Origin of the sequence: Bradyrhizobium sp. STM 3843 (assembly GCF_000239815.1) — a bacterium.
In the GTDB taxonomy this organism is placed as follows: domain Bacteria; phylum Pseudomonadota; class Alphaproteobacteria; order Rhizobiales; family Xanthobacteraceae; genus Bradyrhizobium.
This window is the reverse complement of sequence record NZ_CAFK01000165.1, coordinates 1-46757: the sequence shown is the minus strand read 5'-3', so window position 1 is coordinate 46757 and position 46757 is coordinate 1. Positions and strand designations below refer to the sequence as shown.

The 46757-nt window shown below is 63.7% G+C and carries 42 protein-coding genes; 25 read left to right on the top strand and 17 right to left on the bottom strand.

From position 1 onward, the window contains the following. Positions 1-45 precede the first annotated feature (45 nt). Positions 46-843, bottom strand: coding sequence for a glucose 1-dehydrogenase (locus tag BRAS3843_RS18080; RefSeq protein WP_008970427.1), 798 nt, complete (start codon positions 841-843; stop codon positions 46-48). A gap of 84 nt (positions 844-927) precedes the next feature. Between BRAS3843_RS18080 and BRAS3843_RS18075 the strand changes: the two genes are divergently transcribed. Beyond that, positions 928-1398, top strand: coding sequence for a MarR family winged helix-turn-helix transcriptional regulator (locus BRAS3843_RS18075; protein ID WP_008970426.1), 471 nt, complete (start codon positions 928-930; stop codon positions 1396-1398). 407 nt (positions 1399-1805) lie between these two features. Here BRAS3843_RS18075 and BRAS3843_RS18065 read toward each other — a convergent pair whose 3' ends face one another. Beyond that, the gene (locus BRAS3843_RS18065) at positions 1806-2600 is read right to left on the bottom strand and encodes an SDR family oxidoreductase (RefSeq protein WP_008970423.1); all 795 of its coding nucleotides are present in this window, start codon (positions 2598-2600) and stop codon (positions 1806-1808) included. A gap of 24 nt (positions 2601-2624) precedes the next feature. Next, positions 2625-3320 carry a hemolysin III family protein gene (locus tag BRAS3843_RS18060; protein ID WP_008970422.1) on the bottom strand — a complete coding sequence of 232 codons (696 nt, stop codon included), beginning with the start codon at positions 3318-3320 and terminating at the stop codon, positions 2625-2627. Positions 3321-3500: 180 nt separating this feature from the next. Here BRAS3843_RS18060 and BRAS3843_RS18055 point away from each other — a divergent pair, with 180 nt between their 5' ends. Both BRAS3843_RS18055 and BRAS3843_RS18050 read left to right on the top strand, forming a co-directional pair. Then, on the top strand, positions 3501-4967 hold the full coding sequence (locus BRAS3843_RS18055; protein WP_008970421.1) for a YcjX family protein: 1467 nt from the start codon (positions 3501-3503) through the stop codon (positions 4965-4967). After that, entirely contained in the window at positions 4964-5992 is a 1029-nt protein-coding gene (locus BRAS3843_RS18050) for a TIGR01620 family protein (protein WP_008970420.1), read from the top strand. Before BRAS3843_RS18055 ends, BRAS3843_RS18050 begins: the two co-directional genes overlap by 4 nt. 3 nt (positions 5993-5995) lie before the next feature. Here BRAS3843_RS18050 and BRAS3843_RS18045 read toward each other — a convergent pair whose 3' ends face one another. Then, the gene (locus BRAS3843_RS18045; RefSeq protein WP_244425383.1) at positions 5996-7561 is read right to left on the bottom strand and encodes a glycosyltransferase family 39 protein; all 1566 of its coding nucleotides are present in this window, start codon (positions 7559-7561) and stop codon (positions 5996-5998) included. A gap of 207 nt (positions 7562-7768) precedes the next feature. Between BRAS3843_RS18045 and BRAS3843_RS18040 the strand changes: the two genes are divergently transcribed. From BRAS3843_RS18040 to BRAS3843_RS18030, 3 genes are all read left to right on the top strand, one after another. Further along, positions 7769-9502: an adenylate/guanylate cyclase domain-containing protein gene (locus BRAS3843_RS18040; RefSeq protein WP_035982043.1), complete on the top strand. Its 1734-nt coding sequence runs from the start codon at positions 7769-7771 to the stop codon at positions 9500-9502. 252 nt (positions 9503-9754) lie between these two features. Continuing rightward, complete coding sequence (locus tag BRAS3843_RS18035) at positions 9755-9955, top strand: cold-shock protein (protein WP_006609369.1); 201 nt, start codon at positions 9755-9757, stop codon at positions 9953-9955. A 212-nt stretch (positions 9956-10167) separates the two neighbouring features. Beyond that, a complete protein-coding gene (locus tag BRAS3843_RS18030) occupies positions 10168-11391 on the top strand; it encodes a CoA transferase (protein ID WP_008970416.1) in 1224 nt (407 codons plus the stop codon). 129 nt (positions 11392-11520) lie between these two features. On the opposite strand, the gene BRAS3843_RS41590 is transcribed toward BRAS3843_RS18030, so the two are convergent. The 3 genes from BRAS3843_RS41590 to BRAS3843_RS18020 all read right to left on the bottom strand — a co-directional run bounded on the left by BRAS3843_RS41590 (position 11521) and on the right by BRAS3843_RS18020 (position 14916). Continuing rightward, positions 11521-11688, bottom strand: a complete 168-nt coding sequence (locus tag BRAS3843_RS41590; RefSeq protein WP_008970415.1) for a hypothetical protein — start codon at positions 11686-11688, stop codon at positions 11521-11523. 71 nt (positions 11689-11759) lie between these two features. Next, a complete protein-coding gene (locus BRAS3843_RS18025) occupies positions 11760-13283 on the bottom strand; it encodes a hypothetical protein (RefSeq protein WP_050886461.1) in 1524 nt (507 codons plus the stop codon). 202 nt (positions 13284-13485) lie between these two features. Further along, the gene (locus BRAS3843_RS18020; protein ID WP_008970413.1) at positions 13486-14916 is read right to left on the bottom strand and encodes a hypothetical protein; all 1431 of its coding nucleotides are present in this window, start codon (positions 14914-14916) and stop codon (positions 13486-13488) included. Positions 14917-16089: 1173 nt separating this feature from the next. Here BRAS3843_RS18020 and BRAS3843_RS18010 point away from each other — a divergent pair. From BRAS3843_RS18010 to BRAS3843_RS17975, 7 genes are all read left to right on the top strand, one after another. Next, positions 16090-16719, top strand: a complete 630-nt coding sequence (locus BRAS3843_RS18010) for a hypothetical protein (protein WP_035982033.1) — start codon at positions 16090-16092, stop codon at positions 16717-16719. A 557-nt stretch (positions 16720-17276) separates the two neighbouring features. Next, positions 17277-17675, top strand: coding sequence for a DUF4279 domain-containing protein (locus BRAS3843_RS18000; RefSeq protein WP_139024899.1), 399 nt, complete (start codon positions 17277-17279; stop codon positions 17673-17675). A gap of 395 nt (positions 17676-18070) precedes the next feature. Beyond that, entirely contained in the window at positions 18071-18448 is a 378-nt protein-coding gene (locus tag BRAS3843_RS17995) for a VOC family protein (RefSeq protein ID WP_008970408.1), read from the top strand. Positions 18449-18947: 499 nt separating this feature from the next. Continuing rightward, a complete protein-coding gene (locus BRAS3843_RS17990) occupies positions 18948-20090 on the top strand; it encodes an MBL fold metallo-hydrolase (RefSeq protein ID WP_008970407.1) in 1143 nt (380 codons plus the stop codon). Positions 20091-20179: 89 nt separating this feature from the next. After that, entirely contained in the window at positions 20180-20602 is a 423-nt protein-coding gene (locus tag BRAS3843_RS17985) for a hypothetical protein (protein ID WP_008970406.1), read from the top strand. 540 nt (positions 20603-21142) lie between these two features. Continuing rightward, the gene (locus BRAS3843_RS17980) at positions 21143-22078 is read left to right on the top strand and encodes a DUF5996 family protein (protein WP_008970405.1); all 936 of its coding nucleotides are present in this window, start codon (positions 21143-21145) and stop codon (positions 22076-22078) included. Between the two features lie 697 nt (positions 22079-22775). After that, the gene (locus BRAS3843_RS17975; protein ID WP_008970403.1) at positions 22776-23786 is read left to right on the top strand and encodes an adenosine deaminase; all 1011 of its coding nucleotides are present in this window, start codon (positions 22776-22778) and stop codon (positions 23784-23786) included. A 344-nt stretch (positions 23787-24130) separates the two neighbouring features. Here the strand turns inward: BRAS3843_RS17975 and BRAS3843_RS17970 are convergent, their stop codons facing one another. Both BRAS3843_RS17970 and BRAS3843_RS17965 read right to left on the bottom strand, forming a co-directional pair. Further along, positions 24131-25150, bottom strand: a complete 1020-nt coding sequence (locus tag BRAS3843_RS17970) for an OmpA family protein (RefSeq protein WP_008970402.1) — start codon at positions 25148-25150, stop codon at positions 24131-24133. Between the two features lie 351 nt (positions 25151-25501). Then, the gene (locus BRAS3843_RS17965; RefSeq protein WP_035982040.1) at positions 25502-27877 is read right to left on the bottom strand and encodes a mechanosensitive ion channel domain-containing protein; all 2376 of its coding nucleotides are present in this window, start codon (positions 27875-27877) and stop codon (positions 25502-25504) included. A gap of 250 nt (positions 27878-28127) precedes the next feature. On the opposite strand from BRAS3843_RS17965, the gene BRAS3843_RS17960 reads away from it, so the two are divergent. Continuing rightward, a complete protein-coding gene (locus BRAS3843_RS17960; RefSeq protein ID WP_008970400.1) occupies positions 28128-28988 on the top strand; it encodes an AraC family transcriptional regulator in 861 nt (286 codons plus the stop codon). Positions 28989-29105: 117 nt separating this feature from the next. Beyond that, positions 29106-30470 carry an FAD-binding oxidoreductase gene (locus BRAS3843_RS17955; protein WP_008970399.1) on the top strand — a complete coding sequence of 455 codons (1365 nt, stop codon included), beginning with the start codon at positions 29106-29108 and terminating at the stop codon, positions 30468-30470. 7 nt (positions 30471-30477) lie between these two features. Here the strand turns inward: BRAS3843_RS17955 and BRAS3843_RS17950 are convergent, their stop codons facing one another. Then, on the bottom strand, positions 30478-31128 hold the full coding sequence (locus BRAS3843_RS17950) for a glutathione S-transferase family protein (RefSeq protein ID WP_008970398.1): 651 nt from the start codon (positions 31126-31128) through the stop codon (positions 30478-30480). An 84-nt stretch (positions 31129-31212) separates the two neighbouring features. Here BRAS3843_RS17950 and BRAS3843_RS17945 point away from each other — a divergent pair, with 84 nt between their 5' ends. From BRAS3843_RS17945 to BRAS3843_RS17940, 3 genes are all read left to right on the top strand, one after another. Beyond that, a complete protein-coding gene (locus tag BRAS3843_RS17945) occupies positions 31213-32178 on the top strand; it encodes a YafY family protein (RefSeq protein WP_008970397.1) in 966 nt (321 codons plus the stop codon). Between the two features lie 262 nt (positions 32179-32440). Beyond that, entirely contained in the window at positions 32441-32695 is a 255-nt protein-coding gene (locus BRAS3843_RS40800; protein ID WP_008970396.1) for a hypothetical protein, read from the top strand. 269 nt (positions 32696-32964) lie between these two features. After that, positions 32965-33474 (top strand): hypothetical protein, encoded by a 510-nt coding sequence (locus tag BRAS3843_RS17940; RefSeq protein WP_008970395.1) that lies wholly within the window; start codon positions 32965-32967, stop codon positions 33472-33474. A gap of 6 nt (positions 33475-33480) precedes the next feature. On the opposite strand, the gene BRAS3843_RS17935 is transcribed toward BRAS3843_RS17940, so the two are convergent. The 4 genes from BRAS3843_RS17935 to BRAS3843_RS41585 form a co-directional block, all read right to left on the bottom strand. Next, positions 33481-33978, bottom strand: coding sequence for a TPM domain-containing protein (locus tag BRAS3843_RS17935; protein WP_008970394.1), 498 nt, complete (start codon positions 33976-33978; stop codon positions 33481-33483). 18 nt (positions 33979-33996) lie between these two features. After that, on the bottom strand, positions 33997-34905 hold the full coding sequence (locus BRAS3843_RS17930) for a YgcG family protein (protein WP_008970393.1): 909 nt from the start codon (positions 34903-34905) through the stop codon (positions 33997-33999). Positions 34906-34922: 17 nt separating this feature from the next. After that, positions 34923-35534 (bottom strand): LemA family protein, encoded by a 612-nt coding sequence (locus tag BRAS3843_RS17925; protein WP_008970392.1) that lies wholly within the window; start codon positions 35532-35534, stop codon positions 34923-34925. 102 nt (positions 35535-35636) lie between these two features. Beyond that, positions 35637-35969 carry a cysteine rich repeat-containing protein gene (locus BRAS3843_RS41585; protein WP_008970391.1) on the bottom strand — a complete coding sequence of 111 codons (333 nt, stop codon included), beginning with the start codon at positions 35967-35969 and terminating at the stop codon, positions 35637-35639. A 166-nt stretch (positions 35970-36135) separates the two neighbouring features. Here BRAS3843_RS41585 and BRAS3843_RS17915 point away from each other — a divergent pair, with 166 nt between their 5' ends. The 5 genes from BRAS3843_RS17915 to BRAS3843_RS17895 all read left to right on the top strand — a co-directional run bounded on the left by BRAS3843_RS17915 (position 36136) and on the right by BRAS3843_RS17895 (position 41161). Next, entirely contained in the window at positions 36136-36837 is a 702-nt protein-coding gene (locus BRAS3843_RS17915; RefSeq protein WP_008970390.1) for a response regulator, read from the top strand. Between the two features lie 3 nt (positions 36838-36840). Further along, entirely contained in the window at positions 36841-38193 is a 1353-nt protein-coding gene (locus BRAS3843_RS17910; RefSeq protein ID WP_008970389.1) for an ATP-binding protein, read from the top strand. Positions 38194-38305: 112 nt separating this feature from the next. Continuing rightward, complete coding sequence (locus tag BRAS3843_RS17905) at positions 38306-39472, top strand: tetratricopeptide repeat protein (RefSeq protein WP_008970388.1); 1167 nt, start codon at positions 38306-38308, stop codon at positions 39470-39472. Between the two features lie 8 nt (positions 39473-39480). Then, entirely contained in the window at positions 39481-40566 is a 1086-nt protein-coding gene (locus BRAS3843_RS17900; protein WP_244425381.1) for a hypothetical protein, read from the top strand. A gap of 304 nt (positions 40567-40870) precedes the next feature. Continuing rightward, entirely contained in the window at positions 40871-41161 is a 291-nt protein-coding gene (locus tag BRAS3843_RS17895; protein WP_008970386.1) for a helix-turn-helix transcriptional regulator, read from the top strand. A gap of 398 nt (positions 41162-41559) precedes the next feature. Here the strand turns inward: BRAS3843_RS17895 and BRAS3843_RS17890 are convergent, their stop codons facing one another. Genes BRAS3843_RS17890 through BRAS3843_RS17880 form a run of 3 tightly spaced genes read right to left on the bottom strand, consistent with a single transcriptional unit; the run spans position 41560 to position 44285 of the window. Beyond that, positions 41560-42576, bottom strand: a complete 1017-nt coding sequence (locus BRAS3843_RS17890) for an ABC transporter substrate-binding protein (RefSeq protein ID WP_008970385.1) — start codon at positions 42574-42576, stop codon at positions 41560-41562. A gap of 50 nt (positions 42577-42626) precedes the next feature. Next, positions 42627-43493, bottom strand: coding sequence for an ABC transporter permease (locus BRAS3843_RS17885; protein ID WP_008970384.1), 867 nt, complete (start codon positions 43491-43493; stop codon positions 42627-42629). A gap of 12 nt (positions 43494-43505) precedes the next feature. Further along, positions 43506-44285, bottom strand: a complete 780-nt coding sequence (locus BRAS3843_RS17880) for an ABC transporter ATP-binding protein (protein WP_008970383.1) — start codon at positions 44283-44285, stop codon at positions 43506-43508. 113 nt (positions 44286-44398) lie between these two features. On the opposite strand from BRAS3843_RS17880, the gene BRAS3843_RS17875 reads away from it, so the two are divergent. Together BRAS3843_RS17875 and BRAS3843_RS17870 are read left to right on the top strand one after the other, a co-directional pair. Beyond that, entirely contained in the window at positions 44399-45064 is a 666-nt protein-coding gene (locus BRAS3843_RS17875; RefSeq protein ID WP_035982031.1) for a response regulator transcription factor, read from the top strand. Beyond that, positions 45039-46424 carry a sensor histidine kinase gene (locus BRAS3843_RS17870; RefSeq protein ID WP_050886459.1) on the top strand — a complete coding sequence of 462 codons (1386 nt, stop codon included), beginning with the start codon at positions 45039-45041 and terminating at the stop codon, positions 46422-46424. Before BRAS3843_RS17875 ends, BRAS3843_RS17870 begins: the two co-directional genes overlap by 26 nt. Positions 46425-46757: the final 333 nt, after the last annotated feature.

The window sequence follows — 46757 nt, the reverse complement described above, 5'->3', positions numbered from 1 at the left end:
CACCGCCGTGGTCGAAATAACGAATGTTTGGCGTCAGTTGCCGAATTACGACGCCAAGAATCCGCCATCCGCCGCCAGCACATGGCCGACCACATAGGACGACGCATCGGATACGAGCCAGACCACGGCCTCGGCGATGTCCTCCGGCTCGCCCGTCCGGCGCAGCGGCAGGCCTGCGGCAACCGTTGCGACGTCGCCGACGCCGGCGCGCAGCATCATGTCGGTGACGACGCGGCCGGGCGCGATCGCGTTGATCCTGACGCCGCGCGGCGCCGCTTCCATCGCGGCCGAGCGCGTCAGCGAAATCACCGCCGCCTTGGACGCGGAATAGAGCGATAGACCGGTGTTCGGGTTGCGCACGCCGCTGACGGAGGCGTTGATGACGATGCGTCCCTGTCCCCGTGCAAACATCGCAGCCATTTGCACGCGCAGACAGAGGAACAGCGAGCGCACATTGGTGTCGAACACCGAATCGTAGACCGCAACGTCCTGCTGCTCGAGGGGTGCCCGGCGCTCCTGGTAGCCCGCATTGTTGAAGGCGACATCGAGCCGGCCATAGCGGTCGAGCGCGGTCTGCACCAGACGCTCGACCTCGTCCGGGCGCGTCACGTCGGTGCGCAGGACGACCGCATCCGAACCGATGCTTCGGCATTGCGCCGCGGTCGCTTCCAGCTCGGCCTCACGTCGCCCCGCGATCAGCACGGCCTCGGCGCCTTCGGCGGCCATCTTCAGCGCAGTGGCGCGCCCGATCCCGGTGCCGCCGCCGGTGACGAGGCAGACCTGCCCTTGCATCCGGTTGCCCGACAAGGCTCGCGGCCCATTCGCGTGCACGACGTCGTTCATGCGCAGTCCTCCGCGGATGCAAGGCAAACGCCTCGTTGCGTTTCGCATATAGTTGTATGATACAACTATATGCGGGGAGTCAAGATGAGCAATGCCGATTCCGGTCTGGTCGATGATGTCCGCGCCGCCTCGCGCCTGATGGTGCGCGAGCTCGGCTTCATGGAGGCCACCGTCGCGGCCACCGACTACCCGCCCTCGGCGGTCCACACCATCCTGGAGATCGGCATCCGTGGCCCGCTGACGGCGATGCAGCTCGGCGAGATCCTGCATCTGGAGAAATCCAGCGTCAGCCGCATGGTTCGCAAGCTGATCGACAGCGGCGAGTTGAATGAGACGGTCGACCCGGACGACGCGCGGATCAAGCCGCTGTCCCTGACCGCAAAGGGCCGCCGCACGCTGGCCGCGCTGCATGCGTTCGGCCGCCATCAGGTCGAGGGCGCGCTGGCGCCGCTATCGGAGCGGGAACGGCGCACCGTCCGCGAAGGCCTGCTACTCTATGCGCGCGCGCTGAAGGCGTGGCGCACGGCGGAGGAGAAGATGCCGGCTGCGAGCTGATACCGTTGTCGTCCCGGGATCCATACTCACCGGCCGTGATGACTTGGCCAGGTCTCAGCCACAGGGGCTCAAGAGGGATTCCGCGGTATGGGTCCCTGCGTTCGCAGGGACGACAGCGGAGTGTTTCGCGATATGCCCGTTGGCTGACCGGGCGGTTAGCCCATGCAGGTCATGCACCGTCGCGACCAGAGTGAGGGACGCGACATCTTTCAGTTCGTCATTCCGGGGCATGCCGAAGGCATGAGCCCGGAATCCATCGAGCCTCATGCCCTGCTGTTAAATAGATTCCGGGCTCGCGCTGCGCGCGCCCCGGAATGACGAGGAAGAGACAGTGTGAACTCTTGTCGTCGGCCCGGTGCCGGACATATCCGATCCCAAAATTCGAGGGAGCCGCAACGGCCGCCGACTTACTTCCCAAACTCCTCCCGCATCTTGGCCTGGATCTTGGCCATGCCCGCGATCCAGCGGTCGTAGTTCTCGGTCTTGTTGCGCATATAGCCCAGCACCTGCGGATGCGGCAGGATCAGGAATGTCTCGGCTTCGATGCCCTTCAGCACATCTTGTGCAACCTGCTCGGGCGATAGGTCGCCGTCGCCGGATTGCGGGCCCTTCGGGATCGAGCGCAGCATGTCGGTGTCGACGCCCTGCGGACACAGGATCGAGACCTTGATGTTATCGGCTTTGTGCGAGATCGCGAGATTTTCTGCGAAGCCGACCGCGGCGTGCTTGGTGGTCGAATAAGGCGCGCTGCCGACCTGCGAGAGCAGGCCCGCCGCGGAGATCGTGTTGAGGAAGTAGCCGCCGCCGCGCGTCTTGTAGCGCGGGACCATATGACGGGCAGCGTAGACATGGGCCATCACATGGATCGCCCAGCTCCGCATCCACGGCTCGTCGGAGCTGCCGCCGACATTGACCGAAAGCGGGTCGAAGCCGCCGCCGATGCCGGCATTGGAGCAAAACAGCGAAATGGGCCCGAACTGGCGCTCGGTCTCGTCGATCACGTGAAGGATATCCTTCTCCTGCGCGACGTCGCATTTGAAGGCAGCGCCATCGATACCTGCGGCCACCGAACGCGCAGCAGCTCCGTCGAGATCGGCCACCACCACTTTGGCCGCGCCTGCGCGGGCAAAGGCCTCGCACAGCGCCTTGCCGATCCCGCGGGCTCCGCCGGTGACCACCACGTTTTTGCCGGTCACCTGCATGTCTCGCTCCCTGTTTGCGCTATGTTATGTCAGAACCAGATCGAGCACCGCGGTGTAGTGGCAGCCGGCGCCGAGCAGCACGAAACAATGCCAGATCACGTTCTGGAAGCGCAAGCGCCGCCAGGAGTGGAAGATGACGCCGAAGCTGTAGAGGATACCGCCCGCGAGCACGCAGCCGAGCACAGTCTTGGGCAGGATGCCGATCACCTGATCATACATCATGGCCCCGCTCCAGCCGAGCGCGAGATAGAGCCCGACGGCCAGCGCATCGAACCGCCCCGGCCAGCGCAGCTTCAGGACGATGCCGAAGATCGCCACACCCCAGACACCGACAAGCATCGCGATCGCGAGCACGCCGTTTTGCATTGCGGCGATGAACGGCGTGTAGGTCGCGGCGATCAGCACATAGATCGCGGAATGGTCGAAGCGGCGCAGCACCCATTTGGTCGGCGACACCGGCCACAGATTATAGGTCGCCGACAGCACCAGCATCGACAACAGTCCCGCGACATAGACCGACACCACGACGATGTCGAGCGCACGCGCATAGATCGCGGTCAGCACGACCAGGACGGTCGCTGCGACCAGGCCGCTGCTGACGCCGATTGCGTGCACCACGCCGTCGGCTATCAGTTCGACCTTGTCGTAATTCCACCGGATCGCGCCGGTGGCGGCGTGCACGGAAGTCGAGGCGAACTGCTTCAGTTTGAACACGGACATACGGAACCCGTCGCAAGTCTTCGGTTGTGACAACTATATGAGTGCCAGATGGTCAACGATCCGTTCAACCCCCGTCTTACCCGGAAACGCGCCGGAAATGTGAGCTTGAATTGGCCGTTCAAATCGCCACTTTTCACAAGTCGTTCACACGGTTTTTAACCACAGATTTACGTCTCCCGCATGGCCGCCAGTTTGACCGGAATCGTCGAGGAAGCGCGGCTGTCGGCTCGTGCATTGCGTGACTATGGCGAGAGCCTGTTCAACCCCACGGTCCGGCTCGGTGTCACCGGATTATCACGGGCCGGCAAGACGGTGTTCATCACCGCGCTGATCCACGGGCTGATCCGGGGCGGTCGTTTTCCGGTGTTCGAGGCGTTCGCGTCCGGCCGCATCGCCCGGGCGCAGCTTTCGCCGCAGCCCGACGATGGCGTGCCGCGCTTTGCCTATGAGACCCACGTGAGCGCCCTGGTCGAGGAGCGGCGCTGGCCGAGTTCGACGGTCGACATCAGCGAGCTCAGGCTGGTCATCGACTACCAGCGCCCGAACGGCGCCGAGCGGACGCTGACGCTCGATATTGTCGATTATCCCGGCGAGTGGCTGCTCGACCTGCCGCTGCTCGACAAGAGCTACGAGCAATGGGCCCGCGAGAGCGTCGCTTTGTCGCGGGAGGCGCCGCGCGCGCATCTGGCCCGGGACTGGCACGCCCACCTCGGCATGCTCTCGGCCGAGGCACCTGCGGACGAGCAGGTGACGCTCAGGGCTGCGCAATTGTTCACCGACTATCTGCGCGCCTGCCGCGACGAGCGTTTTGCGATGAGCCTGCTGCCGCCCGGCCGTTTCCTGATGCCCGGCAATCTCGCGGGCTCTCCCGCCCTCACCTTCGCGCCGCTCGATCTGCCTGCGGAGGGCAGCGCCAAGGACGGCTCGCTCTGGGCCATGATGCGCCGCCGTTACGAGGCCTATAAGGACATCGTCGTCAGGCCGTTCTTTCGCGATCATTTCGCGCGCCTCGACCGGCAGATCGTGCTGGTTGACGCGCTGGCCGCATTCAATGCCGGGCCCGAGGCGCTGCATGATCTGGAAGCCGCGTTGTCCGGAATTCTCACCTGCTTCCGCGTCGGACGCAGCACGCTGCTCTCGGCGCTGTTCCGGCCGCGCATCGATCGCATCCTGTTCGCTGCGACCAAGGCCGACCATCTGCATCACACCAGCCACGACCGGCTGGAAGCGGTGCTGCGGCGCGCCGTCGATCAGGCGGTCGCCCACGCCGAGAGCACCGGGGCCATGATCGACGTCGTTGCGCTCGCCGCGGTTAGGGCCACGCGCGAGGCCATGGTCGCGCGGGGCCGCGACAAGCTGCCCTCGCTGCTCGGCGTGCCGGCGGCTGGCGAGAGCGCCAATGGCGAAATCTTCGACGGCAACACCGAGGTCGCGACCTTCCCCGGCGACCTGCCTGACGACGCCGCGGCGCTGTTCAACGGGGCAGAAGCGTTCCGCGGGCTCTCCAGTGATGCGGCCGAAGCCACCGATTTCCGTTTTCTGCGTTTCCGGCCGCCGCTGCTCGAAAGCAATGGCGGCGAACCGACGCTTCCCCATATCCGCCTCGACCGTGCACTTCAGTTCCTGATCGGAGACCGACTGCTATGAGCGAGCGATCCAAGCAGCGCCGCCCCGCAACCTTCCGGCTCGACGATCCCGGTGTCGTCGTGGTCGACAGTGATGACCCCGGGCGGCCGGCACGTGGCACGGTGCAGATCACGCCCGAAATCGAGCCGGTCCAATTGCCTGTTGCGCTCGATGTGCCGGTCCTGGAGCGACGCGGCTTCCGCTGGGGCGCCCTGTTCTGGACCTCGGTCGCCGGTCTCGTGCTCTTGGGCTTGGGACTGAGCGTCACCCATCTGATCGAGGATCTGTTCGCCCGCAGCGAAGGGCTGGGCTATCTCGGCGCCGCGCTTGCGGCTGCGGCCGCGGTGGCGCTGGCCGCGGTGATCGCGCGCGAGATCTATGGCTTGGCCCGGCTTGCGACCATCGAGCGACTGCACCGGCGCGCCACCGAGGTGCTGCTGTCGGACGATCGCGCCGAGAGCCGCGCCGTCGTCACTGATCTCCTGAGGATCGCCCATCAGAACCCACGGCTCGCCCGCGCCCGCGCCGCGCTGACCAGCCACACTGACGAGATCATCGACGGCGCCGATATGATCAAGCTCGCCGAACGCGAGCTGATGACCCCGCTCGATGCCGAAGCGCGCCGGCTGGTCTCGGTGGCGGCGCAGCGGGTCTCGGTGGTCACGGCCGTGTCGCCGCGCGCGCTCATCGACGTGCTGTTCGTATTCGTCGCCTCGCTGCGGATGATCCGGCAGTTGGCGCGGCTCTATGGCGGCCGGCCCGGCGCGCTCGGCATGATCAGCCTGTTGCGCCATGTCATCGCCCATCTCGCCATCACCGGCGGCATGGCCGCAAGCGACAGCCTGATCCAGCAGATGCTCGGCCACGGCATCGCAGCCAAACTGTCGCAGCGGCTCGGCGAAGGCGTGCTCAACGGACTCTTGACCGCGCGGCTCGGCCTGGCCGCGATTGACGTCACCCGCCCCCTGCCCTTCACCTCCCTGCCGCGCCCAGTGCTCGCCGATCTCGCCAAGGATCTGCTGCGCAAGCGCGAGGAGGAGGAATGACGCTCAGCCGCGTGCGATGTGCTCGAAGTCACCGGCGAGCCAGCGCCATTGATAGAACGGCGAGTCCGGCGGCGGCGCCAGCTCGGGCGTCCAGCCGGTCAACTTCTCCAGCGCGTAGGTATCCATGACCACGCCGCGCCAGATCCGCTGCACCCGCTCGAGCGGCTCTCGGTTTGCGGTGGTCTCGGCCCAGATCGCCCCGGTATTGTCCGGCTCGCGCCCGACATAGAGGCCGATACGCCCCGCGATCTGGTTCATGCCGGGATCGCGAAAGCCTTGAAAGCGGGCGCGCTCATTGATCTGAACCACCGGCACGCGGCCGTTGAAGAACCAGCGCAGCATCGCATAGGTGCGGTAGTCCGTGGTCGCGATCCAGCTCGCGCCGGTCGTTTTCAATTCCGCTTCCGCACGCGCCACCACCTGCTCATAGCCGGCCTCGCCGCCGATCGGATCGGCCCTGCCGATCAGATTCCACGGCGCCACGGTGTAGTAGAGAAAGATCAGCACGACCATCGCGACGCCTGTCACGATCGCGGTCCGCGCCCAATAAACCGTGGAGCGGATCATCCACGCCGGCCAAGCCTCGCGCGGCAGCATGACGATGTTGATGGCCACAGTCGCAAAGCCGATCGGCCACATGAACATCGGCCAGGTGTCGCCGATCCGCAGGGTGAGCGACTTGTAGAGAAAGTACAGGAATGGGACCAGGACCGCGGTGGACAGCAGGATCGCAACCGGCTCGCGCCTGCGATAGCCGCGCCATGCGGTGAGGATCAGCGCGGACAGCGTCACCGGCAGCAAAACGAAACCGACCAGCCCGAACTGCAGGCCGATATAGTCGCCTACCGTGCGGAGAGAGACATCATGCGGCGCAGTGGCGCGCACCAGCTGGAATTTGACCGAGGCCCAGTCGTGCTGCGCGTTCCAGATCAGGACCGGCGAGAACATGGCAAGTGCAATCAGTGCTGCGATCCACGGATACGGACTTGCGAGCCAGCGGCCGCGCCAGGTCGGGACCAGCAGGAATGCAACGACGGCCGGCAGCAGCAGCACGACGGTGAATTTCGACAGCAGCGCAAGACCGCCGAACAGGCCCGCGGCAAGCCACCAGCGGCCATCCTTGGTTTCGACCAGCCGCACCAACGCCCAGATCATCGCGAGCGCAAACGGGATCGCGGCGATGTCGGGCGCGACCTTGGCCATCAACAGGCCGTAATAGAGCGCAGCTTCCGGCAGCAGCACCGCAAGCACGACCGCGCGCGCATTGTGCGTGACGCGGCGGACGATGTCGGCGAGCAGCAATTGGCTCGCGGCCATTGCCAGGATACCAGCGAAGCGGACGCCGAAATTGGTGTCGCCAAAGATCGCCGTCCCCAGCCGGATGAACCAGGCGATGACCGGCGGGTGATCGAGGAAGCAGAGCTGCGGCAGCTCCTTCGACCAAGTCCAGTAATAGGCCTCGTCGGTACGCAGGTCGAGCGCACCGGCGTAGACGATACGGATCACGGTCATGACTGCAATCACGACAGCCGCGATCAGCATTGGCCGGCGCGCCGGGCTGCCGGACATCAGGTTTGCGGATTTGGGGGAGGACATGGTCACGGCGCGCTTTTCCCCGACTCCTCCCGCCAAGTCAACGCTGGCGGCCCTGGGGCGCGAGTCCCGCATCGGCGACGATCGCGCAGGCTCGTTTGCGTCGCATGATCACGTCTCGGACCGCCCTATTCGCGGCGGGAATAAACATCTAGAATTGTGGTTCACCCTGCCATGGACCGCATGAAGACACCGGCTCACCCCACGCGCAGACAGTTCTTTCGTGGCATCGGCGTGCGCCAGGTCCGGCTCGCCTGCGGGCTGGTGCTGTTCAGCTATCTGATCAGCCATTTCCTCAACCATGCGCTCGGCAACATCTCGCTGCAGGCGCTGGCGGAGGGCGTGTACTATCACACCCTGTTCTGGCAGTTCCTGCCGGTCGCCATTGCGCTCTATACGGCCGCGATCGTGCATGCCGGGCTCGGCATCTTCGCGTTCTACCAGCGCCGAGAGTTCAGCTGGAAGACCGTGGAACCGCTCCAACTCGTTCTCGGGCTGAGCATCCCCGCATTGATCTTCTCGCACATCGCAGGCGTCCGAATCAGCCAGACACTCTACGGTCTCGAGAAGCTCTATCCGCAGGTGCTGTATGCGTACTGGGCCGGCGCTGCCTGGCGGATCTGGCTGATGTCTGCAACACTCCTGGTCTCGTGGACCCACGGCTGCATCGGCCTCCATATGTGGCTGCGCATGAAGCCGTTCTACAAGCGCGCCGCTCCCTGGCTGTTGGCCTCCGCGGTGCTGATCCCGACTTTGGCGCTGCTCGGCTTCTATCGCGGCGGGCGCGACGCGATGGCAGCGGCTGCCGACCCGCATTGGCGTGCCGAATATCTGTCCGAAAGACACCTGGGAACACCGGTGCAGCAGACGGCGCTCGACAATATCGTCGACGGCTTCGCCGTTTTCTATCTCGGGCTGCTTGGCGCGGTGCTGCTGGCGCGCGGTGTTCGCGCGCTGCACGAGCGGCGCGGCGGGATCATCACACTGTCCTATAACAACGGCCGCAGCTTGCGCGTGCCGAAGGGGCTCAGCGTGCTCGAGGCGAGCCTGCGCTACAACGTGCCGCACGCCAGCGTCTGCGGCGGTCGCGCACGCTGCTCGACCTGCCGGATCCGCGTGATCGGTGATTGCAGCGATCTGCCGGCGCCGTCGCCGCGCGAGGCGTTCGTGCTCGCCCAGGTCGGCGCGACGGATCCTTCGATCCGGCTCGCCTGTCAGCTCCGCCCGGTGAGCGACGTCTCGTTTTTCCAATTGTTCTTGCCGAGCCCGGTCTCAGGTGCGCCGGCCACGCAGGCCGCAGGCATCGGGCAGGAACGCTACCTCGTCAGCCTGTTCGTCGACATGCGCGGTTCGACCAAGCTTGCCGAGAGCCGTCTGCCATTCGACACGGTGTTCATCGTCAATCGTTTTCTGGGAGCCGTGTCGCAGGCGGTCACCTCAAGCGGCGGCCAACCCAACCAGTTCGTGGGCGACGGCATGCTGGCGCTGTTCGGGCTCAGCGTCGATCAGCAGACCGCCTGCCGCCAGGCGGTCCAGGCAGCCGGACGCATTGCGGTCAATATCGAGGAGCTCAACACCTCCCTCAGTCACGACCTGCGCGAACCGATCCGCTTCGGCATCGGCATCCACGGTGGCGAAGTGATCGTCGGTGAGATCGGCTACCGCGACCACATGGTGTTCACTGCGCTCGGTGACGCGGTCAACGTCGCGGCAAGGCTGCAGGACATGACGAAAAGCCTCGGCTGCGAGGCAATCATTTCCGAGGACGTCTGCGCGATGACGGGCCTCACGGCGTATGATGTGCCGGAGCAGGACGTCGAGATCCGCGGCCGCACTGAGCCGATGCGCGTGCGGACGGTCGCGGAGGCCAAGCTCCTGACTGCCTTAGAGCACGCGGAGCAGGTCGTCGCAGCCTGACCGGGCCGTGCCGGTTGAACCTGAAGGCATGCTGCATCGTCTTACCTCAAGGCCGGTGTGGAGCTGGCGGGACGATCGGCGAGCTAGCGGCCAAAAAGCCGCAAAGGCGCCACGATATGGCTCATTTCAGGCCGAATCCGCCCGTTGTTTGCGCTACCACGCCTGTCGCAACCGGCGTATCTTCATTGTCCGGGCATGGCGGTTCGCGGGGACTGCTTTGCCCGACTTGGTATTTTCCCGCGGAGGCAACGTATGGCTAAAGGTACGGTCAAGTGGTTCAACCCGACCAAGGGTTACGGATTCATTCAGCCCGCAGCTGGGGGCAAAGACATTTTCGTTCACATCTCTGCAGTGCAGAAAGCCGGTCTCACCACTCTGAACGAGGGGCAGACGATCGAGTATGAGGAGATTGCCAACCGGGGCAGAAGCTCGGCCGAGAACCTGAAAGTCTAACGGACGGCGCGCGGGGCATTCAGGACTGGTCCGAAGCCCGCAAGCGTCAAAGCCAGCAAGGCCAACGCAGCTGACCGGAGCGAGAAGCCCGCTCCCGGTCAATGCCATTGCCTCGCTCCCCCAAGATGGGTCAAATGCTCGCCTAACCTCCGGCGCGTGCAGGAAAAATTCCAGCGCGCGGAAACAATAAGCGAGCACGGGAGCGACGTCGCATGGACGATAGCCGCAAGGGCGATAAGGGCATTTTCCACGGCCTGAAGGTGCTGGATTGCGCAAGCTTCATCGCTGCGCCCGCAGCGGCAACCGTGTTGTCGGATTTCGGCGCCGACGTCATCAAGATCGAGCCGCCGGGCGCCGGCGATCCCTATCGCAACCTGCCGAACCTGCCCGGCTACCCCCGCAGCGAGCACAACTACGCCTGGCATCTGGAGGCGCGCAACAAGCGCAGCCTCGCGCTCGACCTGACCAAGCCCGAAGCGCAGGCGATACTGCAGCGGCTGGTGGCCGATGCCGATGTGTTCATCACCAACTTCCCGCCGTCGGTGCGCAACAAGCTCGGCCTCACCTACGAGACGCTTGGCCCTCTCAATCCACGGCTCATCTATGCCTCCTTCACCGGCTACGGCGAGAAGGGCGAGGAGGCCGACAAGCCGGGCTTCGACAGTAACGCCTATTGGGCCCGCTCCGGCCTGATGGATCTCGTCCGCGCCGACGAGACCACCACCCCGGCCCGCTCGGTGGCGGGCATGGGCGACCATCCCTGCGCGATGGCGTTTTATGGCGCGATCGTCACCGCGCTCTACCAGCGCGAGCGCACCGGCAAGGGCTGCCACGTCGCCTCCAACCTGATGGCGAACGGGGTCTGGGCGGCCTCGGTACTGGCGCAGGCGAAACTCTGCGGCGCCCAGTTCGTCGAGCGGCGCCCACGCGAGCGGGCGCTGAACGCCGTGGCCAACCACTACAAATGCCAGGACGACCGTTGGGTCATGCTCTCGCTGCTCAACGAGGAGAAGCAGTTCCCGATCCTGGCCCGCTGTCTAGGCCGGGAAGACTTGATCGATGACCCGCGCTTTGTCACCAAGGCCGGCCGTCACGCACATTCCGTCGAACTGATCGCAGAGTTCGACCGGGTGTTCGCCACCAGACCGCTGGCGGAGTGGCGCAAGATCCTTGACGGCAACGGCCTCGTGTTCGGCGTGGTCGGCATTCTCGACGATATCCCGACCGACAAGCAGATGATCGAAAACGAGGTGTTGGTGCCGTTCGAGAACGACACGATGCTGACTATCAGCAGCCCGATCTGGATCGAGGGTGCCCGCAAGGTCCGACCGCGCAAGCCCCCGGGTGTCGGCGAGCACAGCGACCAGATCCTGCGGGATGTAGGCTTCGACGAGGCGGCGATCCAGGCCTTGCGCGCGCGGGGCGCGGTCGCGTGACCTCAGGCGCGACGAGATTAGGATGAATCGTCATCGCGCCTTAGCTTGTTGTTTGAGCATGATCTCCGCGCAAACGCGTTCCGCGTTTGTAGCGAGCGAAAACCGCTTCGCACTTTTCCGGATCATGCGCTAGCGGTGCAGCCAGGCCCAGCCGACCAAGAACACGATCACGCCTGCGACGATCGCAAAAAAGATAGCCCAGCCGCTGACGCGGATGGTGCCGGCCATCTGCCGCTGCTCTTCATTCTGCGCGATCTTCCGATCGCGCTCCTTGTTGATCTGGTCCTGCGTGCTCATCGCCCGCTCCCGTCGCTTTGGCTACTCGGGAGCTTAACGCGCAAACATGTCGGGCGTTCGCGCGTCGCCGCCTATCGGGTCGAGATGAAGCACATGCCCATTCGCGTGTTGGCGCTCGCCTGGCAGGACAGGCCCGACGCGCAGGTCCAGGGCGAAAAGCTCTTGTCGTTCTCGGCCTCGTCCGGCCGCTTGACGTAGCAATGGCCACCCCAGCCGTCATTGTAGACGGTGCCGGCGAGTTCCTGGCTTCCGCGTTCCTGCGGCCGGCTGGAGAAGCCGCGCGAGAAGTCAGGCTCGCGCCCCTCGCTGAACGCCGTCAGGATGTCGCGGCGACGCACCTGATCGCCGAAGAAGTGCGGCGAGCCGGGCACCGTCGTCGTATTCGAGGGCTTTGCCGCCATCCAGTCCACGCCTGGAAAATGGAAGCCGCCGATGCCGCGGGTCTGGTGGCAGCCGCCGCAGCTGATGTCGTTCAAGCGCCGCTCGAAGCCGGCGACGGAACGGATGTTCTGCAATTGGACCCCTTTTGCCGCCGCCTGCTCCAGCGCGCCGACCACGTCGGTGTCGCTGAACACCGGCGCATGCGCGGTGTCCTCGCCCTGGACGAGGCCGAACGCCGGCTGCAGTGCAGAATTGACAAAACCCACCGGCGTCGGCGCCACCGCGACCTTGGCCAGGAACTGATCGGGGATCAGCACGGTGCCGCGATCGAGCTCGGCAAGATGATCGGGCTGCAGCAACCATGACTTGAACGCCCGCGCCAGATCCGCATCCGCCAACAGCCGATCGCGATCGATCTGGTCTTCCATGACCGCTTCTTCGAACGTGCCGGTCTCGGCGTGATAGTCGAACACCTTCATCATGTAGTCGGTGCGGAAGTCGCGCACCGCCGATTTGGGCGCATGTGCGATCTGCAGATTGGTCTCGATGCGCAGGATGTTCTCAGGCCTGATCGAAGCGAGCGGCCCATCCGCGGCGGTCAGTTTCGCGGCCAGATCGCTGCCCGTGAGCGCGATATCCGCCGTATCGAGCCAGCGCTTGGCAATCTCGGCGCAGGACGGCGTGCCGCTCCTGGCGGCCTCGTCGCCGCGTGCCTTGAACACCAGATTGAGCGTCATCGGCAACCGCGGCGAGACGGCGTCTTCGCCGGTCTCAGGCTGGTTGGTGCGGATCAGGCGATACAGCAGGCGGACCTCGCCGCAATGCGCGGGATCGACGAAGGCGCGATCCATGCGGTTGACCGCGCCCGCCAGCACGAAGCGCGTGTCCTTCGAATCCAGCACGGCGCGGTCGAACAGCTGAAACGTAAAGGACGAGCCGACCCCGATGCTCTCATCCGGCAACGTCGCCTTGTGCTGCTCGATATAGCGATCGAATTCGGCGTCGAGCGCCTTCCGCAATGGCACCATCGGGGGCAGCGCGAACAACTCGGCTGCGGTCAGCGGCGTCTCATTGATCCGTTCCCCCACGATCACACGATTGAGACCGAACGTGGCGCGATCGAGCTCGCGCAGCGCATAGGGCTCGGTGACGGCGGCCCCGCGTTCCAAAGGCGCGCTGTCTCCGGCATGCGCCAACGGCGCAAAAGCCAGCATCGCAAGACCCAGAACCGACAATCGCAAGCGCGCCTCCTTCACCGACAAGAACAGCGCGAGGCACGTTTTATTTCAACCGCGTCCCGCGCAGGCGCTTGGTAGCTTTCGAAAATAGCCGAAAAACGGAAAGTTGCGGGCAAGTATGCAACGAGGCGCTTCACCTCATGGTGAGCGCCTCGTTGCACTTTCAAGCGATAGGAGGTCAGCGCGAGACCACGAGACCCCTGGTCGTCACGACGACCCAGCGGCCGTCCTGGCGCTTGATCGCATCGACCTTGCCGAGCCCGGGCACGGGGTCGCCGGCATAGACTTCGTACAGCCCGTCGCGGCCTTCGATCAGCGCAGCACCGCGGCCGACATTGCGCAGCACCCAGCCCTCGACGATCTTCGGCCTGCTCGCATCAAGCTTGGGCGCCGCCGCCTGCGCCGACGCGGTGGGAGCCGCAGAGGCAAGCTGCGCAGGCGCAACCGAGGCCGTGGTGTCCCTGGTCGTGTCCCGTGCTGGCTCTCTTGCGGTCTCCCTCGCCGTTGCCTGCGCGGCCGCGGAGGCCTGCGCGGCGCGCAGCCGGTCCACCGCGTCACTCAGCTTCTGCAATTCGCTCGGCTTGGCCAGCTTGGCCGCCAGTTCGCCCTGCACCTTTTCCAGCTTGTCGAGGCGCTCGGCGGCCTTGTTGAGCTCGACCAGGCTGGTCTGGTTGGTCTGCTCGAGGCCCGCTTTCACTGTGGCCAGATCGGAATCGATCCGGGCCACGGAAGCCGCGAGCGATGGATCGTCGGCCGCGGCCGTCGCGGCTGGTTGTTCGGTCGCGCCATGGCCCAAGGCCATGGTCACGGCTGCACCACCGATCCCGCCGGCAAGCATGGCGAGCAGGAACATCGCCGCGATCGCCGGCGTACCGCGCCGGCCCGCAACGACCGAAGCTGGCGGGACCTGTGTGTTCGGCTTCGCGGCCGCAGGTGCTGGATCAGGGGCAGCCGTTTTCGCCGATCCATCGAACTTGAAGGGATCGAGTCTCAGCTTTGCTTTCGCAGCGGCTGCGCCACGCTCAGCGCCTGCCCCGACCGTGTCTCCCGCCGCGCCGTCGACCCCGTGCGACATGATCAACCGCTTGGGAGGCACGTCCAATTTGGGCGGCGTGGAGCTCGCTGCTCCGATCTTTGGCGCCGAGGCACCCAGTGCGGAGAGCTTCGGCGGCTCAACGTTCGGCGTCTCGGCCTTGATCGGTTCGACTTTGGCCTGCGCGGGTTTGGTCAGCTCCAGAATGGTCAGAGTCGGCTTCGCCGCGCTGGAGGCCGCCAATTCGGCAGGCTTGTCGGCGCTCTTGGCGTGCTCGGGTTTGGTGTGCTCAGGCTTGGAAGCTTCGGCCTTGGAAGCCTCGGGTTTGGGCATATCGGCTTCGGCCGCGTCCGTCTTGGCGGTCGCGACAGCCTCCGCACCGCCGTCAGCTTTGACCTCGATACGGGGCACGTCGGCGGTCGGCGCCTCGTGATCGGGCGCGATCCTCGGGGACTGGAGCACTTCGGCCGCCGGCATCGCCGCGTCCATCATCTTAGTCTCGGCGGGGGACGTCGGGTTCGCAACCGGCTCCGCAACGACGGCGCCGGCGCTGGTCTGTTCGGCCTGTTCGCTCACGTTCGAATTCTCCAGATGGCGTTGAGCCTTTGGTAACTTTCCATTTCTTGCCAAAGTCTTACTTTCGGCGCTCTTACCGAAATTTTAGGAATTTCTCCGGGGCAGTTTTGGGTCGAGAAAAAGGTCCATGTGTGGCAGATTTGTCTCATTTGGAAACACCGGTCGGGTCGTGCCTGCCGTGGTTAAATCCTGCGGGGTCACGGCAGCCGTCATTCCCGGTTCGGCGTGCGTTCGCAGTCTCGCGGCGCACCAGGCGTCCGAGCTTTGCGGTTGGCTCGCCCTCGCGGGACGGAGGGCGCAGGGAAGGCCAGGCCTCGACCGAGGCCTGTGGCCCGCCTGCGGAAAAAATGCAGGCGGCAGGTACCACAGGTTCCAGCCGGACGACCCGGCCTTCCCTGCGCGATGGGCTTACGGCTTATACGTGATCTCCTCGGTGCACCGGGCTTTCTGGCCACCGTCATCCGCGCCATGCCCTCGCATCGCAAAGCAATGTCGAGAAGCATCGTCGCGAATTTGATATCAGCGTCGGGATATCAGGACCACACGACTTCGCCGTCCGCCACATCGCCAGTCGTCTTGCGCAAAGCGCCTGACGTTGTCGCGGCCATCGCATCCCGCACCCCACGTATCGTGACGACGCGTACGCCCCTCCTGAAGAGCGCGGGACGTGGGAGAAGATCGTCCTGATTTGCCCGACATGACAAGCGCGCGCATGTGCGACACAGTGGCACGACGGGCAGTATCTGCATGGCGTACCTGCGCGGACTGCCCGACGGGCACTCTCATTGGCCCTTCGGGGCTCAAGCACATTCTAGACGCTGCCGTCCGCCGTGCGCTGTGTCGATTGCTGGCAACGAGAGAGCAGCGCCGAATAGGACTCGATTGGTCGCCGTTCGATCTCTTCAATCGTCCTGATTGGTGGTGCGAGCGTACACTGTGGCCTAAGTCTCGATTGCAGCCTGCGGTGCGCTAGTAAGTCAGGCATGCGATTCGTTCCGGGAGTTCGAGATGGTTCGGTGTTCCGCTGTCGTGTTCTTACTGAGTTGTCTTGCATCGGTTGCATTGGCCCAGACCCGGGCATCCACGGCCAGACCCTCCACCATAACCCCCGCGCTGAACACTGTGGCAGCTACGGTAGCGTCCCCACCGGAGGCTAACAGGCGATGCCTCGGGGTGATTGCTGCCGCCGACCGCTTCATGGTGAAGAAGAGTGGGCTCACCGCATTCAGTAGCGAAACTCTAGTGGCGCCGATCGAGGGCTGGGGCCTCGATGATCTCATCGTCGCCCGGGTTCGAGTCGCGGCCGGCGCCGGCGTTACCGTGCTGCGCCTAACCTACCCCAAGAGCATGTTCGAGCCTTTTTATGATCCTCCATCTAAACCTCTTCAGACCCCCAGGAGCCAATTGACAGACATCGTTCGGCATATCGCGGGCAGCACCAGGTGCAAGCGTTACGTCGTCATCACGGCGTTTCCCGGAGCATACTCTCGAACCAACCAGACCCTCAGCGGTGTTGGAGTCTATCAGAACAGTCCTTTCAAGAAGACGTACCTATTCGCTCATCTTCTCGTGACGGTTTTTGACGGAGATAGCTTCGCCATTCGCAAAAATCCCTACGCAACGATCCAATCGCGGCTGGTGCAGGCTTTCTTGCCGAGGAAAGATTTCGATCGCGAGATCGATAGCACGTTGTTCCCGTTGTCCGCGGTGGAAGCGGTCAACAGCACGGCCTTACGGAATGGCGCACGCGCCGTTCTGGCGGAAAGCCTCGACGACATGCTGCCCGCGTTTCTCAGGGAGTGAGACAGGGCTGACGGGACGGTTGGATCAGCCGCAGCGTCGGTGTTCTCAATGATGGCACCAGTCTGTTCAGCCGTACCTATCTTTTATTCAACATTGAGGTGACGGTATTCGGCGGACAAATCTTTGCCTTTCACAGGAATCCCCCATTGCGGACTCTCCCGACGGCGCTGAGGACGTCCGCTCTCGAAGCATGGTCGAAAGTATGCAATCCAGGACCCATAGGCCGCTTCTGACCCTGCCTGTGTAAAAACGCGAGGAGGCGAAAGACCGCTAGAATTACGTTCTTCAGGTCGCCGGCCAACTTGAAATTGCTTGCGAGCATTAGCGCCAGATCGGCCTTGGACAAACAACTTCTTCTATCGCTCTCAACTATCTTGGCGTTTTCACACAGCCAAGACCCGGAACGGACATCTTAGAGATGAAATGTGACTAAGTCGGTTTAATTTGAACAAAGCTACACACTGCGCCTAAGAATCCTGGTGCGACCCTCGTTCGGCACTGTCCGCACGGTCATCAGATCGGAGTATGCTTTGACACCATCAGGATACACCGTCGCATTGGCGCTGACGCATCCGACGCGGCAGCCGGAAGATGTATCTTCCGCGCTGATGTTGGAGCCAGGTCGCTGCTGGAGCAAAGGTTCTGTGCGAACATCGCCTGACGGAGCCCTGCTAGGAGGATTTCACAAAGAGAACTATTGGATGAAGGTTCTAGCGGCTGGCGATTCCGACGATATCGGTCTCGCCCGATGCCTGTCGGGGCTGATCCAGCAGCTGAGCCCGGCACATCGATACCTGCAGCAGTTTGTCGCCGACGGCGGCTGCATCGAGTTTAGAGTCATGTGGACGGTCGGGGAAGCGTGGCCCACGGAAACCTTTAAACCGAAACTGCTCGGCCAGCTTGCAGAGATGCAGATCAAGCTGTCGATTAGCACTGTCGTGGCTGACAGCTCGTAGAAAGGTCGAGCGCAGAGAAACCCGTCGTTCGCGGCGGTTTGCGCCGAGATACGATGGGTATCGCTGCGTTCAACCCATCCTACGTTTGACCGCGAGAAGGCCGCTTTTGGCCCGTTTCGAACCTTACGGGCAGCGCCGAGGACGCCCGCTCTCGGGGCATGACCGGAAGTCTGCAATCCCGGGACCCATAGGCCGCTTGTGACCCAGAGCTAACCTGGCGCTGATTGCCGCGGTCGCCTGCGCGATTGGATAGAGCCGGGGCGAAGGGCAAGGCTGACGCCCGCTGTCGGGCTTGCAAGATCTCGTTCGTCCTCTGGGCGGGCGCTGCCGAGTTGGGTGGGTCCAGGTCGGTTTCGCCGGCGGCGCCAGTCAAGACCAATGACACGGAGGATGCCATGACTCACGGAATTTTCGTCTGGAACGAGCTGTATACGCGGGATGTCGAGGCGGCCAAGGCGTTCTATGCCGCGACAGTCGGCTGGACGTTCGAGGGCATGCCGATGCCGGACCGGGACCGCACCTACTGGATCGCCAAGGCGGAGGGCAAGCCGGTGGCCGGCATCCTCGACATGCGCGGAATCGTTCCCGATGGCGATCCGCCGCACTGGTTGAGCTATCTCGCAGTCGACGATGTCGACCGGCGCATTGCCAAGATCGAGGGAAATGGCGGCAAGATTATCCGGCAGCCGTTCGACGTCCCCGATTTCGGGCGCATTGCCATCGGGGCGGACGCGACCGGTGCATTCATGGCCTGGGTGTCCACGAAACGCTGACCCGCGGACTCCGAAGCCGCCCGTCGAAGCTGCCAGTTGAGGCTCTCGGAAAGTGTGACTGCCCGAATGAGCCAGGTGCGGCTTGTGCCCGACGAACTGATCGAACACGCCGCAATTTGTTGCGATGCATGCGTCCGGAAGTGGCCCATAGCCGAAGATCGCCTCAGAACCCTGAATGTCTGGTTTCAGGGGTAGAGCGGACCCAGCGCACTCATGGGAGACAAGACCGCTTGTGACCCGAACCGGACTAAGCATGCGCCTGCATCGCCGATCAGGCGAGCGCACGGCGCAGCGCTTCTATCTCGCAATTGAAACCGGCTTGGCCTCGCCGGTGCCGAATGGGACTCGCCATGGTCTCCAGCGCGGGATAGCATGGGTTTACTCCTCGTTGTGCGGGCTGCCAGACGCTGGCGTGTGCGGCACCCCACGCCTCCGCCCTGGAGAGCGTTCCGCGTAACGCCTTGCAGCATCAAAGGCCACGCAAAGGGAGGATTCGATCATGTTAATTTGCCAGTGCAATGCGATTCATCGACGCGACGTGGTGTGCGGCGGCGGTGCTGCTCTGTTCAGCGCCATTGTGTCGACATTGATGGGCGGCGCAAAGTCAGTACGTGCAGAAACGATCCCCGGCAAGGTTCCGGAAATCGATCGCGTGGCAGTACGCGTGGTCGTCGACAGCTATCAATTCGCCGTAGCGCCGAGTCGGAAGGTTGCCGATGTCGAGATCGAACACTTCGGCTGGGGCATCGGTGGTGGCAAGCCACCCGGTAAGACGCTGATCAGTGAGTTCGGCCTGTCGATGCACGTCGAGTCGCGGCGCGGCACCGAAACAAGAAATGTCTTGATGGATTTCGGCTTTACACCCGACGCGCTGATCAACAACGCCAATCTCGTCGGCATCGATCCGGCCGCGCTTGACGCCCTTGCCTTGAGTCACGGTCACTACGATCATTTCGGCGGTCTCGCCGGCTTCCTGATGCAAAACAACGGCAAGCTCAAAGCCAAGCTGCCGATTTACGTCGGCGGCGAGGAGGCGTTCTGCTCGCGCGAATGGACGGCTCCACCGGTGCGGGGCGACTTCGGAGCCCTGGATCGCAAAGCATTGGAGGATGCCAATGTTGCGGTAACCTATGCAGAAGGACCGGCACTGGTCGCTGATCACGGCTTCACCACGGGGCACATCGGCCAGGCGAGCTTTGAGAAGCTGCTGTCCCCCAGCGCCATGAAGATTGGCGTGGATCACGGCATTGGCTGCTATGCCGACAAGCTTCCGGAGGACGAACGGACGAAGGCTGTCATCCCGGACCAGTTTCGGCACGAGATCGCCATCGCGTTCAATCTAAGAGGTCGCGGGTTAATCGTGTTGACCTCTTGCAGCCATCGCGGGGTAATCAACGCAATCAAACAGGCCCAAGCGGTTTCGGGCATCAACAAGGTTCATGCGGTGATCGGCGGCTTCCACCTCGCGCCCTACAAGGAGGACTATGTGCGCGACACGATCACAGCGCTGAAGGAAATCGACATCGACTACGTCATTCCACTGCACTGCACTGGTGAACCGTTCTACGAGATGGCCAAGGCTGAGATCCCGAACAAGCTCCTGCGGTCCTACACGGGCACACGCTTCGTCTTCACTGCCTGAGCAAGGACGCTACGCGCGACAGGAGCGAATCTCCTATTGGCTTTGCAGGACCGCCGCCCTAGAATTGAGGCGATCGCAGGACGGACGAAATGCAGTATGTTTGCGACGCGCCGGAGGGTAAGACCTGGTTCCGTATCGAGACGGAGGGTGAAGCGGCGCGTGAGTCGCGCCTGATGAGCCACACAGTCGAGAAATATTTCCGCTACGAGCGGGAGAAGGCAGTCCAGTCCCGGCGTCCGGAGCGGCCCAACGCGATCGAGCGCGATATCGGCCTCGAGGCCCATGTACAGCGAGAGATGCCGCTTTTCCTCACGTTGCGCGACGAGGAAGGCAATGCACTGGCTACAGCGATGCTGCCACCGGGCGGCAAGGATCGCGGCGGGTTCCGGATCATCATCGTTGCCGCCTCCAATGCCGATCCTTATCCTGAGCAGGACGCGGCCATCGCTGCGCTGGGAGCGCATTTCGGTCTCACACTCGATCGCCACCGCTGCTTCCCTTACGGCCGCTAAGGAACCTGACGAGCATCGCTGCTTGATTGGCGAGATGTCGGTTCATGGCCCTTTGCGACGCAATCCGCTTGTGGCCTAAATGTCGGCTCTGAGGGGTAGACCGGGCTTTATAAAGATCGGGCAGGACCGTCGCGATTGACCCAACTCGGAGATCCACACTTTTGCTAATGTCTCGGCTGGGCCAGATGCCGCTTCTCAGGGCACCCCCCCTCGCTGCTTGATATGCTAGACTGCTCATAGGTCAATAAAGGCCGCGCATGCGACGGCGGGAGGTCATTACAACGTCTCGGGGCGATGTTATCGTCGACCGGTATTCCGCCGAAGGGCGAGCAGCCGGAAGTGTGCTGACAAGCTGCTCGATCATCACGGGAAGCTGATCAATTCCGATACTCGTCGCTTTCTTCGGCGTGGGTCCCGGCTAAACGCCAAACTCTAGATATCTGACTGCGGAGACGTTTGTGCTGAACCAGCGGACGTTGCAGGATGGTGAGGCGAAGTCGGGATACAATCCACGATCCCCGTCGAACAGGAGGAACCATCGTGAGTTCCGGCTGGCCCGATATCCCTTATGAACCATGGCGCGAGACCTGCTCCGCGCTACATCTCTACGCGCAGATCGTGGGCAAGTACCGGCTCGCGCGGACGCCTTGGGTCAACCACTCCTGGCATGCGACCCTTTACGTCAATGCGCAGGGTCTAACGACGTCACTCGTCCCCGATGATGCGGGTGGCGTGGAGATCACCTTAGACCTTCTCGGCCATGCGGTGACGGGTGCCGCCACGGATGGACGTCGAGCGGAGTTCGCTCTTGGGCGCATGTCGGTGGCCGGCTTTTGCGCGCGGTTTATCGATCTGCTCCGGTCGATCGGCGCCACGCCCGACGATTTCGGCCAGCCGAACGAGGTACCCGACCCCACCCCATTCACCGATGATCAAGCGGAGCGGCCTTACGATGCAGAGGCGGTGACACGTTACTTCCACGCGCTCGTAGCGGCCGACCGCGTGTTCAAGCGCTTCCGCACGGGCTTTCTTGGCAAGAATAGTCCCGTGCACCTTTTCTGGGGCAGCTTCGACCTCGCGGTGACCCGCTTCTCGGGTCGCCCTGCGCCGCGCCATCCGGGTGGCGTTCCGGCCTTGCCTGACGCGGTCACACGCGAGGCGTATAGCCATGAAGTTTCATCGGCTGGTTTTTGGCCAGGTGGGAATGGCGTCGACTTTCCGGCATTCTACTCATACGCATATCCCAAACCCGACGGGTTCGAGGCCGCGCGGCCGTCACCAGGGGCAGCATACTTCGACAAGAAGTTGGGCGAGTTTCTGCTGCCCTACGATGCGGTAAGGCGCTCGTCCGATCCGGAAGCAACCCTCATGGATTTCCTGGAGAGCACTTATCGAATCGCGGCCGATCTCGGCGGCTGGGATCGTGCTGGGCTCGAATGTCCGGTAGGCGTTCCTCGGCAGCCGCGTCGAGTTTGAGTGGATAGTACCGGCCGATATACGACGCGGAGGACCGCTATCCTCACTTTCGGGGTCGGAAACCAAATCGGCCACAAAGCCAGTGAGCGCTCCGTAAAGAAGATGCACGCCGCTTCGTTCGATCCAGACTGTATTGGGCGCGTTGAACTCACCTCGCCTCATGCCGAGCACCGGCGCAATGCCCACAGTGTTGATGGCATAGAGGGCCGCGCAATAAGCGGCACCCAAGCGGACACCGGAGGTATGCGGAGATCAATTTCGCAGGGATGTGGCCCAGAAGTCAGCTGCTCGTTGCGAAGCAGACAAGGTCTCGACGGGCACCCACGGCTTATTCGGCTTGCCGAGCAAACGACTTGCAGGTGAGCAGGTGGGGGTGGTCAAAAGTCTGGAGGGGTTATCCCTGCGGACCGCTCCCTGTTTCACACACGAAATTCTCATCCTTTAAAAAAACAAAAAACCCACCTCTGTTTGAAAGTCAGCCTCCTCAGATCCGCGCGGATTGTACGTGCGTTGTATGTCTCGTTCTTTCCACGTCTGCTTCTGAATGCGCACCGGACGCTGGATTGCTTCGCCCCGAACCGCTGCTTTTGACCCATAGCTGACTCCACATGAATCATTCCGGCTTTGCTTTCGACAGCAGAACGGGTTCATGGTACGGCCAGAGCGAAAACAGCCTCAAAGAGATGGGTGATCTTGAATGCCGGACTTGGCGCCATTCATCCGCGGTCTTCCGAAGACCGAATTGCATATGCACGTCGAGGGCAGTATCGAGCCAGAGATGATGTTCGCGCTGGCGGAGCGTAATGGTGTTGACCTCAAGTGGGACAGCCCCGAAGCACTTCGCGCCGCCTATGAATTTTCGGACCTGAAGTCATTTCTCGACCTTTATTTCGAAGGTTGCCGCGTTTTGGTCTCCGAGCGCGATTTCTACGACGTCACGATGGCCTATCTCGGACGCGCGGTCCGGGACGGCGTTGTTCGTGCCGAACTGTTTCTGGGTCCTCAAAGCTTTACCGATCGCGGCGTGCCGATGGCCTCCATTCTGAAAGGCATATTTGGAGCTATCACTGACGCTAAACGAGACATCGGCATAAGCGCCGGACTAATGGTGAGTGCCCACCGACACAGAAGCGAAGCCGAGGCGATGGAACTTCTTGATCAAATCATGCCCTGGGCCGACCAGATTCTGGGCATTGGGATGGGCGGCGCTGAGGTCGGTAATCCGCCCTCAAAATTCAAGAGCTTTTTCCTTGAATGTCGTAACAGAGGTTTTCGCACCACCATCCATGCAGGCGAGGAAGGACCGGCATCGTACGTGCGGGAAGCCATTGAGGTTCTGCAGGTCGATCGGATCGATCATGGCAATGCTTGCCTGTCGGACTCGGCATTGACTAAAGAGATCGCTGATCGTCGCATCGCTCTCACAGTCTGCCCGCTTTCGAATGTGAGGCTGAAGGTGGTGCCGCGGCTCGACGTCCATCCGCTTCGCACCATGTTGAAAGCCAATCTGTTGGTGACGGTAAATTCAGACGATCCTCCTTACTTTGGAGGATACGTAAGTGAAAATTTGATCGAATGTCAAAAAGCCCTTGCGTTGAGCAAGGCGGAGATCGTGCGACTCGTCCGAAACGGCTTTGAGGCCGCTTTCATCACGTCGGAAGAACGAAGTCAGTATCTTGCTGCCGTCGATGACTTTGCAAGCTTCTAAGGCCAAAGCAATATTGTATGACCGCGAGTGGCCCGTTCCCGACCTTCCGGGCGGCACTGAGGATGTGCGCTCTCGGGGCCTGACCGGACGTCTGCAATCCGGGGACCATAGGCCGGTTGTGACCCAATTGCGACATCAAACGGCATCGCATGCTACGACGCCACACGTGGTTCGGCCCTACCAACGTAGCCGGTTAAACCGGCACGATGCCTCCTCACCTTCTCCTGCTGTGAATCGGAACTCGGCGAGCATCCGGCTGGCCAACCGTTCGTCGAGCGGCCCAAACCGCAGGCTCGAAATTCTCCGCGCTAGCGGCGAGGCTTTGGCGAGTCTCGTCCGAGCCTTTAACTCGGCTCAATCCATTGGGATGGATTCGAGACGTACATAGTTCCGCGCGTCAAGAAGGCGGACAATTCAAGTCCCACGCCTAAAACCGGCAAATCAAGCACGATGACGCCCGAGCCCTTGGCTGCCTCGAGTCCTCCGTACAGCGTGTGGAGTGCACTTCGTACGTTCTGAAGCAACCCAATAGCCGTAAAGGTCTTTCGCGCATTCAGCGCGGGCGCCACGTATCGACCGTTCTTGAAACCATCGATGAAGTACTTGCTTTGATGGATTGCTTGCAGCGCCGATTTCGAGACTAGCTTTTCGGTAAAGGCGACGTTGACGCCCCAGTCGTTTAGGGGTTTACGGTGCAACTCATATGGAACCGTGAAGCCAAAACCGAGAACAGCAACGGCCCCGCCGCTGCCTCCAAGACCCAGTCCCCACCGGCTGCTAATGATCTGGAGATCGAAGGTCTCCAGATCTCCCAGGTTCACGACGTACGCGGTCGTGCTCTCGACGCCGCCGATCAACAACTGTCCACCAGACTTGACGCCGAAGCCAAGCCAACGCTTGTAGGATTTGTGTTCCACCGGATCTATTTGAGGTTTCGGCTGAGGCGGCGGTGGTGGCGGGGGCGGCGGCGGGCTTGGTTTATTCCAAACCGAGATGATGACAGCACGCCAGCTTTCGTTTTCCACCCCATCCTTTTCGCCTGCATACATGGCCGCGCGTTCGCCCTTCGCCACCTCGAGCGCAATCTTGAAATTGTTGGGCACCTGCTTGCGAAGGAAATCAATGACGGTCCGCAGCCTGTTCTGCGATAATTGCATGTTGAAATCGTCGCTGCCGGTACGACTTGCAAGCCCTATGATTGTCAGGCTTCCTCCGTCCCTCAGCTTCGGCGCGACGACACTCATCAGCCAATTGGAATGTTCCGGCTTGATGGCGAACTTGCCGACTTCAAAATTGAACAACTTCGCCGCAATCGTATCTGGTGCCTGCGATCTGTACTCCTGGATTTTCCCGGGCGACGCCATGTTGATTATCTCCCAAGGAGAGGCCGACTGAGGAACGGGTAGAACTCAGATTGAAAGATCCGCTTATGAATGGGTCGCTCCGGACTTTATGTCGGTTCATCGTCGCCCTCAGATTCCCGCCAGCTACTCGGACGTGCCATCGACGCCGAAGTTGGTGAAGGCGAAGCAATAGGACACTTCGTAGTTTTCAGCGGAATGAGCGGGCGTTGGTTTCGTCGCGATGCCGCCGCGAAGCTATTCTGCCGCCGCCCGTTTATTTGTGCGTGCCTTGGGAATGCCTCACTACGCAAATCGGCATGGTTCAGCCCTGACGGGCTTCCCCGGAATGACGATGGGCTGTGACGCCGTCGGCTAACCTAACGCCCGACGTTGCGCACCGTCCGCCCCGACGTCATCGAGAACCTGCGGCATCGGCATCACGATGATCTGGCCGTTGGAGGCGATCTCGATGCCGCGCTCCTGGAAGCGGCGCTTCATGCGGCGGTTGAACTCGCGCTGCACCGGCCAACGGCCAGAATCGGTGCAGCGGATCTGGCCGACCAATGTCGCCATCGACCCATCGACCTTGTCGACGCCCCACAATTCGAGATCGCTGCGGATCGCTGCACGATATTCGGGCTCGCGGCGCATCTCGGCGACGATGTCCTTGAGGATCTCGCCGGCGCGATCGGTATCCTCCTTGTAGGCGACGCTGACGCTGACCGCCGCGTTGCCGGCGCCGCGGCTGGAATTGGTGATCGTGGTCACGGCGCTGAACGGCACGATGTGGACGGCCCCATCGGCGGCGCGCAGCCGGATGGTGCGGATCGAGACGTTCTCCACCGTCCCCGACAGCCCGGCGACGGAGACGACATCGCCGACCTGGACACCATTCTCGAGCAACAGGAACAATCCGGTGATCAGGTCCTGCACCAGCTTCTGCGAGCCGAAGCCGATGGCGATGCCGACGATCCCTGCGCCGGCAAGCAGTGGCGCGACGTTGACGCCGATCTCGCTCAGCGCAGTCAGGCCGACGACGGTGACGATCAGGCACAACAGCGCCGTCCGCAGCATCGGCTGGAACGTGCGCAGGCGCGCCGCCCGTACGTAATGGCCCTCGTGCGACAGCACGTCGATCTGACGCTCCATCAGGGCATTGCTGATTTCCCAGATGGCGGCAGCCGCGAGTGCTGCGACAGCCACGGTGGCGAGCGCGGAGAGAAGGCGGCTGCCGATCTGGCCGCCATAGAACCAGACCACGGCGTCAACGCCCCAGACTTCAAGCACGGCAACCAAGCCCGCAAACGCGATGATGGCGGCGACGATCCGGCGCAGCAGCGGCAGATAGCGGTTGGCGCGCGTCTCGAGTCCGGGGAAGCGCTGCAGGATTTCGGGCCGGATCGAGAAGCCGCGATCGATCACGCTGAGCACGACCATCGTCAGCAGGCGGGTGACCAGGATCACCGCGATGGTGCCGACGAAATATTGCAGCATCAGCGAATAGCCGTTGCGGATGTTGAGCGCCCACACCGCCCACAGCGCCATGTCGAAGGCAATCGCGAAGTAAGGCCACAGCGCCGCGGCGCGATTGCGCGCGCGCGCCGCAATCCCGACCTGACCGAACGGCGCCCGGATCAGATCCGCGACCTGGCGGCGGCACTGCAGGATGATGATCGCGACGAACAGGTGCACGACCAGCATCACCAGCCGCAACAGGCCCCAATAGCCGGCGCGGTGCAGCCCGAGCAGCAGCGCCACATTGGCAAAGCAGATACCAGAGACGGCCACCGCGACGATGCGGCGCGCCCAGATCTCAATATAGGCCGCGGTTTCGCCGCGGACGCGGATCAGACCGAACGGACCAAACAGCGCGCGCACCGCGCAGATCAAGCCACGCGACAATGCATAAGCGTTGACGACGGCCAGAATCACGAGGCGCACGGTCGGCTGATCGCCGATCCCTGTGCCTAGCAGCGAGGTCGCAACGGCAACGAAGACGAGCACCGGCAAGAGTTCGAGCATGAGCCGCGCAAGGACGAAGGGCAGCCGGACGACGGACTGCCAGACCCGCACCAGCGACAGACGGCGGCGCTGCGGCGCCGGCTCTTCGAAAACGTCGGCCGCCGAGGACGGCGGATCCGCAATCATCACGGCCCGGGCCGGCGCACGCGCAGCCTGTGGGATGCGCTGCTCCAGATAGGCGAGAGGCCGCCTGATCAGTCGCACGCCGACCCATTCGGCCGCCAAGCCGCAGCCGAGCACCAGCGCGAGCTTCCAGGCGATGTCGATGAGCTGATTGTAGGCCAAGGGATCGTTGGCGGTGCGGATGAACCACCAGTAGAACGCCTTGAAATGGGTCAGCGTGCGCACGACCTCGGCGATATCCTGCGAAATCTCGGTCACCTGCTCCGAGACGGCGAGCAGCAGCTGCGCGCCGAGACTGTCCGCGCTGAGCGGGATCGCCGGTTTCTCCTCCGGCGCAGGCTGTTGCGGCTGGCCGGCGGTGGAAGTTGCGGCCGCTGAAGTCGCCTGTGCCGGCGGCGAGACATTGGCGATTGCACGCAATGCCTCGATCATCTGCGTGCGCTTGGCGTCGTCCTGCAGCGTGTCAAGCGCGCGCCGCGCCTGCTCGGGTGTCAGCACCTCATTGGCGTGCGCCGCGGCAGGCGGTGGAGCACTTTGTGCGAGGGCCGGAGAAGCAAGGACAGTGACAGCGAACAGGATCGCGACGAGAGATCGATGCGCCACGCGGGCCTCTTCGAAAAAATGCGATTTGAGGCTCCGGGAACCGGAGCCGCTCTCGCCATGCGTCATGTCGGAGATACACCTTTTCGTCGCCGCCATGTGTCGGAAGTTTGCCGACGTCACGACATTATGTTGGCATTTGCCTCCACCTTCCGACGCCAACTACAAACATCCGCTGCTCACGAGCATTTTACCAATCGTGTTACGAATCGGCATCTCACATGCTGATTCCACACATCATGTTCAGCACGATATGAAGTTCGGCGACATCCAGTGGGCGCAGCACGACGGCGCGCCACCAGCCGTCCTGATGACGGCAGCGCCGCGCGGTGAGAGCGGGGTGTCGCTGCTGCGAACGCGCTTCGCGAAGGCCGCCTATTTCAACGGGACTGCGCACCAGCATCTGATCTTCCTGCAGCTGTCGCCGCGCCAGCGACTGAATTGCCGGATGGGAGGACGCGGGCTCGTGCACGAGCCGAGCTACGGCGCGCTCGCGATCTGCCCAGCCGGGATCGACTGCTCGGTCGAATCCGAAGCGGACATGGACACGCTGCTGCTCACCGTCGACCCTCGCCGGCTCACCCTGGCTGCTGCGGAAGCTGACGTGCCGCAAGGCCGACTGACCGAGCGCCTGTCAGGCTATGACGCGGAGCTACTTGCAATCGTCAGGCGGCTCGTGGCGGAGACGCGGGCCGACTATCCCAATGGCCCGCTGTTCTGGAGCGAGATCAACGACGCGTTCATGAGCCGCCTCGTCGACACTCACATGTCGTCGCCCACGCGTCCCTCGCGCGGCATCATTGGCGCGCCCACGCTGCAACGGATCAGGGACTATGTCACCGCACATCTGGCTGAGCCGATCGAGGTGGCCGAGCTTGCCGGTCTCGCCGGTCGCAGCCCGTTTCACTTCACACGTGCGTTTGCGCGCAGCGTGGGCATGACCCCGCATCGCTACGTGGTGCATCTTCGGCTCCAGGCGGCGGTCGCACGGATTCGTGAAGGACGGACGCGACTTGCCGACATCGCCGCGGACACCGGCTTCTCCGACCAAAGTCATCTGTCGCGTTGGATCCGGCGCGTTCACGGCGTTGCGCCGTCCGATATCGGCCTCTGATTGGCTTCCGCAAAACAGCAGGAATCTTCACGATCGTTGCGCGCAATGCTCGATAGATGAGCGTGCGCCGAGACCGGCGCATGACTTGCGGCATGAATTGCGACTTGGAGATCACCTGTGAGCGAACTGTCCGAACAAGCGGCGCTGAAATATGGCTCTCATTTGGCCGACCGGATTTTCCGGCCCGACAGCGCAGGCTATGACGCCGCGATCCGGATCTGGGCCAAGCCCGTCAGCGATGGCCGCCCGCACGTTGTCATCCGCTGTCAGACGGCCAGCGATGTTCAGGCCGCGATCCGTATTGCGCGTGAGCACGATTTGCCGCTCTCGGTTCGCTGTGGCGGCCACGACTGGGCGGGCCGGGCGCTTTGCAACGGCATCGTGATCGATCTTGGTGGCATGCGGCAGGTCAGTATCCTGCCCGGCAACCAGCGTGTGGAGATCGGAGGCGGCGCATTGGCCGCCGATGTCGCCGCCATCACCGATCCGCAGCACCGCGCGGTGGCCGCCGGTTCTGTCGGCTGCGTCGGGATGGCGGGCCTGACGCTCGGTGGCGGCTATGGCCCGTTCATCGGGCGCTGCGGCCTGGCACTCGACAATCTGCTTGCCGCGGAGGTCGTGCTCGCCGACGGACGGATCGTAACCACCGATGCGGAGAACCATCCGGAGCTGTTCTGGGCGCTGCGCGGCGGCGGCGGCAATTTCGGTGTCGTCACCAGAATGCAGCACCGACTTCATGAATGCCCGGGCCTATGGTCCGGCATGCTGATCTATCCGATTGGCGAGGCTGCGACCGTGCTAGCTGCCGCGACTGCGCTCACGGCAGCAGGCCCGGACGCTCTTTCGGTGCAGTTCGTGTTGGCGGCCGATCCGACCGGCGCGCCCATGGTCGTCGTTGTGCCTGCCTGGTGCGGCGATCCTGCGGACGGCCAGAGATGGCTCGCGCCGTTTCTCAAGCTCGGCACCCTCATTGCCGGCAGCATTGCGCGACAATCCAATGGCATGTTCCTGGCGGCCTTCGATGCGCAGATCGTCAATGGACGGCGCACCTATATGGAAACCTGCTCGCTTCCAGCGTTCGATCGCACAGCCATCGAAGCGTTCGTTCGGGCCATGGCGATCGCGCCCTCTCCGGGATGCATGCTGGTGACGCACGAGTTCAAGGGCGCGGCCTCGCGCGTCGCATCCGATGCCACCCCATTTGCACTGCGCCGCGACCATGTGCTGGTGGAGATCGTCGCGGCGTTTGACGACCGCGGCAATCCGGACGACGAACGCGCGCATTCCCAGTGGGCGCGGCGCACGCGCGAGAGCTTTGCCACTGCATTGGCGGGTGGCTATCCCAACCTGTTGGCGCGATCCGAGACTGCGCGCGCTGCGGCGAGCTATGCCGACAACAGCGCGCGATTGCTGGGCGCGAAGACCAGGTATGATCCCGACAATTTGTTCTCGTCGGCGATCCCACTGCCGTCGCGCACCTGACTAACCGTCAGCTCGCCGCCGCGTGCTGTGCCACCATCTCCTCATCCGCCGCCTTCACCCGCTGGAACGCCGGACGCGCGGTCATCCGCTCGGCATAGCTGACGAACACATCGCGCTTCGGCACCAGGCCGAACATCAACGTCCAGCTGAAGGCGGTGCCCCAGAGGACATCGGCCGCGGTCATGCGTTCGCCGAACAGATAGGGTCCCTCGGCGAGTCCTTTGGCGAGCTGCGCCTCCAGCGCGCCGAGCATCGTGTCGTAATCGGCATACGGCGACTGCGTGACCGGCGCCGGCGTGCGCTGCATGAAGCGGTCGATCAGCGCCGGCTCGAACGACGAGCCATAATAGGCGATCCAGCGCAAATAAGGTCCGCGCAGGGGATCGTCGAGCGCGGGCGTCAGCCCTGCCTCCGGGAACAGATCGGCGAGATAGATATAAACCGCGACCTGCTCGGTCACGAGCTGGCCGCGATGGCTGACCGCCGGCACCTTGCCGAGCGGATTGACGGCGAGATAGGCCGGCTGGCGCTGCTCGCCCGCCTTCATGTTGAGGACATGCAGATCATAGGGCGCGCCGAGCTCCTCCAGCAGCACGCGGGTGCCGGTGGCGCGGGTCTGTGGCGCATAATACAGGGTGATGCGGTCGGCCGATGTCATGGGCGGTCTCCTCTTGTCGTCTTAAGGGACTTCGTTGTGCCACCCCATACCTGACATCCTGTGTCAGGTATGGTTTAACGGGTCATGCGCGCGAGCCGGCTGCTCTCCATCCTCACCACCTTGCAGGCCCGGGGCCGGGCCACCGCGCCCGAGCTGGCCGAAGCCTGCGAGGTCTCGGTGCGCACCATCTATCGCGATGTCGATGCGCTCGCAGCGGCCGGCATTCCGGTCTATGCCGAGCGCGGTTCCGAAGGCGGCTTCCGCCTGCTCGACGGCTATCGCGTACGCCTGAACGGTTTGTCGCCGACCGAGGCCGACGCGCTATTCATGGCAGGCCTCCCGGGGCCGGCCGCAGCACTCGGTCTCGACGGCGCGATGAATGCGGCGCAAGCCAAGCTCGTGGCGGCGCTGCCGGCCAGCCTGCGCCCCAACGCGAGGCGGATGCAGGCGCGCTTTCATCTCGATGCGCCGGCTTGGTTCGGCGAGGCCGAGGAGCCGCAGCATTTGCGGATGATCGCCGATGCGCTGCTGGCCGACCGGGTGATCGACATCCGTTACCAGAGCTGGCGGGCGGAAAAGCGCCGCCGCCTCGCCCCGCTCGGGCTCGTGCTCAAGAGCGGCAGCTGGTATCTCGCCGGCCAGATCGACGGCACCGTGCGCACCTATCGCGTCGCACGCATCCTCGATTGCAGCGCGCGCGACGAGACCTTCGCGCCGCCCTCGGATTTCGATCTCGCCGCCTATTGGCACACAGCCACCGAACGACTCGAGGCCGAACTGCACCCGAACGAAGCCAAGGTGCGGCTGTCGCCGCGCGGCGTGAGGCTCCTGGAGGTCGTGAGCCAACCTTATGTCAGGGCGCGCACGCGCATCTCGGAAACGGCTGATGCCGATGGCTGGCGCATCGCGACGATCCCGATCGGCATGACGGCGTGGCACGCGGCGACCGAATTGCTGCGCTTCGGCCCGGATGCCGAGGTGCTGGAGCCTGCCGGCCTGCGCGACATGATGGCTGAACTCGCGCGCGCGATGGCGGAGCGCTACCGCTGACATCAGCTGGACGGCAGGTCCTCATGCCCGCTGTCCTGTTATCACCCTTCACAGCGATGTGAGCCGGGCTGCCGGCGCGCGCCAACGGTCTCTCTGAAACCTTTGGGCATCCCAATATTTGCTTCAGCCGAAAGGTGCTTTCGGTTTTTCGCCCCTAATCATGCAGGCGGGCGAGAAGCATTTGAAACCGGAACGATCACCGCGCCATGCATCAGCAGTGCGGTCGCGGTCCGCTCGTTCATGTATCGCTTGGAGCATCAACATGACCCGACCATTCCTTGCCGCGGCGATCGGCGCCGTCGTCATCTCATTCTCTGCGGCGTCGCTGGCCAGCGCGCACGACGCAACAGCCGCATCCGAACGCGCACGAGCTACCAAACCAATGCGCGTCAAACATCCTGCGCGGGACTATCCGCGATGGAGCTATAACCGGCTGGAGACGGCCCCCGAGCCGGTTTCGCCGCCGGTCAATCTGTTCGAGAGAGGCAGGGCACCAGCGCAGCCCGGGCAATGGTGAGCTAATCCGCGGAGGCACCAACGAGAGCCGCCGCGCCACAACATGTCTCTGATGGATTGCGCCCGACTGGCGTTTCCAATTGTTGCTGACGTCGCTTTCTCGTCCCATTTTCTGGCGGCCTTCCACGTCGAACTGATCGATGTCGGCGCTGGCGCCATCATGCGGTGCACAGTTCGTAGATGTGCATCGCATGATGATGCGCGCGTGCACTTCCGGCCCCGTCGGTTCCACGTTAGGCTGATCAGATAAATAAAACGGGGAGGACAATAATGAGTACTTATGCTGCGAACGACCTCGCACGATCCGATGCCGTGAGCTCAGACCGCGGCCTCGCCATCCGCGCCGGCCTGATGGGTGGCCTGCTCGGCGGCGTCATCATCTGGATCTACGAGGCCATCGTCTGGGTCGGTGTACAGCATCTGATGCCGCTCGCAGGCATTCCGCGCAATGCCACCGGGCTTGTGTTCGGCAAGGGCGTGCAGGATTCGCTGGGAGCCATTGCCTATGTCGTCGGCACCGGCATCCACTTCGTGTTCGCACTGGCCTGGGGTGTCGTGTTCGCGCTGATCTGGCCGTATTTCCGTCGCCGCGGCTATGAGGCGACGCTGGTGGCGCTGTTCTTCGCCGTGATGCTCTGGATCGTGATGCACGTCGCCATCGCGGTCGTGTCGAGCAATCATCCGGACTATCTCGATCCCATGGTGATCATCGGCGGCTTCATGTCGCATTTCTTCTATGCGGTGCCGCTTGCGCTTTATGTGAAGCACCGGCTCGGGTAGCCGCACCTACATCACCACCGGCTCGTCCGGCAGCTCGTTCGGGCTGCCGGCATGCGGCGGGAAATGCCTGGCCAGTTCACGCGATACCGCCGCGACGCCGGCGATGACGCCATGCTCGAACCGGCCGTGGCGGAAATCCTGCTCCATCGCGCGGCAGATGCGTTCCCAGCCATCCTTGCCGACCCGAGCGTCGATGCCGCGGTCGGCGACGATCTCGACATCGCGGTCGGCAAGCAGCAGATAGATCAGGACGCCGTTGTTCTGAGCGGTGTCCCAGATCCGCAGATGCGCGAACAGATCCAGGGCACGTTCGCGCGCCGGCTGGTCGCGGAACAGCGGCCTGCCGTCCAGCGCGCCTTCGACCACGAAGCGCACCTGTCCCGAGTGGGTGGTCTCGGCCGTCGTGATCGCCTGCGCGATGCGGTCGCGCATGTCGGACGGGAACACGCGTCGCACCCGCCAATGATGCTCGAGCAGATGCCGCAGAATGCGCGTGATGCTCATGTTCGCCAGCCCATCCCGTCACCAGCTTCCCGAGGCGCCGCCGCCGCCGAAACTGCCGCCACGCCCGGAAAAGCCGCCATCATCGGATCGGCTGCCGCCGCTGCTCCAGCCGCCCGACGACGAGCCGCCTGACCAGCCGCCGCCATAACCACGCCCCGGCGGCCCGAACGAGCTGAGCGCGTCTGCAAACATGGCGACGACGAAGCCGACGATGCCGACCAGAAAAGCTGCGGCCAGCGAGCCCGCGATGGCCCATGCGATCACACCAACCACGCCGCCGGTCGCGATCGCCCCCAAGAACCGGCCGAGGATCGCGCGAAGGAAGCCGGCAACGAAGATTGCGCCGACCAGGACAAAGGGCGCCAGCGAGCTGATATTGTCCCAATCCAGATCGACGCCATGCGAGGCCTGCGGCTCCGGCGCCGGCAGTGTTTCGCCGTTGGCAACGGCAATGATGCGGTCGATGCCGGCGTTGATGCCGCCGGCAAAGTCCCCGGTTCTGAACTTCGGGGTGATGTCCTCGTCGATGATGCGCCGGGACGTGACGTCGGTCAGGCTGCCTTCCAGGCCGTAGCCGACCTCGATCCGCACCCGGTGGTCGTTCTTGGCGACCACGAGCAGCGCGCCGTCGTCGATCTTCTTGCGCCCGATCTTCCAGGCTTCCGCGACGCGGATCGAGAACTGCTCGATGGTCTCGGGCTGCGTGGTCGGCACGATCAGCACCGCGACCTGGCTGCCTTTGTGCGTCTCCAGATCCTTCAGCTTGCTGTTCAGGCCCGCGATGTCGGAGGCCGACAAGGTGCCGGTCTGATCGACCGCGCGGCCGGTGAGCTGCGGCACCGCGACGTCGGCGAAGGCTGACGCGAGACATGCGACGCACAGAAGGAGCGCCGCGACGAGTGTCCTCGCTGCCGGGATTGCGCGCACGGTCGCCCCGCTCCGAACTATTTCGCAGGTGCCGGTGCGGGCACGTTGAAATCGACCTTGGGCGCCACCGAGATCTCGCGCTCGTTCTCGACCGTGAAGTTCGGCTTGTCCTTGTAGCCGAACATCATCGCGGTGAGATTGTTCGGGAAGGTGCGGATCGAGACGTTATATTCCTGCACCGACTTGATGTAGCGGTTGCGCGCCACCGTGATCCGGTTCTCGGTGCCCTCGAGCTGAGACATCAGGTCGCGGAACAGCGCATCCGACTTCAGCTGCGGATAGTTCTCGGTGACGACCAGCAGCCTCGACAGCGCACTGGTCAGCTCGCCCTGCGCCTGCTGGAACTTCTGGAACGCGGCCGGATCGTTGATCACCTCCGGCGTCGCCTGGATGCTGCCGACCTTGGCCCGCGCATTGGTGACCCCAAGCAGGACATCCTTCTCCTGCTGGGCGAAACCCTTGACCGAGTTGACCAGATTGGGAACGAGGTCGGCACGCCGCTGATACTGGTTGACGACCTCGGACCAGGCGGCCTTGACCTGCTCGTCATTGCCCTGGATCGCGTTGTAGCCGCAATTGGTCAGGCTCAACGTCATCAATGCCGCCAGCACGGTCCAAAATCTGCGCATCGCGCTCTCCCCTTGTCCCGGATCTCCGGGCTCTCACAGCACAGGTTGAGCGGAGACGCAATGAGGGGCCGCAACAGGACGCCATGACCTCAGGCCGGGCGACTATTTTCCGGAGTCGCGGTCGGTCGACGTCTTGACCATGGGATTCGGACGCATGGCGCGCGCCAGGGCCATCAAGGCCTCGCTTCCCCGTTCCATCGCCACCGCGCACACCGGATTGAGCCGATCGGTGTGAGCGGCCAGGCAGGCCACGATCCGGCCCTCGCCGGGTGTCACATCCGGGCAGAGCCGGACGCGGTCCGACATGCAGGCCGCGACGCCGGCACGGAACGTCGCGAGGCGCTTCGCGTCATCGACACCCGGCTCGGCGGCAAACGCCGGAAATGCGATCGCTGCCAGCACCACGGCACCCAGATACGTCCTGATCGACGACATGTCCCTGTCTCCCTCGGTTCGGCTTGGCCCCTGTGTGGGCGTCCACCGCAGCCTCACGGAGCGAGTTTGCGGCGGCATTGCAAAGGGAGCGGCCGAACGTAACGATTTGTATCGAGGCGCCGCGGCGGCTTGCCCGGCGGGCGCCTCTGTTCCTATGGTGCCGCCCATGAACAACCGGCCGCACATCCTGATCATCGAGGACGACATCGAGATCCGCAGCCTGCTGCGGGACTACCTGTCGCGCGAGAATTTTCGGGTCGAGGTCGGCGACGGCGGCGCGGCGCTGGATCGTTTTCGCGCCACCTTCGGCGAGCCCGATCTGGTCGTGCTCGACATCATGCTGCCGGGCGAGGACGGGTTGTCGATCTGCCGGCGGCTGCGCGCGTCGTCGCGGGTGCCGATCCTGATGCTGACCGCCAAGGGCGACGACGTCGACCGCATCATCGGCCTCGAAATGGGCGCCGACGACTATCTGCCCAAGCCGTTCAATCCGCGCGAGCTCGCCGCCCGCATCCGCGCCATCCTGCGCCGCGCCGAGCCGCCGCCGATCGAGAGCCGGCGCTTTGTCGTCAACGGCACGCTGAGCGCCGATCTCGACAAGCGCGAGGTGACCGACGGCGACGGCAATCAGGTGGCGCTGACGTCCGCGGAGTTCGAGCTGCTCAGCTGCTTCCTCACCCGGCCGAACCGCGTGCTGTCGCGCGAGCAGCTGATGGACTGGACCCGCGGCCGGCAGGCCGATCCGCTCGATCGTACCATCGACGTGCAGGTGAGCAGGCTGCGCAAGAAGATCGAACGCGACGGCGAGCTGATCAAGACGGTGCGCAGCGCCGGCTACATCTTCACGGGCACCGTGAAGGAATCTTGAGAGATGCTCGGCCGGCTCGGCTTCGCAGGACGCCTGATGGCGATCGTGCTGTTCGCGCTGCTCGCCTTGTGGGCGGCGGGCCTCGCCTGGCTGTTCGTCAGCGAATCCCGCGAGGACCTCATCGTCCGGATATTCCCGTTGCCCGAGCAGGTGACCGGCATCGTCGAGCTGATCGAAAAGACCGAGCCGTCCGAGCGCGCCGCCGTGCTGAAGGCGGTCAGCTCCGACCGTCTGCATGTCACCATCACGCATGAGCTGCCACAGCCGGCGGTCGGCATGCGGCGGCTGCCGATCGTCGAACGTTTCCTGTCGCTCTATCTTAGCGCATTGCAGCCGCGCGAGGTGGTCGCGCTCGGCTATCGCAACACGATGCCGCGCTGGAGCGAATGGCACCTTGGCGACTACTGGCGCGCGACCCAGCGTTCGATCCGCTTCGCGGTCTCGCTGCGCAGCGGCGACTATGTCGCGTTCGAGGCGGTCGGCCCGGTGGCGCGGCGGCTGTTCGGTTGGCCGCCGGGATTCGGCATCGGGCTACTCGGCGCATTCATCGGCATCGCCGCTGTCATCGCGATCGCGCGCGAAGCACGGCCCTTGCGCGCGTTGAGCAGGTCGCTCGAGCAGTTCACCGGCAACGGCTCCACGTTGCAAGTGAAGCCGGCCGGCGCGCCGGAGATCAGGAAACTGATCACCGCGGTCAACGAGATGCAGGAACGCATTTCAGAGCTGGTGCGCGGTCGCACGCTGCTGCTCGGCGCGGTCTCGCATGACCTCAAGACTTACATCACCCGGCTGCGGCTGCGGATCGAGCGGCTGCCCGACGAGGAGCAGCGTGACAAGGCCGCCGCCGATCTCGACGAGATGACGCGGCTGCTCGACGATGGGCTTGCGGTGGCCCGCGGCGGCTTCGCGACGGCGCAGCACCGGCCAGTCGATCTGCGCGCCCTGCTCGCCAGCATCGTCGAAGACCAGCAGCACACCGGTGCTGCCATCCGCGCCGAGCTCGGCGATGATCCCCTGGCGATCAAGGCCGAACCGGTTGCCGTGCGGCGGCTGTTCGTCAATCTGGTCGAGAACGCATTACGGTTTGCGCCGCATTGCACGGTGCGGCTGCTGCGCGATCAGGGCGCGGTGGTCGCCATCGATGATGACGGTCCCGGCATTCCGCCAGAGGCGCGCCAGGCGGTGTTCCAGCCGTTCTTCCGCCTGGAGACCTCGCGCAGCCGTACCACCGGCGGCAGCGGACTCGGGCTTGCCATCGTCAAACAGATCGCCGACGCCCTTGGCGCGCGGCTTGCGCTGTCAGACTCGCCCGAGGGCGGATTGCGGGTGACGGTGGCGTTCGCGGAGAATGCGTAGTCGCGGCGAGCAGTGCTCAGCGGCGATCGAATCCATAAAGCTTTAGCTGTCGCGTTAGACGCGGCTTCCATTTTTGTCGGTATGGTTTTCCCATCTCGGGGAGAAATCACAGATGGTCCGGTCAGCGGTCTTCAGCGTCGTTGTCGCATGCGCGGTTCTGGGCGCAGAAAGCGGTGCATCATGGGCCAGCGAATGTTCGCTGCCGGAGGTCCAGGTCTCCCCGGAGAGTGTCATCGATCCCTGCTCCAAAGTGATCGCCGACCAGACAAGGCCTGCGGCCGAACGCGGCTACGCGTTGTTCATTCGTGGCATGGGCTATCACAACACCAAACGCTTTGCCCTTGCCGGTCAGGACTATGACGCAGCAATCGAGCTGACGCCGACCAATGAGGAGCTATTGGTTTTCCGCGCCAATATCGCCTTTCGCGCCGGCCGCCATGAGGAAGGTCTGTCATACCTTCAAAAAGCTCTGGCGCTGAATCCATCGAACGGGCACGCGTTGCGAACGGTCGGCGCGCTGAACGAGGACATGGGCGCTGTCGAGGAGGCAAGCCGCTACTACACGCTGGCTCTGGCAGCGGATCCGAAAGATGCCTATGCCCTCCTGTTCCGAAGCAAGATTTATCTGGGGCAACGCCGGTTCGGCGATGCCCTGAAAGATGCCAACGCACTAGTGGCCATTGCTCCCGACGATATCAACCGTCAGGGCTATCTCGACGGAAATGGCGATCGACTCGACTTTCACATCATCGCCCTGAAAGACCGCGCTTATATCTACACCTTGCTCTGGCAGTTCGACCAAGCCGAGCAGGATCTGAATTCCGCCGTCGCCTATCGGCGCTCGGCGGCTTCCTTGGCTGCCAGAGGCAAATTCCTGACCTACCGCCCGGGACGTGAAAAGGATGCCTTCTCCGATCTGCAGGAGGCGATTGCGCTCGGCTCGAAGAGCTACGACACATTCTTTTCACTTGGCTTGCTCCATGCGCGGCTTCGGCAGTTTCAGGACGCGCTCGCGGACTTCGACAAGACTGTCGAGATCGATCCGATGGATGGTGACGCCCGCCGCATGCGGGCTCGCATGCATCGAGAGCTCGATCAATTCGATCTCGCATTTGATGACATGATTCACGCTGTGGCGCTTAGTGAATCGGTGTTGAAGCAAACGATGCCGGCATTGCGCACGGCCGGATATTGGCGATCAAACGATCCGCCCGCCGCGCTGACACCGGAGTTCGCTGACGCGATCCGCGCCTGCATGCTCGATAAGCTCTGCAAATGAGCACGCAAATGACATTCTGCACTCGCCTCGCCGTTGCTGTCGTTCTGATCGCCCAGCTGGTGAGCGCGCAGTGTTTCGCCGATGACGACTTGGGAACTGCCGGTCCGATCCGATCCTTCCACCCGGGCAAATGCAAGCTCGGCTTCGCGGCCAAGCAGAGAGGCGAATGCGACCCGCCGGACGTCCCAGCAAATCTGTCCGCCGATGTTCGTGCTCAGCAACGCGTTGCGCGCGCCCGTCAGCTCATCGACATTGCGCGGCTGCCGCAGGCGGTCCGTGAATTGGATGTCGCGATCATTGAAGATCCGGCCAACACATCTGCCCGCCTGCTGCGCGGCCGGCTGAGGATACCGGACCAGCTCACCGAAGCCGCACGCGACGTCAATCAAGTGCTGGACACCAATCCGGACAATGCCGACGCGTTGGCGACAAAGGCTTTCATCCTCGTCGGTCAGGACGACGAAGCCGGCTTTCATGCAGCGACAAAGGCGCTCGCCCTCAACCCGTCATCCGTCGATGCACTCTGGATCCGTGCATTCGTTTTAACCCGAATGGGCAAGCTGGATCAGGCCGAGACAGATCTGGATGACGCGATTGCGCTCGAGCCCGACGACCCGAGAACGCGCCTCGCGCGTGCCGAACTTCGCCTGCTGACCGGCAAGACTGCGGGCGCCAAGGATGACGTCGATTCCATACTCGCCTCGCACTACGATCTACGCGCTCTGCAGATCCGCGCTGCAATCCAAGCGGCTAACGGTGACGATGCCGGCGCGCTTGCCGACTTGAACAGCGTTCTCGGACCAACGGGGCAGCGGAGCCTCCCCGGTCCCACAAGGCCTGACCTCGTGAACATGTATGTCCAGCGCGCCCTGGTCCTGACCCGAAGCGGAAAGGCGGCGGATGCGAAGCAGGATCTCGAGACCATCGTCACCGTGGGCGGCAGCCGCGCGATTCTGCAGATGCAGGTCTATCTGCGCGGCCACGGGTTTCCGGACGTCAGTCTCGACGGCAAACGATCCGACCAGCTCGATGACGCGTTGCAGGCCTGCTTCATCAACAGTGCCTGCGGACGCGGCATCGCAATTCGCGGATAGCAACAAACTCTTTCCTGAAGCGCGCCCTTCGGCCGCGCTCCCCTGCGCCGACACCCGTGATCAGCTGCCGTTGCGTTCGCGCAGCTACGGCACGAACAGATCCTGCCAGCCTGCAGGCTTGACCTTGATCGAGCCGGCCCCGTGCACGAGAGCACCCCTGGCCCAATTGCGACGCCGCTCCCGCAATTGGTGGGGTGTCGGTTTTTCCCAGCCGCCATTCCTTGCGGGTTCACAACCATCTTGATCCCTGCATCGTTTAGATGGAAATTCGGAGGGCCCAGAAAAGCCGACGGGGAGAGTGCGGATGAAACTTCTCTCGATCGCCAAGGCGCTCGGTCAGCGTATTCGGTACTTCAGGAAGCTTCGGAAAATGTCTCAGGCGTTGCTCGGCGCCCTGATGCACGTCAGCCAGCAGGTCATCGCCAGCTACGAAAGCGGTCGCGCCATGCTACCGGCGATCCGCGTGCCATCCCTGTGCGAAGCGCTCGACATTACGACCATCGAGCTGTTCGCTGGCTTACCGCGCTTCAAGCCGGTTCGCATGGGCCGTCGAGCGCGCCTTACTGCGACCCCGACCCGAGCGGGGCCGATCTAGTGGGACTTCGCGCAAATCTTTGCGAAGCCGGGGACACGTTGCGATCCTCGTCGTTGGCGGCCTCATCATTCTCCCGCTGCTGCAGTTCGTCGGCGTCACCAGCCGCATGCCTCGCGTCACCAGATAGAAGTGGAACCAGCGATAGACGAATATTTCCCCTTTTTGGAACGCCGGCTTCGATTGGCTTCGTCGCTCACGCCCAATGTGACGCGAATAGAGCCATTTGGCCGCGCAGGTCCTCCGTTCGCCACAAACCTCTCGCCTGCCCAAATTCAGGCCTGGCAGACCGTAGCGTGGCCTTCGCCCTTTGCTCCATCTTCGCCGGAATCCCGGCCAGGACGGCCGGGCAGGCGTGGTGAGCAGGGCACGGTGGCCTTCCCGGGCGCAACGTGAGCCGGTCAGCTGCCGTTGCGTTCGCGCAGCTGCGGCACGAACAGATCCTGCCAGCTTGCCGGCTTGACCTTGATCGAACCGGCCCCGTGCATGAAGTCGGCGATCTTCAGGACGCCTTCCGGCGTCGCAGAGAACCAGGTGTCCTTGTCTTCCAGCATCTCCGTCACCTCTTCCTTCGTGGTCTTGACCTTGGCGGTGCGGGCATAGATCTCGGCCGCGGCGGCCTTGTCGCGGGCGATGAAGGCGTCGGCCTCGTCCAGCGCATCGAGGAAAGCCTGCACGACCTTCGGATTGGCGTCGACGAAGCGCTTAGGCGCGAAGGTCACGTCCATGGTCAGGCGCCCCAGAATGTCGACCGAGTTGGCGACGCGGTGGACCTTGGAATCCTTCAGCTCCAGATAGGAAAACGGCGGCGAGGTCAGGTGCGCCGTGATCTCCGTCTTGCCGGAGGTGAGCGCCGCCAGCGCCTCCGGGTGCGGCAGGCCCACCGTCATCGGATCAAGCTTGGCGTAGTTCTCGCGACCGAACTCGTGGGCCACCATCAGCTGCAGCATGACCGCCGACAGCGAGGTCTTGATGCCGGGCAGCGCGATCTTGTCGCTCGACTTGAAGTCCTTCAGCGATTTGATCTCAGGATTATTGCTGTTCATCCACAACGAAGTCGAGCTCAGGCCGCTGACGCCGACCACCTCGACGCTCGGAATGCCCTTGGCCTTGGCCCAAAGCGTGATGAAGCCCGGCGCGCCGGTGCCGGCAATATCCAACGAACCTGCCATCATGGCGTCGTTGATGACATTACCGCCATCGAGCATCAGCCAATTGACTTTCAACGGACCGATCCCGGCCTTCTCGGCCTGCTTCTCCAGAAGCTTCTGGTCCTCCATCACGATCAGCGGCAGATACAGGATGCCGTAACCCTTGGAGATCCGGACTTCCTTGACCTCGGCCTGCGATGGGCTGCCGGCGGCGAGCAGCGCGGCGAGCCCGAGCGCGGCCGCGCCAAGTGATGCTTTCCAGGACATACTTTCCCTCCCTCACGTGATTGACTTTTTAGCTGGTTGTTATGAGTGGGCTAGTGCTGCATGCCCCAGCGCCGGACCGTGTTGCGCTCGATAGTGGCGAAGACGACGTTCTCGACAACCAGGCCGATGATGATGACGGTGAACAGGCCCGCGAACACGTTCGCCGTCTCGAGCTGGTTGCGATTTTCGAAAATGAACCAGCCGAGGCCGCCCGAGCCCGACGACACGCCGAACACCAGCTCAGCCGCGATCAGCGTGCGCCAGGCGAAGGCCCAGCCGACCTTGAGCCCGGTCAGAATGGCAGGAAACGCCGCCGGAATCAGGACGAAGCGCACCAGCTTCAGGCCGCGCAAGCCGTAGTTCAGGCCCACCATGCGCAGCGTGTTGGAGACCGAGCGGAAGCCCGAATGGGTGTTGAGCGCAATCGCCCACAGCACGGAGTGCACAAGCACGAAGATCACGCTGCCCTTGCCGAGCCCGAACCAGATCAGCGCCAGCGGCAGCAGCGCGATCGCAGGCAGGGGATTAAACATCGAGGTCAGCGCCTCCAACAGATCCGCGCCGAGCCGCGAGCCGATCGCGACCGTGGTCAGCACCGCGGCGAGCACGATGCCGACGCCATAGCCGATCAATAGCGTCTCCAGCGACACCAGCGTGCGCGCGGGGATCACGCCATTGCTGATGTTCTCGAAGAAGGCGGCGAGCGTGTCGGTGAAGGTCGGAAACAGCAGGGGATTGCCGAGCCACAGGCCATAGGCCTGCCATAGGCCCGCCAGCGCCAGCAGAATGAAGGCCTTGCGCACCGCACCGATGCGATAGATGCGCTCGAACCAGGACAGGCTTGCCTCGACCCTGACATCGCCGAGCGGCGTATCGGGGTTGACGATTTCGGGACGCAGCGCCAGCGTTTCGCTCATGGACGTCTCCTCCTAATGATGGCCGAACAGCATGTCGTTGATGCGCCCTTCGAGCGCGACCTGCTGCGGCGACCCCATCGCGCTCGACGGGATGCTGTTCAGCTCGGCGCGGACGCGTCCCGGATGCGGCGACAACAACAGGATGCGCGAGCCGATCTTGATCGCCTCCTCGATCGAATGGGTCACGAACAGCACCGTGAAACGGGTGTCCTCCCACAATTGCAGCAGCTCGTCCTGCATCTTGCGGCGGGTCAGTGCATCCAACGCCGCGAACGGCTCGTCCATCAAGAGAACATCGGGCTCCATCGCCATCCCGCGTGCGATGGCAACGCGCTGCTTCATGCCGCCGGACAGCGTGTGCGGATAGCTGTCGATGAATTTCGACAGGCCCACCTTGTCGATATAGGCCCCCGCCCGCTCGCGCGCCTCCGCCGCGCCGACGCGCCCGCTCGCGGTCAGCGCGAAGATGACGTTCTCGCGCACCGTCTTCCAGGGCAACAGCTGGTCGAATTCCTGGAACACCATCATCCGGTCCGGTCCCGGCTCGGTGACGTCGCGCCCCTTCAGACGGATCCGGCCTTCGGTCGGACGCAAGTAACCGCCGATCGCCTTCAACAGCGTGGATTTGCCGCAGCCGGATGGCCCGAGCAGAACAAAACGGTCGGAATTGTAGACGTTGAAATCGACGCGATAGGTCGCGGTGACAAGCGTATCGGGCGTCTTGTATTGAAGCGTCACGCCCTCGACCGAGAGCAAAGGCTCAAATTGAGCCGGCGACTGGAGCATTGTCATCGATCCCTCCCCATGTTGCAGCGCGAAATTTGCCTGGTGCACTTCGGCAACCTTGCTGGAGATGATAGAGGGACGAACTGACGCGAACCTGACTCAGGAGCCGAGGCACGCCGTTGCGGATTTTGTTGGTCGAGGACACACCGGAGATCGGCAGCGCCGTCGTCAACCGCTTCGAGCGGATCGGCTATGCTGTCGATTGGGAAAAAGACGGCCGCACCGCCAGCGAGCTGGTGGAGGTGCAATCCTACGACCTGATCGTGCTCGACGTGATGCTGCCGAACATGGACGGCTTTGCCGTCCTGAAGCATCTACGAGGCCGGGGCCTGCGGACACCGGTGCTCGTGCTCACGGCCCGCTCTGCGGTCGACGACCGCATCAGCGCGCTCGATCTCGGTGCCGACGATTACCTGGTCAAGCCGTTCGACTATCGCGAGCTGGAGGCGCGCGCCCGCGCATTGCTGCGCCGCGCCTCCGGGCTGTCGGACAACACACTGACGATCGGACCGCTGACGATCGACCGCGCGGGCCGGACGGCGAGCGTCGCCGGCCAGCCGCTCGACCTGACCCGCCGCGAGCTGACGGTGCTGGAAATCCTGGCCGCGCGTCAGGGCCGCTATGTGGCCAAGGAAGAACTGGTCGAACAGCTCTTCAGCTTCGACCAGGACCCGAGCCCCAATGCGGTCGAGCAGTTCGTGGCGCGGCTGCGCCGCAAGCTTGCAGGCACTCCTGTTGAAATCCGAACCGAGCGCGGCCTTGGCTACCAGCTCTCAGCGTCTTGAGCCGCCTCTTCGTCAGTTACGTGGCTCGCTGCGGGCGCGGCTGCTGGTCGCGATCGGCGCGATCCTGGCGATCGGTGCCGTCGTTCTCAGCGTCGCCGCCTGGCAATACGCCGCCACGGCGGCGCGCGACGCCTACGACAAGCTCCTGGTCGGCGGCGCGGTGCAGATCGCCGAGAATGTCTATCTGCAAGGCGGCGTGGTCACGCTGGACCCGCCTGCGGCGGCATTTTCCACGCTCTCCGCCTACGATCTCGTGTTCTACCGGGTCACCGATCCGCGCGGCGTCGTGGTGGCCGGCTATGATGATCTCGCAGCGAATGTGTCGGCGGCCGCGTTGCGGACAGGCGTCACATTGAGTGATGGCATCTATCGCGGCCAGAAGGTGCGCGTCGCCGCCGTGGCCCGCCAGATCGACGGGGCGCCGGGCGATGGCTGGGCCGAGATCGTTCTGGCCCAGACGTTGGCCGCGAGAGACGCGCTGACCTGGGATCTGGCGTCGAAGGCGATCGGCATCATTGCCGCGATGAGCGTGCTCGCGCTCGCCGCCACGGCGCTCTGCCTGCGCATCGTCTTCTCACCGCTGACGCGCATCGAGGCCGAAATCGCACGGCGCAAGCCCGACGACCTTAGTCCGATCGCGCTGATGCCCCCGTCCGAAGTGCGCGCGCTGGTCGGAGCCATCGACGGCTTCATGCAACGGCTCGACGAGCGTATCACAATCATGCAGCGCTTCATCGCCGATGCCACGCATCAGTTGCGGACGCCGCTCGCCGCCATCGACGCCGAAGCCGAGCTGCTCAGCTCCGGCGGCGATGAGGTGCCGGCGCTGAAGCGCCTGCGCGAGCGGATCAGCGACCTCGGGCGGCTGACCAGCCAGCTGCTCGACCACGCGATGGTGCAGCACCGGGCCCAGGCGTCGCGCCTTGCGCCGACCGACATCAATGCGCTCGCCAAATCAGTCCTGTCGCAAGCGGTGCCGCTGAGCCTGGACCGCGAAGTCTCGATCGGCTTCGTGCCGTCAGAGGATGAGGCCGTCGTCCCGGCCGATGCGATCAGCGTGCGCGAAGCGCTCGCCAATCTGGTCCACAACGCGCTGGCTCACGGCGCACGGACCCGGCTGATGGTGAAGGTGGAGAAAACGGCGACGCATGTTGCCGTCGTCGTCTGGGACGACGGGCCGGGCATTGCAGCGGACACGGGCGAGCGCCTGCTGGCTCCCTTCCAGAAAGGAGAGCACTCGCGCGGCTCGGGGCTGGGCCTTGCCATCGCCAACGAGGTGGCGCAGGCCCATGGCGGCAGCTTGCGCGTTGCGGGTGGCGCGGGCGATTTCAGTGTGGCGATGGAGTTGCCGCTTAGTTGATCGGAAGCACCGCACGAGATCACAGTTCGTCTTCCTCGCGTGCACACACTCCGAACGCGATTCGAGCTATCAGCGCGACGGCGGTGAGCTCCCCTCCCCCTTGCGGGAGGGGTTGGGGGTGGGGGTCCACGGGCGCTGAATTTCGTTGAGTTTCTTTGATATTTGCAATTCGTCGTTCCAGACGTGAACGAATAAGTGGCTCTCGCTCGATCTGCGACACGCTTACGCCGAAGCGTGCTGCTCACTGTCATCGCTCGTCGAGGAATAACGGGCGCAAGCCTATTCATGCTCCTCTTACAGAACACGACTCGTGGACCCCCACCCCCGACCCCT

What these genes read in the sequence shown, in the direction of transcription:
- BRAS3843_RS18080 (WP_008970427.1), bottom strand. Translation starts at nt 843, where the DNA reads ATGAACGACGTCGTGCACGCGAATGGGCCGCGAGCCTTGTCGGGCAAC.
- BRAS3843_RS18075 (WP_008970426.1), top strand. Translation starts at nt 928, where the DNA reads ATGAGCAATGCCGATTCCGGTCTGGTCGATGATGTCCGCGCCGCCTCG.
- BRAS3843_RS18065 (WP_008970423.1), bottom strand. Translation starts at nt 2,600, where the DNA reads ATGCAGGTGACCGGCAAAAACGTGGTGGTCACCGGCGGAGCCCGCGGG.
- BRAS3843_RS18060 (WP_008970422.1), bottom strand. Translation starts at nt 3,320, where the DNA reads ATGTCCGTGTTCAAACTGAAGCAGTTCGCCTCGACTTCCGTGCACGCC.
- BRAS3843_RS18055 (WP_008970421.1), top strand. Translation starts at nt 3,501, where the DNA reads ATGGCCGCCAGTTTGACCGGAATCGTCGAGGAAGCGCGGCTGTCGGCT.
- BRAS3843_RS18050 (WP_008970420.1), top strand. Translation starts at nt 4,964, where the DNA reads ATGAGCGAGCGATCCAAGCAGCGCCGCCCCGCAACCTTCCGGCTCGAC.
- BRAS3843_RS18045 (WP_244425383.1), bottom strand. Translation starts at nt 7,561, where the DNA reads ATGTCCGGCAGCCCGGCGCGCCGGCCAATGCTGATCGCGGCTGTCGTG.
- BRAS3843_RS18040 (WP_035982043.1), top strand. Translation starts at nt 7,769, where the DNA reads ATGAAGACACCGGCTCACCCCACGCGCAGACAGTTCTTTCGTGGCATC.
- BRAS3843_RS18035 (WP_006609369.1), top strand. Translation starts at nt 9,755, where the DNA reads ATGGCTAAAGGTACGGTCAAGTGGTTCAACCCGACCAAGGGTTACGGA.
- BRAS3843_RS18030 (WP_008970416.1), top strand. Translation starts at nt 10,168, where the DNA reads ATGGACGATAGCCGCAAGGGCGATAAGGGCATTTTCCACGGCCTGAAG.
- BRAS3843_RS41590 (WP_008970415.1), bottom strand. Translation starts at nt 11,688, where the DNA reads ATGAGCACGCAGGACCAGATCAACAAGGAGCGCGATCGGAAGATCGCG.
- BRAS3843_RS18025 (WP_050886461.1), bottom strand. Translation starts at nt 13,283, where the DNA reads ATGCTGGCTTTTGCGCCGTTGGCGCATGCCGGAGACAGCGCGCCTTTG.
- BRAS3843_RS17995 (WP_008970408.1), top strand. Translation starts at nt 18,071, where the DNA reads ATGACTCACGGAATTTTCGTCTGGAACGAGCTGTATACGCGGGATGTC.
- BRAS3843_RS17990 (WP_008970407.1), top strand. Translation starts at nt 18,948, where the DNA reads ATGTTAATTTGCCAGTGCAATGCGATTCATCGACGCGACGTGGTGTGC.
- BRAS3843_RS17985 (WP_008970406.1), top strand. Translation starts at nt 20,180, where the DNA reads ATGCAGTATGTTTGCGACGCGCCGGAGGGTAAGACCTGGTTCCGTATC.
- BRAS3843_RS17975 (WP_008970403.1), top strand. Translation starts at nt 22,776, where the DNA reads ATGCCGGACTTGGCGCCATTCATCCGCGGTCTTCCGAAGACCGAATTG.
- BRAS3843_RS17970 (WP_008970402.1), bottom strand. Translation starts at nt 25,150, where the DNA reads ATGGCGTCGCCCGGGAAAATCCAGGAGTACAGATCGCAGGCACCAGAT.
- BRAS3843_RS17960 (WP_008970400.1), top strand. Translation starts at nt 28,128, where the DNA reads ATGAAGTTCGGCGACATCCAGTGGGCGCAGCACGACGGCGCGCCACCA.
- BRAS3843_RS17950 (WP_008970398.1), bottom strand. Translation starts at nt 31,128, where the DNA reads ATGACATCGGCCGACCGCATCACCCTGTATTATGCGCCACAGACCCGC.
- BRAS3843_RS17945 (WP_008970397.1), top strand. Translation starts at nt 31,213, where the DNA reads ATGCGCGCGAGCCGGCTGCTCTCCATCCTCACCACCTTGCAGGCCCGG.
- BRAS3843_RS40800 (WP_008970396.1), top strand. Translation starts at nt 32,441, where the DNA reads ATGACCCGACCATTCCTTGCCGCGGCGATCGGCGCCGTCGTCATCTCA.
- BRAS3843_RS17940 (WP_008970395.1), top strand. Translation starts at nt 32,965, where the DNA reads ATGAGTACTTATGCTGCGAACGACCTCGCACGATCCGATGCCGTGAGC.
- BRAS3843_RS17935 (WP_008970394.1), bottom strand. Translation starts at nt 33,978, where the DNA reads ATGAGCATCACGCGCATTCTGCGGCATCTGCTCGAGCATCATTGGCGG.
- BRAS3843_RS17925 (WP_008970392.1), bottom strand. Translation starts at nt 35,534, where the DNA reads ATGCGCAGATTTTGGACCGTGCTGGCGGCATTGATGACGTTGAGCCTG.
- BRAS3843_RS41585 (WP_008970391.1), bottom strand. Translation starts at nt 35,969, where the DNA reads ATGTCGTCGATCAGGACGTATCTGGGTGCCGTGGTGCTGGCAGCGATC.
- BRAS3843_RS17915 (WP_008970390.1), top strand. Translation starts at nt 36,136, where the DNA reads ATGAACAACCGGCCGCACATCCTGATCATCGAGGACGACATCGAGATC.
- BRAS3843_RS17910 (WP_008970389.1), top strand. Translation starts at nt 36,841, where the DNA reads ATGCTCGGCCGGCTCGGCTTCGCAGGACGCCTGATGGCGATCGTGCTG.
- BRAS3843_RS17905 (WP_008970388.1), top strand. Translation starts at nt 38,306, where the DNA reads ATGGTCCGGTCAGCGGTCTTCAGCGTCGTTGTCGCATGCGCGGTTCTG.
- BRAS3843_RS17900 (WP_244425381.1), top strand. Translation starts at nt 39,481, where the DNA reads ATGACATTCTGCACTCGCCTCGCCGTTGCTGTCGTTCTGATCGCCCAG.
- BRAS3843_RS17895 (WP_008970386.1), top strand. Translation starts at nt 40,871, where the DNA reads ATGAAACTTCTCTCGATCGCCAAGGCGCTCGGTCAGCGTATTCGGTAC.
- BRAS3843_RS17890 (WP_008970385.1), bottom strand. Translation starts at nt 42,576, where the DNA reads ATGTCCTGGAAAGCATCACTTGGCGCGGCCGCGCTCGGGCTCGCCGCG.
- BRAS3843_RS17885 (WP_008970384.1), bottom strand. Translation starts at nt 43,493, where the DNA reads ATGAGCGAAACGCTGGCGCTGCGTCCCGAAATCGTCAACCCCGATACG.
- BRAS3843_RS17880 (WP_008970383.1), bottom strand. Translation starts at nt 44,285, where the DNA reads ATGACAATGCTCCAGTCGCCGGCTCAATTTGAGCCTTTGCTCTCGGTC.